The 44,766-nt window shown below is 73.0% G+C and carries 42 protein-coding genes, 2 tRNA genes and 1 riboswitch; of the genes, 34 read left to right on the top strand and 10 right to left on the bottom strand.

Annotated elements, in window-relative coordinates; translation table 11 throughout:
* Positions 1-166: 166 nt before the first annotated feature.
* Positions 167-577: a hypothetical protein gene (locus tag A6V29_RS21185; protein ID WP_212718986.1), complete on the bottom strand. Its 411-nt coding sequence runs from the start codon at positions 575-577 to the stop codon at positions 167-169.
* Positions 578-1,225: 648 nt separating this feature from the next.
* Positions 1,226-1,299: transfer RNA gene (locus tag A6V29_RS04415), tRNA-Gly, on the bottom strand.
* A gap of 124 nt (positions 1,300-1,423) precedes the next feature.
* Here A6V29_RS04415 and A6V29_RS04420 point away from each other — a divergent pair.
* The 8 genes from A6V29_RS04420 (at position 1,424) to A6V29_RS04455 (ending at position 9,844) form a co-directional block, all read left to right on the top strand.
* Entirely contained in the window at positions 1,424-2,452 is a 1,029-nt protein-coding gene (locus A6V29_RS04420; protein ID WP_137159174.1) for an LLM class F420-dependent oxidoreductase, read from the top strand.
* 30 nt (positions 2,453-2,482) lie between these two features.
* Positions 2,483-3,937 carry an amidase gene (locus A6V29_RS04425; protein WP_212718988.1) on the top strand — a complete coding sequence of 485 codons (1,455 nt, stop codon included), beginning with the start codon at positions 2,483-2,485 and terminating at the stop codon, positions 3,935-3,937.
* Between the two features lie 51 nt (positions 3,938-3,988).
* Positions 3,989-4,062 (top strand) — tRNA-Pro (locus tag A6V29_RS04430).
* A gap of 118 nt (positions 4,063-4,180) precedes the next feature.
* Entirely contained in the window at positions 4,181-5,653 is a 1,473-nt protein-coding gene (gene tig, locus A6V29_RS04435) for a trigger factor (RefSeq protein WP_137159175.1), read from the top strand.
* 247 nt (positions 5,654-5,900) lie between these two features.
* Entirely contained in the window at positions 5,901-6,539 is a 639-nt protein-coding gene (locus A6V29_RS04440) for an ATP-dependent Clp protease proteolytic subunit (protein WP_502700073.1), read from the top strand.
* A 21-nt stretch (positions 6,540-6,560) separates the two neighbouring features.
* Positions 6,561-7,187: an ATP-dependent Clp protease proteolytic subunit gene (locus tag A6V29_RS04445; RefSeq protein ID WP_137159176.1), complete on the top strand. Its 627-nt coding sequence runs from the start codon at positions 6,561-6,563 to the stop codon at positions 7,185-7,187.
* A 298-nt stretch (positions 7,188-7,485) separates the two neighbouring features.
* On the top strand, positions 7,486-8,754 hold the full coding sequence (clpX, locus tag A6V29_RS04450; RefSeq protein WP_137159177.1) for an ATP-dependent Clp protease ATP-binding subunit ClpX: 1,269 nt from the start codon (positions 7,486-7,488) through the stop codon (positions 8,752-8,754).
* Between the two features lie 175 nt (positions 8,755-8,929).
* Positions 8,930-9,844 (top strand): DUF559 domain-containing protein, encoded by a 915-nt coding sequence (locus tag A6V29_RS04455; protein ID WP_137159178.1) that lies wholly within the window; start codon positions 8,930-8,932, stop codon positions 9,842-9,844.
* Positions 9,845-9,893: 49 nt separating this feature from the next.
* Here the strand turns inward: A6V29_RS04455 and valS are convergent, their stop codons facing one another.
* Positions 9,894-12,476: a valine--tRNA ligase gene (gene valS, locus A6V29_RS04460; RefSeq protein ID WP_137159179.1), complete on the bottom strand. Its 2,583-nt coding sequence runs from the start codon at positions 12,474-12,476 to the stop codon at positions 9,894-9,896.
* A gap of 80 nt (positions 12,477-12,556) precedes the next feature.
* Between valS and A6V29_RS04465 the strand changes: the two genes are divergently transcribed.
* From A6V29_RS04465 to ndk, 4 genes are read left to right on the top strand one after another with little or no spacing between them, the layout of a single operon-like run.
* Complete coding sequence (locus A6V29_RS04465; RefSeq protein ID WP_137159180.1) at positions 12,557-12,982, top strand: YccF domain-containing protein; 426 nt, start codon at positions 12,557-12,559, stop codon at positions 12,980-12,982.
* Positions 12,983-13,017: 35 nt separating this feature from the next.
* Positions 13,018-14,367 carry a bifunctional folylpolyglutamate synthase/dihydrofolate synthase gene (locus tag A6V29_RS04470; RefSeq protein WP_137159181.1) on the top strand — a complete coding sequence of 450 codons (1,350 nt, stop codon included), beginning with the start codon at positions 13,018-13,020 and terminating at the stop codon, positions 14,365-14,367.
* On the top strand, positions 14,364-14,765 hold the full coding sequence (locus tag A6V29_RS04475) for a DUF4233 domain-containing protein (RefSeq protein WP_137159182.1): 402 nt from the start codon (positions 14,364-14,366) through the stop codon (positions 14,763-14,765). The genes A6V29_RS04470 and A6V29_RS04475 overlap by 4 nt, the downstream gene beginning before the upstream one ends.
* An 11-nt stretch (positions 14,766-14,776) precedes the next feature.
* Positions 14,777-15,187 (top strand): nucleoside-diphosphate kinase, encoded by a 411-nt coding sequence (ndk, locus tag A6V29_RS04480; protein ID WP_137159183.1) that lies wholly within the window; start codon positions 14,777-14,779, stop codon positions 15,185-15,187.
* 128 nt (positions 15,188-15,315) lie between these two features.
* Here the strand turns inward: ndk and A6V29_RS04485 are convergent, their stop codons facing one another.
* Positions 15,316-15,813, bottom strand: coding sequence for a hypothetical protein (locus tag A6V29_RS04485; protein ID WP_137159184.1), 498 nt, complete (start codon positions 15,811-15,813; stop codon positions 15,316-15,318).
* Positions 15,810-16,076, bottom strand: coding sequence for a helix-turn-helix transcriptional regulator (locus tag A6V29_RS04490; protein ID WP_137159185.1), 267 nt, complete (start codon positions 16,074-16,076; stop codon positions 15,810-15,812). Before A6V29_RS04490 ends, A6V29_RS04485 begins: the two co-directional genes overlap by 4 nt.
* Before the next feature lie 91 nt (positions 16,077-16,167).
* On the opposite strand from A6V29_RS04490, the gene A6V29_RS04495 reads away from it, so the two are divergent.
* The 8 genes from A6V29_RS04495 (at position 16,168) to def (ending at position 26,218) form a co-directional block, all read left to right on the top strand.
* A complete protein-coding gene (locus A6V29_RS04495; RefSeq protein ID WP_137159186.1) occupies positions 16,168-18,111 on the top strand; it encodes a TIGR03960 family B12-binding radical SAM protein in 1,944 nt (647 codons plus the stop codon).
* Complete coding sequence (locus tag A6V29_RS04500; protein WP_137159187.1) at positions 18,111-18,878, top strand: TIGR03936 family radical SAM-associated protein; 768 nt, start codon at positions 18,111-18,113, stop codon at positions 18,876-18,878. Before A6V29_RS04495 ends, A6V29_RS04500 begins: the two co-directional genes overlap by 1 nt.
* A 294-nt stretch (positions 18,879-19,172) precedes the next feature.
* Positions 19,173-22,220 (top strand): Rne/Rng family ribonuclease, encoded by a 3,048-nt coding sequence (locus A6V29_RS04505; protein ID WP_249933015.1) that lies wholly within the window; start codon positions 19,173-19,175, stop codon positions 22,218-22,220.
* Positions 22,221-22,406: 186 nt separating this feature from the next.
* Entirely contained in the window at positions 22,407-22,718 is a 312-nt protein-coding gene (rplU, locus tag A6V29_RS04510; RefSeq protein ID WP_137159188.1) for a 50S ribosomal protein L21, read from the top strand.
* A gap of 7 nt (positions 22,719-22,725) precedes the next feature.
* Positions 22,726-22,983, top strand: a complete 258-nt coding sequence (rpmA, locus tag A6V29_RS04515) for a 50S ribosomal protein L27 (protein WP_137159189.1) — start codon at positions 22,726-22,728, stop codon at positions 22,981-22,983.
* A 97-nt stretch (positions 22,984-23,080) separates the two neighbouring features.
* The gene (gene obgE, locus A6V29_RS04520; protein WP_137159190.1) at positions 23,081-24,598 is read left to right on the top strand and encodes a GTPase ObgE; all 1,518 of its coding nucleotides are present in this window, start codon (positions 23,081-23,083) and stop codon (positions 24,596-24,598) included.
* Complete coding sequence (gene proB, locus A6V29_RS04525) at positions 24,595-25,722, top strand: glutamate 5-kinase (RefSeq protein WP_137159191.1); 1,128 nt, start codon at positions 24,595-24,597, stop codon at positions 25,720-25,722. The genes obgE and proB overlap by 4 nt, the downstream gene beginning before the upstream one ends.
* A 19-nt stretch (positions 25,723-25,741) precedes the next feature.
* Positions 25,742-26,218 carry a peptide deformylase gene (gene def, locus A6V29_RS04530; RefSeq protein ID WP_249933019.1) on the top strand — a complete coding sequence of 159 codons (477 nt, stop codon included), beginning with the start codon at positions 25,742-25,744 and terminating at the stop codon, positions 26,216-26,218.
* 7 nt (positions 26,219-26,225) lie between these two features.
* Here def and A6V29_RS04535 read toward each other — a convergent pair whose 3' ends face one another.
* The 4 genes from A6V29_RS04535 to A6V29_RS04550 are packed head-to-tail and all read right to left on the bottom strand — an operon-like array spanning position 26,226 to position 29,419.
* Positions 26,226-26,633 carry a Fur family transcriptional regulator gene (locus A6V29_RS04535; protein ID WP_137159193.1) on the bottom strand — a complete coding sequence of 136 codons (408 nt, stop codon included), beginning with the start codon at positions 26,631-26,633 and terminating at the stop codon, positions 26,226-26,228.
* Positions 26,630-27,652 (bottom strand): metal ABC transporter permease, encoded by a 1,023-nt coding sequence (locus A6V29_RS04540; RefSeq protein WP_137159194.1) that lies wholly within the window; start codon positions 27,650-27,652, stop codon positions 26,630-26,632. Before A6V29_RS04540 ends, A6V29_RS04535 begins: the two co-directional genes overlap by 4 nt.
* Position 27,653: 1 nt before the next feature.
* Complete coding sequence (locus A6V29_RS04545) at positions 27,654-28,457, bottom strand: metal ABC transporter ATP-binding protein (RefSeq protein ID WP_137159195.1); 804 nt, start codon at positions 28,455-28,457, stop codon at positions 27,654-27,656.
* Positions 28,457-29,419: a metal ABC transporter substrate-binding protein gene (locus tag A6V29_RS04550; protein ID WP_137159196.1), complete on the bottom strand. Its 963-nt coding sequence runs from the start codon at positions 29,417-29,419 to the stop codon at positions 28,457-28,459. The genes A6V29_RS04545 and A6V29_RS04550 overlap by 1 nt, the downstream gene beginning before the upstream one ends.
* An 86-nt stretch (positions 29,420-29,505) precedes the next feature.
* Here A6V29_RS04550 and A6V29_RS04555 point away from each other — a divergent pair, with 86 nt between their 5' ends.
* The 10 genes from A6V29_RS04555 to holA all read left to right on the top strand — a co-directional run bounded on the left by A6V29_RS04555 (position 29,506) and on the right by holA (position 40,736).
* A complete protein-coding gene (locus A6V29_RS04555; RefSeq protein ID WP_170977686.1) occupies positions 29,506-30,759 on the top strand; it encodes a glutamate-5-semialdehyde dehydrogenase in 1,254 nt (417 codons plus the stop codon).
* Positions 30,760-30,797: 38 nt separating this feature from the next.
* Entirely contained in the window at positions 30,798-31,679 is an 882-nt protein-coding gene (locus tag A6V29_RS04560; RefSeq protein WP_137159197.1) for an AAA family ATPase, read from the top strand.
* Positions 31,679-33,112 carry a vWA domain-containing protein gene (locus tag A6V29_RS04565; RefSeq protein WP_137159198.1) on the top strand — a complete coding sequence of 478 codons (1,434 nt, stop codon included), beginning with the start codon at positions 31,679-31,681 and terminating at the stop codon, positions 33,110-33,112. Before A6V29_RS04560 ends, A6V29_RS04565 begins: the two co-directional genes overlap by 1 nt.
* 326 nt (positions 33,113-33,438) lie before the next feature.
* A complete protein-coding gene (gene nadD / locus A6V29_RS04570) occupies positions 33,439-34,176 on the top strand; it encodes a nicotinate-nucleotide adenylyltransferase (protein ID WP_249933016.1) in 738 nt (245 codons plus the stop codon).
* Complete coding sequence (gene rsfS / locus A6V29_RS04575; RefSeq protein WP_137159199.1) at positions 34,173-34,586, top strand: ribosome silencing factor; 414 nt, start codon at positions 34,173-34,175, stop codon at positions 34,584-34,586. The genes nadD and rsfS overlap by 4 nt, the downstream gene beginning before the upstream one ends.
* Positions 34,583-35,326, top strand: a complete 744-nt coding sequence (locus tag A6V29_RS04580) for a histidine phosphatase family protein (protein ID WP_137159200.1) — start codon at positions 34,583-34,585, stop codon at positions 35,324-35,326. Before rsfS ends, A6V29_RS04580 begins: the two co-directional genes overlap by 4 nt.
* A 67-nt stretch (positions 35,327-35,393) precedes the next feature.
* Positions 35,394-36,284: a DegV family protein gene (locus A6V29_RS04585; protein ID WP_137159201.1), complete on the top strand. Its 891-nt coding sequence runs from the start codon at positions 35,394-35,396 to the stop codon at positions 36,282-36,284.
* Positions 36,285-36,442: 158 nt separating this feature from the next.
* The gene (locus A6V29_RS04590; RefSeq protein WP_137159202.1) at positions 36,443-37,336 is read left to right on the top strand and encodes a ComEA family DNA-binding protein; all 894 of its coding nucleotides are present in this window, start codon (positions 36,443-36,445) and stop codon (positions 37,334-37,336) included.
* Positions 37,333-39,681: a ComEC/Rec2 family competence protein gene (locus A6V29_RS04595; RefSeq protein ID WP_249933017.1), complete on the top strand. Its 2,349-nt coding sequence runs from the start codon at positions 37,333-37,335 to the stop codon at positions 39,679-39,681. The genes A6V29_RS04590 and A6V29_RS04595 overlap by 4 nt, the downstream gene beginning before the upstream one ends.
* Positions 39,682-39,734: 53 nt before the next feature.
* On the top strand, positions 39,735-40,736 hold the full coding sequence (holA, locus tag A6V29_RS21460) for a DNA polymerase III subunit delta (RefSeq protein WP_249933018.1): 1,002 nt from the start codon (positions 39,735-39,737) through the stop codon (positions 40,734-40,736).
* 99 nt (positions 40,737-40,835) lie between these two features.
* On the opposite strand, the gene rpsT is transcribed toward holA, so the two are convergent.
* Positions 40,836-41,096, bottom strand: a complete 261-nt coding sequence (rpsT, locus tag A6V29_RS04600; protein WP_137159203.1) for a 30S ribosomal protein S20 — start codon at positions 41,094-41,096, stop codon at positions 40,836-40,838.
* A 190-nt stretch (positions 41,097-41,286) separates the two neighbouring features.
* Here rpsT and lepA point away from each other — a divergent pair, with 190 nt between their 5' ends.
* The 4 genes from lepA (at position 41,287) to A6V29_RS04620 (ending at position 44,663) form a co-directional block, all read left to right on the top strand.
* Positions 41,287-43,122, top strand: a complete 1,836-nt coding sequence (gene lepA / locus A6V29_RS04605; RefSeq protein WP_137159204.1) for a translation elongation factor 4 — start codon at positions 41,287-41,289, stop codon at positions 43,120-43,122.
* Positions 43,119-43,787 carry an MOSC domain-containing protein gene (locus tag A6V29_RS04610; RefSeq protein ID WP_137159205.1) on the top strand — a complete coding sequence of 223 codons (669 nt, stop codon included), beginning with the start codon at positions 43,119-43,121 and terminating at the stop codon, positions 43,785-43,787. Before lepA ends, A6V29_RS04610 begins: the two co-directional genes overlap by 4 nt.
* A 32-nt stretch (positions 43,788-43,819) precedes the next feature.
* Positions 43,820-43,884: riboswitch (guanidine-III (ykkC-III) riboswitch) on the top strand.
* Between the two features lie 11 nt (positions 43,885-43,895).
* On the top strand, positions 43,896-44,210 hold the full coding sequence (locus A6V29_RS04615; protein ID WP_137159212.1) for a DMT family transporter: 315 nt from the start codon (positions 43,896-43,898) through the stop codon (positions 44,208-44,210).
* A 144-nt stretch (positions 44,211-44,354) separates the two neighbouring features.
* The gene (locus A6V29_RS04620) at positions 44,355-44,663 is read left to right on the top strand and encodes a hypothetical protein (protein ID WP_137159206.1); all 309 of its coding nucleotides are present in this window, start codon (positions 44,355-44,357) and stop codon (positions 44,661-44,663) included.
* Positions 44,664-44,766: the final 103 nt, after the last annotated feature.

The following is a 44,766-nucleotide window of genomic DNA, read 5'->3' on the forward strand; positions in this document are numbered from 1 at the left end:
CGAATGGCAGGTCACCGACCGCCGCTACCTCTCCGAAGGCTCCATGGCCCTGCTCACCCGGGCGACCCCGTCAGCGAGGGAGGTGGCGCAACCGGCACTGATCGCGTCATAGTCACCACACCGCTGACCGACACGGTGAGGACTACATCCACCACTCAGCGGGACGTCACCGGGCGGCCTGCACCTCCGGACTTTCTGCCAGCTTGTCGGTAGCCGCGGCGATGTCGCCGGCGAACGTTTGCAACCTGTTGGCGAGGGCCGCCGGGTCCGGGAGACTGGCCAGTCGTCGCAGCACCCCTTCGGCGCGGAGCTGCAATGGCGGATTGCGATCAAGCACGAACGCCGCCAGCAGCTCGCGTTCCGCCCGGGCAACGCGGTTGCCCGTCTTGGGGTACTCGACCCAATGCTCGAGACGCTCCTCTGCCCGGTCGAAGTCCAGGCAGTAGCGGAGCCGCACACCGAGTTCCGCCTCGTCGCTCCTTGTCTCGTCGACCACTTCACCGGACGTCGAGTCGAGCAGCTCGAGGCGGTCCTGCAAGGCCTGCTCTGTCTCGTCAGGGAGCTCCAGCAGTGACACCTCAACGGTAGTCAACAGCGCGGCTACACCGTCCGGGTCGCTCCCGGTGTCGGGCAATGGCCGATAGACGTCCCACTCGCTCGGCCGGGCGAGGACGCTACGGGGCTCCAAGACTCGCCTGAGAGCGGCAATAAGGTCAGATCGCCCAGCCCGGGGCTCGCCCACTACGACGACATGTGCGCGAGGGAGAAACACGAAGTCTTCGAAGCCGCGGAAGCGCTGGATGTGCAGTCGGGCAATGCGCACGAGAATCCGTTCTCTAGAGACAGAGTCGGAAGACTCCGGGGCCCGCCAGCCCAAGTCAGCTTCTCGCTCCCGCGTGTCACCTTCTGGCCACCACAGCGGGGGAGACACCGCCGCTTGGCCAGAGCCGCAAGAGTACGTCTCACCGCGGTCTCGCAGACTGCGCATCGTGTTCACGACGGTGTCGCCCCTCGACCCAGTTGGAACGCCGCCACCTACGGACGGCGTAGCCGAGCGGGCCAGGAACGTGGAGCGAGGACTCCATCCGCTCGTGCCTTAGGCGTGCCTTAAGCAACGGCCAAACGCGGTGGTCAGCGGTCAACAGGGGGCAGCACCGCTAAGGCACGGAAGGAGCACAGCTGCCAGGCTGAGCTGCATAAATGGGCATATGAACCGGTCAGGACGTGGAGCGGGTGACCGGGATCGAACCGGCATGGCCAGCTTGGAAGGCTGGGGCTCTACCATTGAGCTACACCCGCGAGGTACCCGGACAGCTTATCGGCCCCGCCTCGCCGCCCGTGCGCCCCACGTCGGCGCCGCATCCGCCGCCTCCGCGATCGCGCGCTCTGGCCGGCGGGGACCCCGCCCGGTAGAGAGAGCGTCATGGACGCTGCGACGGACCGGTTGAAGCTCGGCCTGATGCTCGGCTACTGGTCCGGACCGGGACCGGGGGACCAGGTGCCGCTGGCGCAGGCGGCCGAGGCGGCCGGGTTCGACTCGGTGTGGACGGCGGAGTCCTACGGCTCCGACGTCTTCACCCCGCTGGCCTGGATCGGCGCCCACACCAGCCGGATCCGGCTCGGGACGGCGCTCACCCAGATGTCGGCGCGCACGCCCGCCGCCACCGCCATGACCGCCATGACGCTGGACCGGCTCTCCGGCGGCCGGATGATCCTGGGCCTCGGCGTGAGCGGCCCGCAGGTGGTCGAGGGCTGGTACGGCATGCCGTTCCCGAAGCCGCTCGCGCGGACCCGGGAGTACGTCGGCGTCCTCCGGGACATCTGGCGGCGGGAGGAGCCGGTCACCAACGACGGCGAGCACTACCCGCTGCCGTACCCGGGCGGCACGGGGCTGGGGAAGCCGCTCAAGGCCAACATCCATCCGCTGCGCCCCGACATCCCCGTGTACCTGGGTGCGGAAGGACCGAAGAACGTCGCGCTGGCCGCGGAGATCGCCGACGGCTGGCTGCCGCTTTTCTTCCACGCCGAGCGCAGCCCGGCGCTGTACGCCGACTCCCTCGCCGGTGCGGCCGCGGACTTCGACGTCGCCTGCCCTGTCTCCGTGGTGATCGACGACGACGTCCGGGCGGCGATCGCCCGGATCAAGCCGACGATGGCGCTCTACATCGGCGGCATGGGTGCCAAGGGCACGAACTTCCACCTCGACGTCGTCGCCCGGATGGGCTTCGAGGAGGAGGCCCGCCGGGTGCAGGAGCTCTACCTGGCCGGCGACCGCGCCGGCGCGGTCGAGGCGGTGCCCGACGAGCTCTGCGACGGGATCGCGTTGTGCGGCCCACTCCTACGGGTCCTGGAGCGGCTCGAGCTGTGGCGCTCCGGTCCCGTGCGCACGCTGCTGCTGAGCGGGGTCTCCGACCCCGCCTCGATGCGCGCCCTCGTCGACGCCGCGGGCTGAGCGTCCGACCGGATTGCTACGGTCCACCGCGTGACGCAGACCACATGGATGGACGCCACCGCGCAGGCCGAGCTGGTGCGCACGGGCCAGGCATCTCCGGCCGAGCTCGTCGACGACGCGATCGAGCGGATCGAGCGGGTCAACCCGCAGCTGCACGCGGTGCTGCGCGACAGGTTCGACGCCGCGCGTGCCGACGCCCGCGGCGAGCTGCCGGCCGGCCCCTTCCGCGGGGTGCCGATGCTGCTCAAGGACCTCGGCTGCCACGTCGCCGGTGACGAGACCAACTACGGGACGTCGTTCCTGCGCGACGCCGGCTACCGCTGGCCCACCGACAGCTACCTCGCGCGCCAGTTCCGCGCCGCCGGCTTCGTCCACCTCGGCCGCACCAACGTGCCGGAGTTCGGCACGACGATCACCACCGAGCCGGTCGCGAACCCACCGGCCCGCAACCCGTGGAACCCGGAGCACTCGACCGGCGGCTCCAGCGGCGGCTCCGCGGCCGCGGTGGCGGCCGGGCTGGTCCCGGTGGCCCACGCCGGGGACGGCGGCGGGTCGATCCGCATCCCGGCCAGCGAGTGCGGCGTGGTCGGCCTCAAGCCCACCCGCGCCCGGGTCAGCCACGGTCCCGACGTCGGCGAGAGCTGGGCCGGCGCCACCATCGACGGCGCGATCACCCGGACGGTCCGGGACGCCGCCGCGGTCCTGGATGCGATCAGCACCCCCATGCCCGGCGACCCGTACGTCGCGCCGCCGTTCGCCCGCCCGCTCGCGGACGAGGTGGGTGCGCCGGTCGGCCGGCTCCGCGTCGGCCTGCTCGAGGCCACGCCGGGGGAGCGGTACCTGGACCACCCCGACTGCGGAGCCGCCGTCGCGGCGGCGGGCCGGTTGCTCGAGCAGATCGGCTGCACCGTCGAGACCGGCATGCCCGACGGCATGTTCGACGAGGGGTTCTCGCGATTCTTCGCCGCCACCATCGCCGCTGATACCGCCCTCACGCTGTCGCTCCTGGAGCGCTCGGTGCTCGGCCGGGAGGTGGCCGACGAGGAGCTGGAGCCGCGCAACGCCCGGTACCGCGCCGTCGGCCGGACGATGACGGCCGCCGACTACCTCGGCGCCCGCGCCTACCTGGGCGGCTGGGTCCGCCGGATGGCGGCGTTCTGGGCGCCGCAGGAGCTCGGTGGCCAGGGCTTCGACCTGCTCGTCACCCCGACCGTCGCGACGCCTCCGCCGGAGCTCGGCTGGTTCGGCGCGGCCGGGCCGGAGGAGGAGGGGCGGCGGATCGGCAGCTTCATGCCGTACACCGCCCAGTTCAACGTCACCGGCCAGCCCGCCATCAGCCTGCCGCTGCACTGGACCGAGGAGGGGCTGCCGGTCGGTGTCCAGCTCGTGGCCGCGTTCGGTCGGGAGGACGTGCTCGTGCGGGTGGCCGCCGCGTTGGAGGAGGCGGCGCCGTGGGCCGACCGCCGTCCGGCCGTGCACGCCTGAGGCATCGCACCGGGTGGGCCCGCCTGCGGCGCGCCTAGACTCGGGCGGCCACGGGGTGTGGCGCAGCTTGGTAGCGCACCTGCTTTGGGAGCAGGGGGCCGCAGGTTCAAATCCTGTCACCCCGACGTCTGGCGATCCCGCCGCCGCGACCGACCCCGCGTCGTCCGTAGACTCGGGGGTCGATCCCGCGTCGGCCCGCCTGCCGTCGCCCGTCTGTCTGCAACCCCGAGGAGCACTGCCGCTGTGAAGAGCACCATCGAAGAACTGGGCCCCACGCGGGTCCGGATGGCTATCGAGGTGGCTTGGGGGGACCTGGACCACGCCTTCGGTGAGGTCTACAAGGAGCTGGGCAAGCAGGTCCGCGTCCCCGGCTTCCGCCCGGGCAAGGTCCCCAACCGCGTGCTCGACCAGCGGATCGGGCGGCCCGTCGTCCTCGAGCAGGTCGTCCAGCACGCCATCCCGGAGGTCTACTCCGAGGTCGTGCGGGAGAAGCAGGTCCGCGTGCTCGGCCAGCCCGACATCGAGGTGACCAAGCTCGAGGACAACGAGATCCTCGAGTTCACCGCCGAGGTCGACGTCGCCCCGCAGCTGGAGCTGCCGGCCCTCGACTCGCTGGCGGTCACCGTCGACGACGTCGAGGTCACCGACGAGGAGATCGACCAGCAGATCTCGGTCATGCGCGAGCGCTTCGGCATGCTCCAGGGCGTCGAGCGCCCCGCTCAGGACGGCGACTTCGTCTCCATCGACCTGGAGGCCAAGCTCGGCGACGAGGTGCTCGAGGACGGCTCCACGACGGGCATGTCCTACGAGGTCGGCTCCGGCAACCTCATGGAGGGCCTCGACGACGCCGTCCGCGGGCTGTCGGCCGACGAGTCGAAGTCCTTCCAGACCGCGCTGCTGTCGGGCCCGAACGCCGGCGAGATGGCCGACGTCACCGTCACCGTCCGCTCGGTGAAGGAGAAGGAGCTCCCCGAGCTCGACGACGAGTTCGCCTCCACCGCCAGCGAGTTCGACACCCTCGACGAGCTGCGCGAGGACGTCCGCACCCGGCTGGCCCGCACCAAGGTCCTGCAGCAGGGCGCGCAGGCCCGCGACAAGCTGGTCGAGCACCTGCTCGAGGTCGTCGAGGTGCCGATCCCGGAGAACCTGGTCGACCGCGAGATCGAGTGGCGCAACCGGGCCTTCGAGGGCGAGCTCCAGCAGGCCGGCATGGACTGGGACAGCTTCCTGCAGATGTCCGGCGTCGAGAGCCGCGAGGACTACGACGCCGACCAGCGGAAGAACGTCGAGCAGGCCGTCCGGACGCAGTTCATCCTGGACGCCATCGCCGACGCGCGGGAGGTGACCGTCGACAACGACGACCTCTCGGCGCAGATCATGGCCCAGGCCCAGCGCAACCGGATGAGCCCGGAGCAGTACGCGCAGCAGCTGCAGCAGGGCGGCAACATCGCGGAGTTCGTCGCCGACGTCCGCCGCACGAAGACCCTCGCCCAGCTGCTCGAGCAGACGACGATCACCGACGCGTCGGGCAACACCGTCGACCTCGAGGCGCTGCGGCCGAAGACCGTCCAGGCCGCCGACTCCGGGTCCGCCGAGGGGTCCGACGAGGGGTCCGACGAGGCGCAGGCTGACGACGACATCGCCGTCGAGGCCGTCGCCGCCGAGGCCGCCGAGGGCGCGACCGAGGACACCGAGGACGTGACGAAGGCCGAATAGCGGACTCCGTCCCCGACCGACGACGCCGTCCTGCCTTCCCGGCAGGGCGGCGTCGCGGCGTTCCGGGGCCCGTCGCTGCGCCCACGGCGAACAGCGCCCCTTCCGGGACTTCGACGTCGGAGGCGCGCGTTAGGGTCGACAGGACGCAGGCGCAGCACCGGGCGTACCAGCACCCGGGCGCCGTCCGGCACAGCCACCCGTCCCGAGACCGACTGCTCCAGACAGTTCTACGGAGGTCACCGCACCCGTGAGCACTACCGACCCGAATCTGGCGAGCGCGCCGCTGTTGCGCGCCAACGGCGGGGGGATGAACCTCGGCGACTCCGTCTACGAGCGCCTGCTGCGCGAGCGCATCATCTTCCTCGGCACGCAGGTCGACGACGTGATCGCCAACCAGCTCGCCGCGCAGATGCTGCTGCTGTCCGCCGAGGACCCCAAGCGCGACATCCACCTCTACATCAACTCGCCCGGCGGCTCGGTCAGCGCCGGCATGGCGATCTACGACACCATGCAGTTCATCGACTGCGACGTCGCCACCTACGGCATGGGTCTGGCCGCCTCGATGGGGCAGTTCCTGCTCACCGCGGGGACCAAGGGCAAGCGCTACGCCCTGCCGCACGCGCGGATCATGATGCACCAGCCCTCCGCCGGCGTCGGTGGCACCGCGGCCGACATCGCCATCCAGGCCGACCTGTTCCGCCGGACCAAGAAGGAGCTCAACGAGCTGCAGTCCTTCCACACCGGGCAGCCGGTCGAGCAGATCGAGAAGGACTCCGACCGCGACCGCTGGTTCACCGCGCAGGAGGCCCTCGAGTACGGCTTCGTCGACCACGTCGTCAGCCGCGCGACCATGACCGACAGCGCCAACCCGGTCTCCGACAACTGAGTGTTGCGAGGACAGATACCGATGAGCTTCCAGATGCCCTCCAGCCGCTACATCCTGCCCTCCTTCGTGGAGCGCACGAGCTACGGCATGAAGGAGTCCAACCCCTACAACAAGCTGTTCGAGGAACGGATCATCTTCCTCGGCGTGCAGATCGACGACGCCTCGGCCAACGACGTCATGGCCCAGCTGATCACGCTGGAGTCGACCGACCCCGACCGTGACATCACGATCTACATCAACTCGCCCGGCGGCTCGTTCACGTCGCTCATGGCGATCTACGACACGATGATGTTCGTCCGCCCGGACATCCAGACCGTGGTCATGGGACAGGCGGCCTCCGCCGCCGCGGTCCTGCTCGCGGCCGGGACCCCGGGCAAGCGACTGGCGCTGCCGTACTCCCGCGTGCTGATCCACCAGCCCTCGGGCGAGGCGGGCGGCCAGGTCTCCGACCTCGAGATCCACGCGGCCGAGATCCAGCGGGTGCGCACGCAGATGGAGGAGATCCTCGCGCGGCACACCGGCCGGTCGGTCGAGCAGGTCCGCCAGGACATCGACCGCGACAAGATCCTCACCGCCGAGGAGGCGAAGGAGTACGGGATGGTCGACCAGGTCATCCAGAGCAGGAAGCTGAACGCGCTCACTTCCTGACCTCGGGGTACGGGCCGAGTCCGCGCGTGTCGCGTCCTCGGCCCGTACCGTCGACGGCAGGAGCGGCCTCGTACGGAGGTGAGGGGCGAGCGGTACGGAGTTAGACGGCCGGTGCGAGACCGGGTGAGTCATTGCCCGATCGCGTCGGTGGCGGCAGGTACGTTCGGCGGGCGCCCGAACCCCGGCCGGTAGCGCCGGGAGGAGTGCCTCGCGGAGCGGGACGTGCAGGGGCGAACAGCAACGATGACGACGCAGGTTCCTGACACCGGGCTTGCGGTTCCGAGGTGGAGGTCAGCAGGTGGCACGAATCGGTGAGAGCGGTGACCTGCTCAAGTGCTCCTTCTGCGGGAAGAGCCAGAAGCAGGTCAAGAAGCTCATCGCGGGCCCCGGGGTCTACATCTGCGACGAGTGCATCGACCTCTGCAACGAGATCATCGAGGAAGAGCTCTCGGAGTCCTCGGACCTCAAGTTCGACGAGCTGCCGAAGCCCAAGGAGATCCACGACTTCCTCGAGCAGTACGTCATCGGCCAGGACCAGGCCAAGCGGACGCTCTCGGTCGCCGTCTACAACCACTACAAGCGCATCCAGGCCGGCGGTGACCGCCGCGACGACAGCGTCGAGCTCGCCAAGTCCAACATCCTGCTGATGGGCCCGACCGGGTGCGGCAAGACCCACCTGGCGCAGACCCTCGCCCGGATGCTCAACGTCCCGTTCGCGATCGCCGACGCCACGGCGCTCACCGAGGCCGGCTACGTCGGCGAGGACGTCGAGAACATCCTGCTCAAGCTGATCCAGGCCGCCGACTACGACGTCAAGCGCGCCGAGACCGGGATCATCTACATCGACGAGGTCGACAAGATCGCCCGCAAGTCGGAGAACCCGTCGATCACGCGTGACGTCTCCGGCGAGGGCGTGCAGCAGGCGCTGCTGAAGATCCTCGAGGGGACGACGGCGTCGGTGCCCCCGCAGGGCGGCCGCAAGCACCCGCACCAGGAGTTCATCCAGATCGACACGACGAACGTGCTGTTCATTGTGGGTGGCGCGTTCGCCGGCCTGGAGAAGGTCATCGAGCAGCGCACCTCGAAGCAGGGCATCGGGTTCGGCGCCGAGGTGCGCGGCAAGGCCGAGATCGCCGAGGCCAACGCCTTCGCCGAGGTCATGCCCGAGGACCTGCTGAAGTTCGGGATGATCCCCGAGTTCATCGGCCGGCTGCCGGTCATCACCAGCGTGCAGAAGCTCGACCGCGAGGCGCTGATCAACATCCTCACCGAGCCGAAGAACGCGCTGGTGCGCCAGTACCGCAAGCTCTTCGAGCTCGACGGGGTCGACCTGGAGTTCACCGACGACGCGCTCGAGGCGATCGCCGACCAGGCCATCCTCCGCGGCACCGGTGCCCGTGGTCTCCGCGCGATCATGGAGGAGGTGCTCCAGTCGGTGATGTACGACATCCCCAGCCGCGAGGACGTCGCCTCCGTGGTGATCACCAAGGAGGTCGTCCTGGAGCACGTGAACCCGACGATCGTGCCGCGCAAGCCCACCCGCGAGCGCCGCGAGAAGTCCGCCTAGACCAGCCCGTGGCAGCGAGCCCGTCCCCGTCCCCGGGGGCGGGCTCGCCGCACGTTGGGCGCAGATGCCGTGTTTCGGGCGCGGTTTTCCGACATCCGCGCACACGGTTCGAGGGCCTGTCCACAGATCGGGCGCCGTCGCCCCGCGGCCGGTCCCGGACGGCCACCCTGTCCCGGTGGTCATCGACGTCGACGCAGCTGTGGGGGCCGACGGCTGGGTGACCCGGCCCGAGCTCCTCACCCGGGTCAGCCGGCAGACCGTCGACCTCTGGGTCGCGAGGGGAAAGCTCGTCCGCCTGGCACCGGGGCTCTTCGCGCTGCCGTCGTCGGCCGCCTCCTGGCGGACCCGGATAGCGGCTGCCCTCGCCACGCGGGACGGCGCGGTCGCGAGCCACACGACCGCGCTGGCGCTGTGGGAGCTCATCGAGCATCCGCCCGGCCCGGTGCACCTCACGGTGGATCTCCACCAGAGCGCTCGCGGCTCCAGCGGACTGGCCGTGCACCGGTCGCAAGGAATCGACGGCGAGCGCCGCCGGGTGGGCGGCCTCTCCGTGACGTCGGTCGAGCGTTCCCTGGTCGACGCGTGGGCGCGGCCGGCCCCGCTGCGCCGGCCGGACCTACGGGCCGCCGTCATCGCCGCCGTCCGCCGCCGGTTCTGCACGCCGGCGGACCTCCGGTGGGAACTGGACCGTCGAGCGCGGCTCCCCGGTCGGGCGGAGCTCGACCGGCTCATCGGGCTGCTTGCCGACGGCTGCCAGAGCGAGCTCGAGATCTGGGGCTGCCTCAACGTGCTCCGCGGGCCGGGGATGCCGCCGTTCGTCCAGCAGCGTCGCCTCGTCGTCGGCGGGGAGCTCTTCGTCCTGGACGTCGCTTACGAGGAGGTCCAGCTCGCTGTCGAGATGGACGGCGCCGCATGGCACGGCTCCCGACAGCAGCGCGAACGCGACATCCGGCGTGATGCGCTGGTCGCCACCATCGGCTGGCAGACCCTGCGTTTCGGGTTCCGGCGGATGACGACGGCTGCCGCTGCGTGCCGACGGGACGTCCTCGCGGCGTACGAGGCCCGGCGGGCGCTGTTCGGTGTGCGCTGATGCCTAGTTCTGAACGTGGCTCCTAGGCATCAGCGCACACTGTTCGCGGTCAGTCCGGGGTCGGGGCGAGGACGACGTCGACGCGCAGGTCGCCGTCGCCGGCCTCCAGCGAGAGGCTCTCGATCCGGCCCGCGTCGACCAGATCGCCCCGAGCCGCCTCGAGCGCGGCGATCTGCGCGGCCGGTGCGGTGACCGTCGCCGTCTGCACGTCGGCCCGCATCGACACCTTGGCGTCGGACTTGGCCTTGCGCACCCCGGCCAGCGCGGCGGCGGTCGCCGACACCACGGCCGGGTCGCCGTCGGCGGGCAGCTCGGTGGCCACCGGCCACGAGGAGCGGTGCACCGAACCGGCCTGCCACCAGGACCAGACCTCCTCGGTGACGTAGGGCAGCACCGGCGCGAAGAGTCGCAGCTGCACCTGCAGGGCCACCGCCAGCGCGGCCTGCGCGGAGGTCGCCGCCGGGCCGGTCCCGTAGGCGCGGGACTTCACCAGCTCCACGTAGTCGTCGCAGAACGACCAGAAGAACGTCTCGGTCACCTCGAGGGCTCGCGTGTAGTTGTAGGCCTCCATCGCCGCGGTCGCCTCGTCGACGACCTTGGCCAGCCCCGTCAGCACGGCCCGGTCGATCGGCTCGGTCACCTGCTCGGCGGAGAGCGACGCCGAGGCGCCCAGCCCGAGCACGAACTTGCCGATGTTGAGGATCTTCATGGCCAGCCGGCGGCCGACCTTCATCTGCGTCTCGTCGAACGGCGAGTCCGCTCCCGGCCGAGCGCCGGCGGCCCGCCAGCGCACGGCGTCGGTGCCGTACCGCTCCAGGACGTCGATCGGCGTGGTCGCGTTCCCCTTCGACTTCGACATCTTCTTGCGGTCGGGGTCGACGACGAACCCGGAGATGGCGGCGTGCGTCCACGGCACGGTGTCGAACTCGTAGTGCGAGCGCACGACCGTGGAGAACAGCCAGGTGCGGATGATGTCGTGCGCCTGCGGGCGGAGGTCCATCGGGAAGACCGCCGCGAACAGCTCCGGGTCGGTGTCCCAGCCCGACGCCACCTGCGGCGAGAGCGACGACGTCGCCCAGGTGTCCATGACGTCGGGGTCACCGATGAACCCACCCGGCTCGCCGCGCTGGTCGGCGGTGAAGCCCGGGGGGACGTCGGAGGACGGGTCCACCGGCAGCGACGCGTCGTCGGCGACGATCGGGTCGTCGTGGATCGGCTCACCGGTCTCGTCGAGCCGGTACCAGACCGGGAACGGGACGCCGAAGAACCGCTGGCGGCTGATCAGCCAGTCGCCGTTGAGGCCCTCCACCCAGTTCTCGTAGCGGTACCGCATGTGCTCGGGCACCCACTGGATCTCCCGGCCGCGGGCGATCAGCGCCTGGCGCAGGTCCTCGTCCCGGCCGCCGTTGCGGATGTACCACTGCCGCGTGGTGACGATCTCGAGCGGCCGCTCGCCCTTCTCGTAGAACTTCACCGGGTGCGTGATCGGCTTCGGGTCGCCGTGCAGGTCGCCCGACTCGCGCAGCATCTCGACCATCCGCTGCTGCGCGCTGAACACCGTCTTGCCGGCCAGCTCGGCGTAGGGCTCCGCGGGCACCCCGGCCGGGGGCTCGGGCAGGATCCGGCCGTCCCAGCCGACGATCGCCCGCGTGGGCAGCTGCAGCTCGCGCCACCAGGTGACGTCGTTGAGGTCACCGAAGGTGCAGATCATCGCGATGCCCGAGCCCTTGTCCGGCTCGGCCAGGCGGTGCGCCACCACCGGCACCTCGACGCCGAACAGCGGCGTCGTCACCGTCGTCCCGAACAGCGGCTGGTACCGCTCGTCGTCGGGGTGGGCCACGAGCGCCACGCAGGCGGGCAGCAGCTCGGGCCGGGTGGTCTCGATGAACACCGGGCCGGACGCGCCGGAGAAAGAGATCCGGTGGTAGGCGCCCGGACGGTCGCGGTCCTCGAGCTCGGCCTGGGCGACGGCGGTGCGGAAGGTGACGTCCCAGAGGGTCGGTGCCTCCTGGGCGTAGGCCTCGCCGCGCGCGAGGTTGCGCAGGAACATCCGCTGCGCGGTGGCGCGGGAGGTCTCCGAGATGGTCCGGTAGACGTTGGTCCAGTCCACCGAGAGGCCGACGCGGCGCCACAGCTTCTCGAACTCGGCCTCGTCGGCCTCGGTCAGCTGCATGCACAGCTCGACGAAGTTGCGCCGCGAGACCGGCACCTGGTCCTTGCCCGGCTTCGCGGGGGGCTCGAACGCCGGGTCGTAGGGCAGCGAGGGGTCGCACCGGACGCCGTAGTAGTTCTGCACCCGGCGCTCGGTGGGCAGGCCGTTGTCGTCCCAGCCCATCGGGTAGTAGACGTGCTTGCCGCGCATCCGCTGGTAGCGGGCGATGAAGTCGGTGTGCGTGTAGCTGAACACGTGGCCGACGTGCAGCGAGCCCGACGCCGTCGGCGGGGGAGTGTCGATGGCGTAGATCTGCTCCCGCGGCGCGTGCAGCGCAGCGGCGCGGTCGAAGCGGTAGGTGTCCTCGGCCGCCCAGCGCGCGACCCACTTCTCCTCGAGCCCGTCCACGGTGGGCTTGTCGGGTACGACGACGCCGGCTCCCGGGGCGGCGGTGTCCGGGGTCGCGATGTCGGAAGCCATGGGCGCCATCCTAGAAAGGCCGGGCAACGGGCTTCCCGGCGCAGGGGAACACCGGTGCGCTGCCGTCCGCTGGAACCGGCATGGATGCGCTACGCGTGGTGCTCAACGTCGTCTGGCTGCTGCTCGTGGGGTGGTGGCTGGCGCTCGCCTACGCGCTGGCCGGCGTGATCGCCTTCCTGCTGATCGTGACCATCCCGTTCGGCATCGCCTCGTTCCGGCTGGCGGTGTTCGTGCTCTGGCCGTTCGGGCGGACGATGGTCCCCGACCCGGGCGCCGGGCTCGCCTCCGCGATCGGCAACGTGCTCTGGTTCGTCCTCGCCGGCTGGTGGCTGGCGCTGCTGCACGTGCTCGCCGGCGTCGGCTTCGTCGTCACGATCATCGGCATCCCGTTCGGCGTCGCGTCGTTCAAGATGGCCGCCGTCGCCCTGGTCCCGCTCGGCAAGCGGATCGTCGACGCCGAGCCGCCGCGGGACTACCTGCACGCGGGCAGCACCGTCGTCCGGTAGGGAGCGTCCCCGGGGCGGCTGGCATCCTCGTACCCGTGAGCAGCAGCACCGGCGACCTGGCCCGGGTGGAGCGGGAGCTGCTGGCCCGCTGGCCGGAGACCCGGCTCGAGCCCTCCCTGACCCGCATCAACGCCCTGGTCGACCTGCTGGGCGCCCCGCACCGGGCCACCCCGGTGATCCAGGTGGCCGGCACCAACGGCAAGACGACCACGGCGCGGATGATCGACGAGCTGCTGCGTGGTTTCGGCCTGCGCGTGGGCCGCTTCACCAGCCCGCACCTGGAGTCGATGCGCGAGCGGATCGTCCTCGACGGCGAACCGGTGAGCGCCGAGCGCTTCGTCGAGACCTACGAGGACATCGCCCCCTACGTCCAGATGGTCGACGCCGCCGGCGAGCACCCGATGAGCTTCTTCGAGGTGATGGTCGGGATGGCCTACGCGCTGTTCGCCGACACCCCCGTCGACGTCGCCGTCGTCGAGGTGGGCATGGGCGGCACCTGGGACGCCACCAACGTGGCCGACGCGCGGGTCGCCGTCGTCACGCCCGTGGCCCTGGACCACGCTGAGTACCTGGGCCCCGACGTCCCGACGATCGCGGGGGAGAAGGCCGGGATCATCAAAGCCGACGCGATCGCGGTGCTCGCCCACCAGGAGCCCGGCGCGCTGGACGCGCTGCTCCGGCGGGCCGTGGAGATGGACGTCGTCGTCGCCCGGGAGGGCACCGAGTTCGGCGTGCTCGAGCGCCGGGTCGCCGTCGGCGGGCAGCAGGTCCGCCTGCAAGGTCTGGGCGGCGAGTACGAGGAGATCTACCTCCCGCTGTTCGGCGCGCACCAGGCGCAGAACGCGGTGACGGCGCTGGCCGCTGTCGAGGCGTTCCTCGGCGCCGGCGCCGCGACCGGCCCGATCGAGCAGGAGACCGTGCGGGCCGCCTTCGCCGCCGTCCGCTCGCCCGGCCGGCTGGAGCGGGTGCGCAGCAGCCCCACCGTGCTGGTCGACGCCGCCCACAACCCCGCCGGGATGACCGCGACGGTGGAGGCCATCCGCGAGTCCTTCGACTTCACCCGGCTCGTCGGGGTCGTCGGCGCCGTCCGCGGCAAGGACGTTCTGGGCATGCTCGCCGCGCTCGAGGACCTCTGCGCAGAGGTCGTGATCACCCAGAACGCCTCGGAGCGCGCCCTGCCGGCCGACGAGCTCGGGGCACTGGCCGTCGAGGTCTTCGGCGCCGATCGGGTCAGCGTCACGCCGCGGCTCGGCGAGGCGATCACCGAGGCCGTCGAACTCGCGGAGGCCGGTCCCGACGACGCCCTGGGCGGCTCGGGCGTGCTGGTCACCGGCAGCGTCATCACCGCGGGCGAGGCGCGCGCCCTGCTGGGTCGGCGCCCGTGACGGCCGCCGATCCGGCCCGCGCCGCTCGGGGGCTGGGCGGTGCCGCCGCGGGGATCCTGGCGCTGGAGGGCCTCGCCGTCCTGTTCGTGCCGCGCGGCATCGCGCAGACCGAGGAGGGGCTGGGCGCAGCCCGGCTGACGCTGCTGCTGGCGCTCTCCCTGCTGCTGATCCTCTCCGCCGGCGTACAGCGGCGGGAGCGCGGAGTCCTCATCGGCACCGTCCTGCAGGTTCCGCTGCTGCTCACCGGGCTGCTCAACCCGGCGATGTGGTTCGTGGCCGGTGCCTTCGTGCTGATCTGGCTCTACCTGCTGCAGGTGCGCAGGGAACTGCTCGGCTCGGCGTTCGGGCCGGTGCCCGTTCCCGGCGCCGAGGAAGGCGACGACGCGGCCACCCCGTAGGCTCCCGCACCGTGACCGAACGCACCCTCGTCCTCGTCAAGCCCGACGGCGTCGCCCGTGGCCTCGTCGGCGAGGTGATCACCCGCCTGGAGCGCAAGGGCCTGCGCCTGGTCGCCGCCGAGCTGCGGACGCTGACCGCCGACGTCGCCGAGACGCACTACGCCGAGCACCGCGAGCGCCCCTTCTTCGGCTCCCTCGTCGAGTTCATCACCAGCGGCCCGCTCATGGCGCTGGTCGTGGAGGGCCCGCGGGCGATCGAGGCGTTCCGGGCCCTGGCCGGCGCGACCGACCCCGTCACCGCCGCCCCCGGCACCATCCGCGGCGACTTCGCCCTCGAGGTGCAGAACAACATCGTGCACGGCTCCGACTCGCCCGAGTCCGCCGCGCGCGAGATCGGGCTCTTCTTCCCCGACCTCGCCTGACCCCCGCCGCCCGCGACGATCAGGGAACCTGATCCCGGAGCGTCCTCCCTCGTCGTGGGACGTGAGGGAGGACGGTGCACGATCAGGGAACCTGATCCCGGCCGAGGGGCCGGAGCGGGCACAGCGCGTCAGAGGTCGGGGTCGGCCGGTTCCTCGGGCGCGGTCCACGCCAGGTGCCAGTAGGGCAGCAGGCCCGCGGCGAACCACAGCAGGAACCCCACGTACAGCGCCGGCATGACGTGCTCGGTCGTGGCGACGACGGCGACCGCACCGGCCCAGGCGAGCAGGTGCAGCAGCGTCGCCGGGCGGGCCATCGCCAGGAACGACCGCTCGCGCAGCCGCTGCTGGTGCTCGTCCAGGGAGCTGTCGGCCCGGTCGTAGACGCCGCGAATGCCGAGGTTGAGCACCGAGTGCAGCGGCACGAACGCGAACAGCCCGACGGCCAGGACGACGAAGTAGGCCGTCGACCAGCCCGAGGTGGTGGAGGCGACGAGCGTTGCGGCGACCAGCGCGGCCACCAGCACGATCTCCGCGACCACCGCCCGCCGGCGGACGGTGCGGCGGCGGGCCCAGTCGTAGCGGCCGTCGTCGTAGGTGCGGGAGAGGTAGGTGCGGGTCGGCGTCACGGGTTCCTCCGGAGCAGTTTCGAGCTGAGCGAGGGCAGCGGGTCGAGGGAGAAGACCGCCTCGACCGGTAGGTCGAAGAAGCGGGCGATGCGCAGGGCGAGGGCCAGCGACGGCGCGTACTCGCCGCGTTCGAGGTAGCCGATGGTCTGCGGGTGCACCCCGACCGCCTCGGCGAGCGCACGCCGGCTGATCCCGCGGTCGGCGCGGAGCACCGCGATGCGGTCGTGGACGCGGTCGGCGTCCGAACGTGGCTGACGACCCATGCGATGAACCGTAGCAATAATGCTACAGATGGACCAGGTGGCCGCCGAGGTTCGGGCACGACCGGCGGCGCCGTCTACCCTGGGCGGTGTCATGACTGTCGAGCTCCGCACCGCCGCCGGGGAGTCGCTGTACCCGCGACTCGAACCCCTGCTGGCCCAGGTCCAGAAGCCCATCCAGTACGTGGGCGGTGAGCTGAACGCCCAGGTGAAGCCCTGGGAGGACGTCGCCGTCCACTGGGCGCTCATGTACCCCGACGCCTACGAGGTCGGGCTGCCCAACCAGGGGCTGATGATCCTCTACGAGGTGCTCAACGAGCGGCCCGACGCCCTGGCCGAGCGCACCTACGCGGTCTGGCCCGACCTCGCCGGGCTCATGCGCGAGCACGGCGTCCCGCAGTTCACCGTCGACGGCCACCGCGCGGTGCGCGACTTCGACGTGCTCGGCGTCAGCTTCGCCACCGAACTCGGCTACACCAACCTGCTCGAGACGCTCGACCTCGCCGGCATCCCGCTGCACGCCGTCGCCCGCGACGAGAGCCACCCGGTCGTCGTCGCCGGCGGGCACGCGGCGTTCAACCCGGAGCCGGTCGCCGACTTCGTCGACTGCGCCGTCCTGGGGGACGGCGAGCAGGTGGTCGGCGACATCACCGACGTCGTCAAGGCGTGGAAGGCTCAGGGCCGGCCCGGCGGCCGCGAGGAGCTGCTCGCCCGCCTGGCCCGGATCGACGGCGTCTACGTGCCGCGGTTCTACGCGGTCAGCTACGCCGCCGACGGCACGATCGCCGCCGTCACGCCGACCCGGGACGACGTCCCCGCGAGGGTCGGCAAGCGCACAGTCATGGACCTCGACGAGTGGCCCTACCCGAAGACGCCGCTCGTCCCGCTGGCTGAGAGCGTCCACGAGCGGATGAGCGTCGAGATCTTCCGCGGCTGCACCCGGGGCTGCCGCTTCTGCCAGGCGGGGATGATCACCCGTCCCGTGCGGGAGCGCACGATCACCGGCATCGGCTCGATGGTCGAGCAGGGGCTCAAGGCCACCGGCTACGAGGAGGTCGGGCTGCTCAGCCTGAGCTCCGCCGACCACTCCGAGATCGGCCAGGTGGCCAAGCAGCTCGCCGACCGCTACGAGGGCACGAACACCAGCCTCAGCCTGCCGAGCACCCGGGTGGACGCCTTCAACGTCACCCTGGCCAACGAGCTGTCCCGCAACGGCCGCCGCTCCGGCCTGACCTTCGCCCCCGAGGGCGGCAGCGAGCGGATCCGACGGGTGATCAACAAGACGGTGTCCAAGGAGGACCTCGTCCGGACCGTCACCACCGCGTACGCCAACGGCTGGACGCAGGTGAAGCTCTACTTCATGTGCGGGCTCCCGACGGAGACCGACGAGGACGTCCTGGAGATCGCCGACCTCGCGGTCGAGGTGATCCGCGCGGGCCGCGAGGCCAGCGGGCGCAAGGACATCCGCTGCACCGTGAGCATCGGCGGGTTCGTGCCCAAGCCGCACACCCCGTTCCAGTGGGCCGCCCAGGCCAGCGCCGACACCATCGACCACCGGTTGAGGGTGCTGCGGCAGAAGATCAACGAGGACCGGCGGATCGGGCGCTCGATCGGGCTGCGCTACCACGACGGCAAGCCGGGCGTGATCGAAGGACTGCTGTCCCGCGGCGACCGCCGCGTCGGCCGGGTCATCGAGCGCGTGTGGCGCGACGGCGGGAAGTTCGACGGCTGGAGCGAGCACTTCTCCTTCGACCGCTGGACGACGGCGGCCGCCGAGGAACTGAGCACCTTCGGCGTCGACCTGGACTGGTTCACCACCCGGGAGCGCACCGAGCACGAGATCCTGCCCTGGGACCACCTGGACTCCGGACTGGACAAGGAGTGGCTCTGGGAGGACTGGCAGGCCGCGATCTCCGAGGAGGAGGTCGCCGACTGCCGGTGGACCCCCTGCTACGACTGCGGCGTCTGCCCGACGATGGGCACCGAGATCCAGATCGGCCCGACCGGCCGCACGCTGCTGCCGCTCACCGTCGTCTGATGGCCCGCCAGCCCAGCGGCCCCCCTCCGCCGCCGACGGTCCAGAAGCTGCGCCTCCGCTACGCCAAGCGGGGCCGGCTGCGCTTCGCCAGCCACCGCGATCTCGCCCGCACCCTGGAGCGGGCGCTGCGCCGGGCGCAGGTGCCGATGGCGTTCTCCGCCGGGTTCAGCCCGCACCCGAAGATCTCCTACATCGGGGCGGCTCCCACCGGGGCGGCCAGCGAGGCCGAGTACGTGGAGATCGGGCTCGCCCGACGGTGCGACCCCGAGGCCGTGCGCGCCGCCCTGGACGCCGCGCTGCCCGAGGACGTCGCCGTCCTGGAATGCGTGGAGGCAGGGGAAGGGACCGGTTCGCTGGCCGACCGGATCGACACCTCGGTGTGGCGGGTCGAGCTGCCCGGCGTCGAGCTGGACGACCTGGCGCCGGCCGTGGAGAGGTTCCTCGCGGCCGACGGCGTGACCGTCGCGAAGCGCACCAAGAACGGGCTCAAGGACGTCGACGCCCGCGCGGCGGTGACCAGCGCTTCTGCGTCCGCGGGGCCCGCTTGTGCCATACTGCACATGGTCGTCCGGCAGGTGACGCCCGCCGTACGACCCGACGACGTGTTGGCCGCTCTGGGTGCCGTCGCCGACCTGCGCCCGCCGTTGCCCCCCCGGGCCGTGCGTGAGGCGCAGGGCCGGCTCGACGACACCGGGACCGTGGCCGATCCGCTCGGTCCCGACCGCACGGCAGGTGTTCCCGCCCCGGGAGCGCACGCCCCGGTCTGACCGGCCGGAGGCCCACGGAGGCCCGCCCGCCGCCGCCGCGACACGGCTGCCAGACGTGCCGCACCCCGCAGACCACAGCTCCACCAGGCACCATCGCACCCAGCACCACCGGGTGCGCGCACCACAGCATTCCGGCTCCCCGCCGCGGCAACCGTCGCGCGGGAGCCGCCCACAGACTTCGCAGGGCGAGCAGGTCGCCATACCCCGCGCGGCAGCTCGCCCCGCCCCGAACCCGTGCTCCTGCGCGGCCGCCAGCTCATGGCGCCCGGGAGCGCATGAGGAGGCGTAGCCCTCGTGGCTGACACCGACAACACCGAGAACGAGAACACCGAGCAGGTCGACACCGGGCAGGTCACGGCCGGAGGCGGCGAGGTGACCGAGGTCCCCGCGGTCTCCGAGGACTCCTCGGTCCCGCTGGACGAGGACCTGGACGAGGACCTGGACGAGGACCTGGCCGAGGACCCGGCCGAGGACGGCGAGGTGGCGGCCGAGGAACCGGTCGCCGAGGAGCCCGAACCCGAGCCCGAGGAGCCGGTCGGGCTCCGCTTCGGAGCGCAGTTCAGCTCGCCCGAGCCGACCGCCGTGGTCGCCCGCCCGCGCCGCCGCGCCACCCGGCCCGTGGCCGCCCCCGATCCCGACGCGACCGAGCCGGTGACGCCCGCGCCTCCCGCAGCGCAGGCGCCGGCGTTCGTCAGCTTCGTCGCTCCGCCGGCCGACGCGCCGCCGGCCCCGCGCCGCCGCAGCCGCCGCCCGGCCGAGTCGCCCGACGTCGAGCAGGAGGACGCGGAGACCGCCGACACGCCCGAGGACGACGAGGCACCCCGGCCGCGGCAGCGCTCGCGCCGCCGCCCCGCGCCCGCGCAGGACGGGACCGACGACGCCGAGTCCACCGTCGACCCCGAGAACGAGGACGAGGACAGCACCGACGACGACGGCGAGCAGACCGAAGGGTCGAGCAGCCGCCGGCGCCGGCGCGGCCGCCGCGGCCGCGGCCGGGGTCGTTCGGGTGAGGACTCCTCCGACGGCGACGACGACCGCGACGACTCGTCCACGAGCAGCGACGACGAGTCCTCCGACGACTCCGACGACGACCAGGACGGCGAGTCCGACGAGGGCTCGACCGGTTCGGGCACCCGGCGCCGTCGGCGCCGTCGCCGGCGCAGCAGCGGAGGCGGCGGCAACGACGACTCCTCCGACGACACCGACGACGACGACCGTCCCGAGCGGGCCGGGCGCAACGGCCGAACCACGAGCGACGACGACGTCCGCGGCGTCTCCGGCTCCACCCGGCTGGAGGCCAAGCGCCAGCGCCGCCGGGACGGGCGCGACACCGGCCGTCGTCGCGCGCCGATCCTCACCGAGAGCGAGTTCCTCGCCCGCCGGGAGGCCGTCGACCGGAAGATGGTGATCCGGCAGCGCGGTGAGCGCACCCAGATCGCCGTCCTCGAGGACGACGTGCTGGTCGAGCACTACGTGACCCAGGCGCAGAACACCTCGTTCGCGGGGAACGTCTACCTGGGCCGGGTGCAGAACGTGCTGCCCAGCATGGAGGCTGCGTTCATCGACATCGGCAAGGGGCGCAACGCCGTCCTCTACGCCGGTGAGGTCAACTGGGACGCGGCCGGCCTGTCGGGCAAGCAGCGCTCGATCGAGACCGCCCTGAAGTCCGGCGACAAGGTCCTGGTGCAGGTCACCAAGGACCCGATCGGCCACAAGGGCGCCCGGCTCACCCAGCAGATCAACCTGCCCGGCCGCTTCCTGGTCTACGTGCCCGGCGGCTCGATGACCGGCATCAGCCGCAAGCTGCCCGACACCGAGCGCCAGCGGCTCAAGGACATCCTCAAGCGGATCGTCCCCGAGGACGCCGGCGTCATCATCCGCACCGCCGCGGAGGGCGCCTCGGAGGAGGAGCTCACCCGCGACGTCAACCGGCTCAAGGCACAGTGGGAGGTCATCTCCCAGAAGGCCGAGTCGACGTCCAGCGCGCCGACCCTGCTGTACGGCGAGCCCGACCTGGCCATCCGGGTCATCCGCGACGTCTTCAACGAGGACTTCAAGGAGCTCGTCGTCCAGGGCGACGACGCCTGGGACACCGTCGAGGCCTACGTCGGCCACGTTTCGCCCGAGCTCAGCCCGCGGTTGACGCGCTACACCGGGCAGGGCGACGTCTTCCACGACCTCCGCATCGACGAGCAGCTCGCGAAGGCGCTGGACCGCAAGGTGTGGCTGCCCTCGGGCGGCTCGCTGGTCATCGACCGCACCGAGGCGATGACCGTCGTCGACGTCAACACCGGCAAGTTCGTCGGGTCCGGCGGCAACCTCGAGCAGACCGTCACGCGCAACAACATGGAGGCGGCGGAGGAGATCGTCCGCCAGCTCCGGCTGCGCGACATCGGCGGCATCATCGTCATCGACTTCATCGACATGGTGCTCGAGAGCAACCGCGACCTCGTGCTGCGCCGGCTCACCGAGTGCCTCGGCCGCGACCGCACCAAGCACCAGGTCGCCGAGGTCACCTCGCTGGGCCTGGTGCAGATGACCCGCAAGCGGGTCGGGCAGGGGCTGCTGGAGGTCTTCTCGGAGACCTGCGACCACTGCCGCGGCCGCGGGATCATCGTCAGCACCGACCCCGTGGACGAGAAGCGGCGCGGCGGCTCCACCGGGGGCAACTCCGGCGGGGGCAACGGCGGCGGCTCCGGCGGGGGCGGTCGGCGTGACCGCTCCGGCAAGAGCGACGGCAACAACGGCAACAACGGCAGCGGCAGCGGCAACGGCAACGGCAGCAAGGACGCCGCTGCTGACGCGCCCACCGCCGAGCCCGGTCCGGCCACCGAGCAGGCCGACGGCGACGCCGAGTCCGGCGAGGGCACCCGCACCGGCGGGCGGCGCAACCGTGGCCGTCGCGGCCGGGGCCAGTCCGGCGAGGACAGCGCCGCCGCGGACGCGGCGGTGGTGGCCGGTACCACCGGCGAGGACGCAGGGACCCCCGAGCCGGCCGAGGCCGACGACGCGAAGATCGACGACACCGCGAAGGCCGACGAGACGGTGAAGACCGACGAGACCGCGAAGGCCGACGAGACGGTGAAGGCCGACGAGGCCGCGAAGACCGGGGAGGCGACGCCGGACGAGGTCCCGACGCCGGCGACCGTCGAGCCGGTCAACGCGGACTCCGAGGCGCATCCCGCCACCCCGCCTCGCGAGTCGGCCGACGTCGTCGTGGTTCCGCCGCTCGCGGTCGCCGAGCCCGCCGCGGAGACCCCGGCGGAGCAGCCCGATGCGCCGACCGGGCGGCCACGCCGTCGGCGGGCGGCGAGCCGACCGGCCGGGCCGCCGGTCGTCTGAGAGAGGCCAGGACCACGTTCGACCGCGACGACCGGCTCAGGTACGCTGGTCGGGTTGCTCCGCCCCTGAGCGGGCGCCTTCGGGTGCCGCCGGGTCAGGCGAACGCAGCCCGTCCAGCACCCGGCGATCGCACCGGTCTGCGCGCCGGAACACAGAGCTAGACACGAAAGCAACGAGGAGTCAGTGGTGTACGCAGTGGTGAAGGCCGGTGGCAGCCAGCACAAGGTGGCCGTGGGCGACACGTTCACGATCAACCGCCTGCAGGGTGCGGCCGGCGACACCGTCGCCCTCCCGGCGATCCTGCTGGTCGACGGCGACACCGTCACCAGCGACGCCAAGGCCCTGGCCAAGGTCACGGTGACAGGGGAGATCGTCGAGCACGCCAAGGGCCCGAAGATCCGCATCCACAAGTTCAAGAACAAGACCGGGTACCACAAGCGCCAGGGGCACCGTCAGCCCCTGACCAGCGTCGTGGTCCGCGACATCTCGAAGGGCTGACGCCGACATGGCACACAAGAAGGGCGCATCGTCGTCCCGCAACGGCCGCGACTCGAACTCGCAGCGTCTCGGCGTCAAGCGCTTCGGCGGCCAGGTCGTCAAGGCCGGCGAGATCATCGTCCGCCAGCGCGGCACCCACTTCCACCCCGGGCTCGGTGTCGGTCGCGGTGGCGACGACACGCTGTTCGCCCTGGCTCCGGGCTCGGTGACCTTCGGTACGCGGCGCGGTCGCAAGACCGTCTCGATCACCGCAGTGGACGCCTGAAAGAGGACCCCTTCGCCCCCCCACCGCTCGCAGGCTCGCGGCGGGCCCCTGCGAAGGGGCCTTCCATTCCGGACCTCGTAGGTAGGCGCAGGTAGTCGTGGCCGCATTCGTCGATCGCGTAGTGGTGCACGTCGCCGCGGGTAACGGCGGCCACGGCGTCTCCTCGATCCACCGGGAGAAGTTCAAGCCCCTCGGCGGTCCCGACGGGGGCAACGGTGGCGACGGCGGGGACGTCGTCCTCGAGGTGGATCCGAACGTGCACACGCTGCTGGACTTCCACCACCGCCCCCACCAGAAGGCGGCCAACGGGCGCCCGGGCGAGGGCAGCAACCGGCACGGCGCCCGTGGCGAGGACAAGGTCCTCAAGGTCCCGGCCGGCACCGTCGTCAGCACGCCGGACGGCCGGGTCATCGCCGACCTCATCGGCGCCGGCACCCGCGTGGTGCTGGCCAAGGGCGGCAAGGGCGGCCTCGGCAACGCAGCGCTGGCCAACGCCCGCCGCAAGGCGCCCGGCTTCGCCCTGCTCGGCGAGCCGGGCGAGGCCTTCGACGCCGTCATCGAGCTCAAGAGCATCGCCGACGTCGGCCTGGTCGGGTTCCCGTCGGCCGGCAAGTCGTCGCTGATCGCCGCGATGTCGTCCGCGCGGCCCAAGATCGCCGACTACCCGTTCACCACGCTGGTGCCCAACCTCGGCGTGATCCGCTCCGGCGACACCGTCTACACGATGGCCGACGTCCCCGGCCTGATCCCCGGCGCCTCGACCGGCAAGGGCCTCGGCGTGCAGTTCCTCCGGCACGTGGAGCGCTGCGCCGTCCTCGTGCACGTCGTCGACATGGCGACCATGGAGCCCGGACGGGACCCCGAGAGCGACATCGAGGCGCTCGAGCACGAGCTAGCCACGTACTCCAGCGATGCGGCCGGCGGCGAGGAGCTCGACCTCGTGGGCCGGCTGCGGATCGCCGTCCTCAACAAGATCGACGTCCCGGACGCCCGGGAGCTGGTCGACCTGGTGCGCACCTCGCTCGAAGAGCGGGGGCTCGCCGTCTTCCCCGTCAGCGCCGCCACGGGCGAAGGCCTGAAGGAGCTCGGCTACGCGCTCGCCGCGGCCGTCGAGGAGCACCGGGCGAGCCTGCCGCCCATGGAGCCGGCCCGCGTCACCGTCACGCCCAGGGCCGTCGACGACTCCGGCTTCACCGTGGAACGGGACACCGAGTTCGACACCGGCGGTTTCGTCGTGCGCGGCGTCCGGCCGGAGCGGTGGGTGCGCCAGACCGACTTCAGCAACGACGAGGCCGTCGGCTTCCTCGCCGACCGGCTCAACCGGCTCGGTGTCGAGGACGAGCTGGCCAAGGTCGGCGCCTCTCCCGGTGACGCCGTCACCATCGGGGACGTCACCTTCGACTGGATGCCCTCGCTACCGGCCGGGACGCTCACCGTGGAGGAGTCCGCGGGTCTCGGCGGGCGGGGCACCGACGCCCGCATCGACGCGCCGCACCGGGTGCGCGCCCAGGAGCGGCTGGCCGCGAAGAAGGCCCGCCGCGTGCCCTACGAGCTCGGCGAGGAGACGTGGACCGAGGAGGACCTGCCGGCCGAGCTGCAGGACGGCACCCCGTGACCGCGGTCGGCCGCGCGGCGGTCGCGACCGCGCGCCGCGTCGTGGTCAAGGTCGGGTCGTCCTCGCTCACCACGCCCACGGGCGACCTGGACACCACCAACCTGACGGCGCTGGTGGACGTCCTGGGTGCTCGGAGGGCGCAGGGCCGCGAGGTCGTGCTGGTCTCCTCCGGGGCGATCGCCGCCGGCCTGGCTCCGCTGGGCGTGGCCGGCCGGCCGCGGGACCTCGCGACCGCGCAGGCCGCCGCCAGCGTGGGGCAGCTCCGGCTGGTCCAGACCTACGCCGACGCCTTCGCCGGCCACGGCGTGACGGTCGGGCAGGTCCTGCTCACCGCCGACGACCTCACCCGCCGCGGCCACTACCGCAACGCCCACCGGACGGTGGAGCGGCTGCTGACCCTGGGCGTGCTCCCGATCGTCAACGAGAACGACACGGTGGCGACCGACGAGATCCGGTTCGGCGACAACGACAGGCTGGCCGCCCTCGTCGCCCACCTCGCGCAGGCCGACGCCCTGGTCCTGCTCTCCGACGTGGACGGCGTCTACGACGGCGATCCGCGCCGCGGTCCGGCCGCGCTGCTCCACACGGTGGACGACCCGAGCGACCTGGCCGCCGTCGCGCTCGGCTCGGCCAGCCGCAACGGCGTCGGCACCGGAGGCATGGCGACCAAGGTCGAGGCGGCGCTGCTGGCCGCGCACGCCGGCGTGCCCGTCGTCGTCACCTCCACCGCCCAGGCCGCCGCCGCCCTGGCGGGGGAGCAGGTGGGCACCTTCTTCCGGCCCATGGGCCGCCGGCCCAGCTCGCGGCAGTTCTGGCTGCGCTACGCCAGCCGCCCGCGGGGTCGGCTGATCCTGGACGACGGGGCGGTGGAGGCGGTGCGCGACCGCCACGCCTCCCTGCTGGCCGCCGGGATCACCGCGGTGACCGGTGAGTTCGTGGCTGATGACCCGGTCGAGCTGGTCGGTCTCGACGGCACCGTCGTCGCCCGCGGCCTGGTCGCCTACGACGCCACGGAGCTGCCCGAGCTGCTCGGCCGGAAGAGCGGCGACCTGCCGCCGGAGTACCGCCGCGAGGTGGTGCACCGCGACGAGATGGTGCTCGTCGGCCGCCGCCCGCCGGGCTGAGAGACTGGGCGGCGTGACCATGCGCCCCATCCGCGAACTCGGCGACCCGGTGCTGCGCACCCCGTCGGACGAGGTGAAGGACTTCGACGACTGGCTGGCCGCGCTGGTGCGCGACCTGCTCGACACCGTCGACCATCCGGGCCGGGCCGGGGTCGCCGCACCCCAGATCGGGGTCAACGTGCGCGCCTTCTCCTACAACGTGGACGGCGTCATCGGGCACATGGTCAACCCGGTCATCGTCGAGCGCTCGGAGGAGACCCAGGACGGCGACGAGGGCTGCCTGTCGGTCCCCGGGATCTGGGCGCCGACGGTCCGCGCCCTGTACTGCGTGGCGGAGGGGTTCGACGTCGACGGGAAGCCGTTGCGAATCGAGGGGGAGGGGTTGATGGCCCGCTGCCTGCAGCACGAGGTCGACCACCTCGACGGCAAGGTCTTCCTGGACCGGCTCACCGGCGAGGCGCGCAAGAGCGCCCTGCGCGCGCTGCGGGAGCGCTGAGGGTTCCTCAGCGCTCGACGGCGCAGTCCGCGCAGGTGCCGAAGAGCTCCACGTGGTGCCGCACGTCGGTGAAGCCGTGCTCGTCGGCGACCCGGGCGGCCCACCGCTCCACCGGCGGGTCGGCGACCTCGACGGCGCGGCCGCAGTCGCGGCAGACCAGGTGGTGGTGGTGCTGGGTGGTGGAGCAGCGGCGGTAGGCAGCCTCGCCGTCGTCGCCGCGCAGGACGTCGACCCGCCCGTCCTCGGCCAGCACCTGCAGGCCGCGGTAGACGGTGGCCAGGCCCACCCGTTCACCCCGCTCGGCCAGCAGTCCGTGCAGCTCCTGGGCCGTGCGGAAGCCGTCGAGGTCCTCCAGGAGGGCGAGCAGGGCGCTGCGCTGCCGCGTCGCCTGCCGGGCCGGCACGGGGCGGCTCACCGGGCACCACCGGCGGGAGGGGTGGGGGCCGGGTGCTCGCCGTGCTCGTCGTAGTGCAGCCCGGCCCCGGTGCGGTGCGGCGCGTGCAGGTGGCCGTCGTGGTCGTAGTCGACGTGGTCCCCGTGCGGCACCGGGTCGTGTCCGCAGTTCGGGCCGTGCTCGTGCGGGTGGGCCTCGTGCACGTCGGTGCGCCGGCGGTGCCGGCGCCGGGCCGTCGCGTCCCGGACGGTCACCGCCGTGGTGCCGACGATGAACAGGGCGATCGCCAGCAGGACGATCGTGCCGCCGGAGGGCGTGCCCGTGTAGTACGACGTCGCCGTCCCGGTCACGCTCACCACCAGGCCGATCGCGCAGCCGAGCAGCACCGCCTGGCGGAAGCTGCGCGCCACGAGCTGCGCGACGGCGCAGGGCAGGATCATGAGCGCGCTGATCAGCAGCAGGCCCACGACCCGCATCGACAGGACGACGGTCGAGGCGACCAGCACCGCCAGCACCACGTTGAGTCCGAGCACGGGCAGCCCGACGGCGCGGGCGTACTCCTCGTCGTCGCTCACCGCGTACAGGCGTTGCCCGAGCAGTCCGACGACGGCCAGCACGACGACGGCGATCACCGCGAACACGGCGAGGTCGGTGCTGCTGGTCGTGGTGATGGCGCCGAACAGGTAGGCGTCGAGGTTGGTCGCCTGCCCCCGCGGGGCGAGGCTGAGCAGCACGACACCGCCGGCGATACCGCCGTAGAAGAGGACGGCCAGCGCGACGTCCCCGCTGGTCCGGCCCCGCGCGCGGACGAGTTCGATCAGCACCGCGCCGAGGACCGCGGCGACCAGCGCCGCGCCGACCGGGGCCGTGGAGGTGAGCACCCCGATCCCCACGCCGGTCAGCGCGACGTGCCCGAGCCCGTCGCCGAGCAGGGCGAGCCGCCGCTGCACCAGGAACACGCCCACCGCGGGGGCGACGAGCCCGACCATCAGCGAGGCGAGCAGTGCGCGCTGCATGAAGGCGTAGTCGAGGATCTCCACGTCAGGCTCCCGTCGTCCGCGGCGGGGCGACGCCGGGCTGGTCGAGCCGGTACCCGGGCCGGCCGGCCGGCGGCGCTCCGTTGGCGTGGTGGTGGCCACCGCCGGGCTCGTCCTCGGCTCCGGTCAGGGGGCCGTCGTAGGTGATGCGGCCGGACTCGACGACGACGGCCCGGCGCAGCACCCCGGCCAGCGGACCGGCCTCGTGCGTCACGACGAGCAGCGTGGTCCCGCCGGCGGAGACGGCGGCCAGGACGTCGGCGAGCGCCTCCTGGCTGGCGGCGTCCACGCCGGCGGTCGGCTCGTCCATGATCAGCAGCTCCGGTTCGGCGGCGAGCGCGCGGGCCACGAGCACCCGGCGCTGCTGGCCGCCGGACAGCGAGGCGACGGGATCGCCCATCCGGTCGGCCAGGCCGACGGCGGCCACGGCGTCGACGACGGCCCGCCGGTCGGCCGCACCGAGGCGGCGCAGCAGGCCGAGGCGGGCCAGCCGGCCGACCGACACGACCTCGCGCACGGTGGCCGGCGCGGCGCCGCTCACCGTGTGCCGCTGCGGGACGTAGCCGATCCGGCCCCGCTCGGCCAGCCGACCCACGGGGGCGCCGAGCACCTCGACGTCGCCGTCGAGGACCGCGGCCAGCCCGAGCAGGCCCCGGGCCAGGGTCGTCTTGCCGGAGCCGTTGGAGCCGAGGACGGCGAGCGCCTCGCCGGGGCGCACGGTGAGGTCCGCGTCGCGCACGATCGCGACGTCGCCGTAGCCGATGGTGGCCGCACGCAGCCGGATCGCCGGCGGGGAGGGGGGCGCCATCAGCAGGACTGGCCCGCCTGCAGCGTGGCCAGGTTGGCCCGCATGACCTCCAGGTAGTCCTCGCCGGCGGACTCGTCGCTCAGCCCCTCGAGCGGATCGAGGACGGCGGTGTCCACCCCGGCCTCCTCGGCGACGGTCTCGGCGACCGCGGGCTCGACCAGCGTCTCGGTGTAGACGGTGGTCACGCCCCGCTCGGCGACCAGCCGGGTGATCTGGGCGAGCTCGGACGCCGCGGGCTCCTGGGAGGGGCTCAGGCCGCTGATCCCGACCACCTCGAGACCGTAGCGCTCGGCCAGGTAGCCGAAGGCGTCGTGCGCGGTGACCAGGGTGTCCACCGCGCAGTCCGCGAGGCCGGCGCTCATCTCCGCGTGGAGCCGCTCGAGGTCGGCCCGCAACGCCGCGGCGTTCTCGGCGTAGGCGTCCGCGCCGTCGGGGTCGGTCTCGGCGAGGCGCTCGGCCAGCGCGTCGCCGACGTCGGCCAGCCGGAGGGGGTCCAGCCAGAAGTGCGGGTCGACGGGGGAGTCGCCGTCGTCGTGCCCGTGGTCCTCGTCGCCGTGGTCTTCGTCGTCGTCCCCGTGCTCGTGGTCCTCGTGATCGCCGGTGAGCAGGTCGGCCGCGTCCGCGGCGTCCCACACGCGGTCACCGCCGGAGGAGTCCGCCGCCTCGTCGAGCGCGGGCTGGAACCCGGACAGCAGGACCACCAGATCGGCTTCCTCGATCGAGGCGACGTCGCGCGGGGTGAGCTCCAGGTCGTGCGGCTCACCGCCGGGCGGGGTGAGCGCGCTGACCGAGAGCCTGTCCCCGCCGATCCGCTCCGCGGCCCACTCCAGCGGGTAGAAGCCGGCGACCACCTGCAGTTCGCCGTCCGAGCCCGCTCCGTCCTCCCCGCCACAACCGGCGGTGAGGAGCAGCGCCATGGAGGTGAGGGCCGCGCCGGCCATCCGCGTGCCCGTCGTGAACATGAGAACCATTCTCACACAGGTCGCCCGACGGGGCGTCGTCCGGTCGTCGTGACGGTCATCGGCCACGGCCCGCGTACGCTGCGTACGTGTTCGACGTCACCGGCCTGCCGTTGATCGGTGCCGCCGCGCTGCGCGCGCGGTCGGCCGCCCGCGTGCTGCGCACCGTGCCGACGGGGGTGAAGGACGCCGCCCTCGCCGACATGGCCACCGCGCTGGTCGACCGCGCCGACGAGATCCTCGCGGCGAACGCCGCCGACGTCGCGGCCGCGCGGGAGGGCGGCACCCCTGAGGCGATCCTGGACCGGCTGAGCCTGGACGCGGGGCGGATCGCGGGCGTGGCCGACGCGCTGCGCCAGCTGATCGCGCTGCCCGACCCGGTGGGCGACGTCGTCCGCGGGTCGCGGCTGGCCAACGGGCTGGAGCTGCGCCAGGTCCGGGTGCCGCTCGGCGTCGTCGGCATCGTGTACGAGGCGCGCCCGAACGTGACCGTCGACGCTGCGGGGCTGTGCCTGAAGAGCGGCAACGCAGCGCTGCTGCGCGGGTCGGCGTCGGCGTTCGGCACCAACACCGCGCTCGTCGCCGTCCTGACCGAGGCGGGGGAGAAGGCCGGTCTGCCCGCCGGGTTCGTCGAGCTGCTCCCGGCCGACCGCGCGTCGGTCGGGGAGCTGCTGAGCGCCCGCGGCGCGGTCGACGTGGTGATCCCGCGGGGTGGCGCCTCGCTGATCCAGCGCGTGGTGCGCGAGTCGCGGGTTCCCGTCATCGAGACCGGCGAGGGCAACTGCCACGTGTACGTGGACGCGTCGGCCGATCCGGCCGTCGCCGAGGACGTGGTGCTCAACTCCAAGACCCATCGGGTCAGCGTGTGCAACAGCGCCGAGACGCTGCTGGTGCACCGCGACTACCCGCACCTGCCCCGGCTGCTCGCGGCCCTGGCCGGCTCCGGGGTGACCCTGCACGGCGACGACGCGGCGCGCGGGGCGAACGAGGCCGTCGTCCCGGCGACCGACGAGGACTGGGCCGCCGAGTACCTGTCCATGGACCTGGCCGTGCGGGTCGTCGACGACCTGCCGCAGGCGCTGGATCACATCCAGCGGTGGAGCACCGGCCACACCGAGGCGATCGTCTCCGACTCGGCCGATGCCATCGCCACCTTCACCGCGGGTGTCGACGCCGCGGCCGTGCTGGTGAACGCGTCCACCCGGTTCACCGACGGCGGCGAGTTCGGGTTCGGCGCCGAGATCGGCATCTCCACCCAGAAGTTGCACGCACGGGGCCCGCTGGGCCTGCCCGAGCTGACCTCGACCACCTACGTCGTGACCGGCCGCGGTCACGTCCGCTGACCGTCCATCCGGCCACCCCACCGCACCAGGAGCCCCCCTTGCCCCCGTCGCAGTCCCCCCACTTCTCCTCGGTCACCGACGTCAGCAAGCGGCTGTCGACGGCGGGCTACCTGCCCGACGCGCAGATCGCCACGACGGTGTTCCTCGCCGACCGCCTGGGCAAGCCGCTGCTCGTCGAGGGGCCCGCCGGCACCGGCAAGACCGAGCTGGCCAAGGCGCTGGCCGCCTCCACGGGCTCGGAGCTGATCCGGCTGCAGTGCTACGAGGGTCTCGACGAGGCCCGCGCGCTGTACGAGTGGAACTACAAGAAGCAGCTGCTGCGCATCCAGGCGTCGCAGGGCACCGACGGCGCCGACTGGGACACCGTCCACGACGACATCTTCGGCGAGGAGTTCCTGCTCTCCCGGCCGCTGCTCACCGCGATCCGGCGCACCGAGCCGACGGTGCTGCTCATCGACGAGACCGACAAGGCCGACGTCGAGGTCGAGGGCCTGCTGCTGGAGGTGCTGTCGGACTTCCAGGTGACCATCCCGGAGCTCGGCACCGTCACCGCCACCCGCCGGCCGATGGTGGTGCTCACCTCGAACGCCACCCGCGAGCTCTCCGAGGCGCTCAAGCGCCGCTGCCTCTACTTGGCGCTGGACTACCCGTCGGCCGAGCGGGAGCGCGAGATCGTGCTGTCGCGGGTCCCGGACCTCGCTCCCGGCCTGGCCGAGCAGCTCGTCCGCACGGTGCGGGCCCTGCGGGCCATGGAGCTGAAGAAGTCGCCGTCGATCTCCGAGACCCTCGACTGGGCGCAGACGCTGCTGGAGCTGGGCCTGGACACCCTCGACGAGCCGGCGGTGGCCTCCACCCTGGGGGTGGTGCTCAAGCACGCCAGCGACCAGGACCGGGCCGCGGCCGAGCTGCGGCTGAACTGATGAGCGCGCCCGTGATCCGACCGGGGGAGCCCGGCGGGCTGGCGGGGCACCTGGACGGCTTCGTCCGTGCGGTGCGGGAGGCCGGCATCCCGGTGGGCATCAGCCAGGCCGTCGACGCAGCGGAGATCCTCACCGTCGTCGACCTGCTCGACCGCGAGCAGCTCCGGCACGGGCTCGCGGCGGTGCTGCTGCAGCGGGCCGCCCAGCGGCCGGCGTACGACGTGCTGTTCGACCTGTGGTGGCCGCTCACCGACCGCCCGGCCACCGGCGGTGACGCGGACGAGTCGGCCGAGGGCGGGGAGCCCGGGCAGCCGTCGGACGGTCCCCGCGGGGACGACCCCGAGGCAGCCAAGCGGATGCGGGAGGAGCTGCTCCGACTGCTGCTCGACGGCGACGAGGAGGAGCTGCGCCGCTTCGCCCGCCAGGCCGTCGACCAGCTCGGGCGTGGACAGGCCAGCCCGTCCGGGCAGTCGTTCTTCAGCTACCGGGTCATGCGGGCGCTCTCGCCCGACACCCTCGTCTCCCAGTTGCTCGCCGGCCTGCTCGCCGAGGGGGACCGGGGCGGCCTGAACGAGCAGGTGGCCCGCCGGACCATCCGCGAGCGGCTCGACAAGTTCAAGGCGGCCATCGAGGCGGAGGTGCGCCGGCGGACTGCCGCCGAGAAGGGGCGCGACCGGGTCGCGAAGAGCGCGGTACGGCCGCTCGCCGACCAGATCGACTTCCTCCGGGCGCAGTCCTCGGACCTCGCCGAGCTGCGCCGCGCGGTGACCCCGCTCGCGCGACGGCTCGCCGTCCGGCTGTCCGCGCGCCGGAAGATGGGACGCCAGGGCCGGCTGGACTTCCGCAAGACGGTACGGGCGTCCCTGGGCACCGGCGGGGTCCCCGTCGTGACCCACCACCGGCCGCGCAAGATCCACAAGCCCGAGCTGGTCGTCCTCTGCGACATCAGCGGCTCGGTGGCCGGCTTCAGCCACTTCACCCTCATGCTGACCCAGGCGCTGCGCGAGCACTTCACCGGCGTGCGCGCCTTCGCCTTCGTCGACTCCACCGACGAGGTCACCCGCTTCTTCCGGCCGGGCGCCGATGTGGCTGATGCCGTCACGCGGATCGGCCAGGAGGCGCAGGTGGTCTCCTTCGACGGCCACAGCGACTACGGGACCGCGTTCGAGACGTTCGCCGACCGCTGGGCCTCGGCCGTCGGACCGAAGACCTCCCTGCTCGTGCTGGGGGACGGCCGGACCAACTACCGGCCGGCGGGCGTGCCCGTGCTGGCCGGGCTGGTGCAGAAGGCGCGGTCGGCCCACTGGCTGAACCCGGAGCCGCGGGCGCAGTGGGGGAGCGGGGACTCCGCCGCCGACCGCTACGGCGAGGTCGTCGACATGGTCGAGTGCCGCAACGCAGCCCAGCTGGCCGACTTCATCACCACGCTCTGACGACGTCCCCCTGCCGGACCGACCGCTCGCGGCGGGGCCGGCAGGGGGCGTCGGGCACGGCTGCCCGGCGGGTGTGCCGACCCCCACACCACGACATGCGGAACCGGCCCGTAACCATCCGGCGGTCCGGCCGTTGGTCAGCGCGGTGTCCGACCGTCGCGTCGGCACCGCCGCACCGCGAGAGGGCGGAACGCCCGCGACCGGCTGCACGGGGGAGCCGGTCGCCGCGGTCCGCGGCGACCCGGCCCCTGTTCGGCGTCGGGCCCCGTCGAACCGGGACCGGTCCGGCCAGGGCCGGCCCCGGTGGGGGCCGATACGCTCGGTGCGTGACGGGCGGGCGGATCGGAGTGATGGGCGGCACGTTCGACCCCATCCACCACGGGCACCTCGTGGCGGCCAGCGAGGTCGCCGGCCTCTTCGGGCTCGACGAGGTGGTGTTCGTGCCGACCGGTCAGCCGTGGCAGAAGAGCGACCGGCAGGTGAGCCCGGCCGAGGACCGGTACCTCATGACCGTGATCGCGACGGCGTCCAATCCGCGGTTCTCGGTGAGCCGGGTGGACATCGACCGCGGCGGCCCGACGTACACGATCGACACGCTGGTCGACCTGCGGGCACAGCGGCCGGACGCGGAGCTCTTCTTCATCACCGGCGCCGACGCGCTGGCCCAGATCATGACCTGGCGGGACGGCGACAAGTGCTTCGATCTGGCGCACTTCATCGGTGTGACCCGCCCGGGCTACACGCTGGCCGACTCCGACCTGCCCGCCGGTCGGGTCAGCCTGGTCGAGATCCCTGCGCTGGCCATCAGCTCGAGCGACTGCCGCGATCGCGTGGCCCGCGGCATGCCGGTCTGGTACCTGGTGCCCGACGGCGTGGTGCAGTACATCGAGAAGCGGAGCCTGTACCGCGAGGGCTTCCGCCGCCGCCCCGCGGCCATCACCGACAGCGGCCGAGCCGCCGGTAGCGACCTACCGAGCGGGGACGTGCCGACCTACGACCGCCCGCCGCCGTCCTCCGGCCCCACACCCGATGCCCGCCCCGATCTCTCGGAGGTACCCAGATGACCGCCACGGCCGAGGCGCGCGAGACCGCGCTGCTCGCCGCCCAGGCGGCTGCCGACAAGCTGGCCACGGACGTCTCGATCGTCGACGTCAGTGACCGCCTGGCCATCACCGACGCGTTCGTCCTCGCGTCCGCGCCCAACGAGCGCCAGGTCCAGGCGATCGTCGATGCGGTCGAGGAGCGGCTGCGCGAGCACGGCGTCAAGCCGGTGCGTCGCGAGGGCGTGGCCGAGGCCCGCTGGGTGCTCCTGGACTTCGTCGACGTCGTCGTGCACGTCCAGCACGCGGAGGAGCGCGCGTACTACGCGCTCGAGCGGTTGTGGAAGGACTGCCCGACGATCCCCTTCGTCGACCGGTCGGTGCCGGCGAACGCCGGCGACGAGGCGACGGCTCCGGACTCCGCCGACCGGTGAGCCGGGTCGAGGGGACGCCGGCGCTGCCCGTCGGACGGGTGCTGCTGTGGCGGCACGGTCGGACGGAGTGGAACGCCAGCGGGCGGTTCCAGGGACGGTTGGACCCTCCGCTGGACGACGTCGGCCGGCGCCAGGCCGTCGAGGCCGCGCCGCACCTGATGGCATCGGCAGGTCTCGGCACCGACACGGTCGTCGTCTCCAGCGACCTCGCTCGTGCCGCCGACACCGCCGCCGAGCTCGGCGCGCGCCTCGGTGTGCCGGTGCGCCTCGATGCCCGGCTGCAGGAGCACGGCATGGGCGCATGGGAAGGGCTCACCCGCGCCGAGGTCGCCGACCGGCATCCCGACCAGTACGCCGACTGGCTGGCCGGGCGCCCGGTGCGAGGTCGTGGCGGCGAGGAGCCGGACGAGGTGGCCGCCCGCGCCCTGGCCGCGCTGCTGGAGCTGCCGTCGGCGCCCGTGGCCGTCGTGGTGACGCACGGCGGCACCAGTGGCCGGCTCATCGAGCGGCTGCTCGGGCTCGCGCCGCAGCAGCGCCGGCTGTTCGGACCACTGGGCAACTGCGCCTGGAGCGAGCTGGTCGAGCAGTCGGGCAGCTGGCGGCTGATGCGGCACAACGTGTCGGCTCCCCGCCTGGAGACCCCTCGGGTCGAGGGCGGCGCCCCGGCGGCTGTCCGCATGGGAGCCACTCCCGAGGAGGGTGGTCCGGGCCCGATCGGCGACGCCGACGCCGTCGGCTGACCGCTGCTCCGTGCCCGTAGGAGGACGGGGCGGTCGAGCCGGGCGGGCGGACGGCTAGCCTCGCCGGGTGCCTGTTGCCGTCGTGACCGATTCGACGGCCTACCTGCCTCCGGAGCTCCTCGAGCAATACGACATCGCGGTGGTGCCGCTGTACGTGGTGCTCGGTGCCGGCTCCGGGCGCGAGGGCGAGTCCATCGGCCCCGACGAGGTGGCGCAGGTGTTGTCCACCCGTGGTGGGCGGGTCACGACGTCGCGGCCGAGCCCGGACGACTTCGCGGCCGCCTACCGGCGGCTGCTGGACGCGGGGGCCGAACGGATCGTCTCGGTGCACCTCTCCGCCGAGCTGTCCGGCACGTGGGACGCCGCGCGACTCGCGGCCGCGGAGATCGGTGGGGACGTCGTCACCGTGGTGGACACCCGGTCCGCGGCGATGGGGAACGGGTTCCCGGTGCTGGCTGCTGCCCGCACGGCGCGGGCCGGCGGTGACGCCGCCGCCGTCGCGGCGGCGGCGGAGAAGGCGGCCGGTGTCACGAGGACGTTCTTCGTCGTGGACACCCTCGAGCACCTGCGCAGGGGCGGACGGATCGGTTCGGCCGCGGCCCTCCTCGGCTCCGCGTTGGCCGTCAAGCCGGTGCTGCACGTGGTCGACGGCCGGGTGGTGGTGCTGGAGAAGGTCCGCACCTCGGCGCGGGCGATGAATCGGCTCGTGCAACGGGTGGTGGAGGAGGTCGGCGGCGGCGTCGCGGACCTCGCCGTGCACCACCTCGCCGCCCCCGAGAAGGCCGAGCAACTGGCGGCCGACCTCCGCGATCAGGTGCCCACCGTTCGCGACCTGTACGTGAGCGAGCTCGGCGCGGCCATCGGCGCGCACGTCGGACCGGGCGCCGTGGGAGTGGTCGTCGCCCCGGAGCCGGCGGATCGCGTGGCCCACGACGCCGAGGACCCGGCCGAGGACTGACCCGGGCGTCGACGGTCGCCGTGCGGCTCGTCGTGTCATGCGGACACCCTGGCCGCACGAGGTGATCAGCCGCCTCTCGGTGTCCACAACCACCGCCTCTGTCCACAACCGCTCGCGGGACCGGCCGTGGGTCGGTCGGGCTTCCTAGCGTCGGCCGGGTGCGCTCCTCCTCCCGCCGCTCCGGCGATGCCGACGTCATCCGGGCCCGGCTGCGGGCTCTCCTCGACGAGAGCGGCCGAGGCGGTTGGGTGCCCGAGGAGCTCGACGTCCCGACCCTCGATCCGGTGGCGACCCCGATCCGGCCGGAGCCAGGGCGTGCGCGCCGCGACGAACCTGAGCCCGGCGCCGTCGGGGCGGCGCTGCCCGAACCCGACCGCCCACCCGGCGTCGGTCGGCACCGCCGGCCCGGACCGGCCGTGCGGTGGACCGCCGACCGGCGTGGCGTGCGCTCCCTGTGGGCCGCCGGCCTCCTGGCCGCGCTGCTCCTGGTGGCCTGGACTTGGTGGGACCGCCCGCAGGTCGTGCCGGTCGGCCCCGTCGAGGTCCCCGCTCCGGCGGGAGCGGAGAGCACCGGCCCGCCCGCGCCCGCACCGCTCGTCGGGGAAGTGGCCGAGACCTCCAGCACCGTCGTCGTCGCGGTCGTGGGCCTCGTCGGGCGCCCCGGCGTGGTCACACTGCCCACCGGGGCGCGGGTAGCCGACGCGGTCGAGGCCGCCGGTGGGCTGCTCCCCGGCACCGATCCGGCCACCGTCAACCTGGCGGCGCTGGTCAGCGACGGCCAGCAGATCGCGGTGGGCGTTCCGGGAGCGGCCGACGCTCCGCAGCCCCAGGCCAGCGGACCGGGAGTGGCGGCACCGGGTGGCCGGGTGAACCTCAACACCGCGACGGCCGCGGAGCTCGACGCACTGCCGGGCATCGGACCGGTCCTCGCGCAACGCATCGTCGACCACCGGCGTGACCACGGCTCGTTCCGCAGCGTGGCCCAGCTCGACGACGTCCCGGGGATCGGGCCGGCCATCGCCGCGGAGCTGACCGAGCTGGTGACGGTGTGAAGGCCCCGGCGCAGGCCCCGGCCGGACAGGAGGAGGACCGTTGGCAGTGGATCGACCTCCGGCTCGTGCCCGTCGCGGCCGTCGTGTGGGCGGGCAGTCTCGTCGCGCCCTACCTCACCCCGCCCTGGCTCGCCGCAGCCTCCCTCGGCGCCGCCGGGGCCGCCTGGCGGCTGGGCCGTCGGCGGACCGCGGGCGCCACCGTGCTCCTCGCCGTGCTCGCCGGGATCGCGGTCACCAGCGGCACCGCTGCCGTGCGCGAGACCACGCGCCAGGCGTCCCCGTTCGCCGCGCTCGCCGATCATGGCACCACCGTCGAGGTCGAGCTCGTCCTCGGCAGCGTTCCGCACCTGCTCACCGGCAGTGGCCGACCGAGGGTCCTCGCTGACGCCACCGTGACCGGGCTCCACGACGGGGCGCAGGACCTCCGCCTCGACGCACCCGTGCTGCTCTTCGCGCCGCAGGACGGGTGGCGGGAGTTGCTGCCCGGTCAGCCGGTCCGGACCTCGGTCGCCGTGGCCCCGCGACGGGCCGGGGACACCGTGGTGGCGGTGCTGTCTGCCCGCGGTCCGCCGGCGCCGATCGGCGAGCCCGCGCCCTGGCACCGGCTCGCAGGACGGTTGAGGGCCGAGCTGGCCGGGTCGGCAGCCCGCGTCCTGGAACCGCGCCCTGCGGGATTGCTCCCCGGTCTGGTCGTCGGCGACACGCGGGGGATGGACCCCGTGCTCGAGGAGGACTTCCGGCGGGCCGGCCTCTCCCATCTGACCGCGGTGTCGGGGGCGAACGTCGCCATCGTCATCGCCGCGGTGATCTGGCCCCTGCGGCGTCGTGCGGTCGACCGCAGGGTGCTGGCGATCGTCGGTGCCGCAGCGCTCGCCGGGTTCGTCGTCCTGGCCGGGCCCGAACCCAGCGTCCTGCGCGCCGCCGCCATGGGCGCGGTGACCCTGCTCGCGCTCGCCTCCGGCCGGGTCCGGGTCGCCGTGCCGGCGCTGGCCGCGGCCGTCTGCGTCCTCCTGCTGGTGCAACCCGGCCTGGCGCGCGAGCCGGGCTTCGCCCTCTCCGTTGCGGCCACCGCCGCGATCGTGCTGGCCGCACCGACGTGGTCCCGGCGGTTGCGGCAGCGCGGGTGGCCCGCCCTGGTCGCCGACGCGCTGGCGGTGAGCGCGGCCGCCGGTCTCGCGACCGCGCCGCTGATCGCCGGCTTCTCCGGCACCGTCAGCCTGGTCTCCCTGCCCGCCAACCTGCTGGCGGCGCCGGCCGTCCCTCCGGCGACGGTGCTCGGCCTCCTCGCCACCGTCATCGGGCCGGTGGCCGGGCCGGCGGGTGACGCGCTGGTGTGGTGCGCCGGCTGGCCGACGCGCTGGCTGGTCCAGGTGGCCGAGCGGGCGGCGCAGGTCCCCGACGCCGCTCCGGGCTGGCCCGCCGGCACGGCCGGGGCCCTGTTGCTCGCCACCCTGCTCCTGGGCGGTGGGTGGGCGCTGTGGCGGTTCGCGCGGCTGCGCCCGCTGGCGTTGGCCGTCCTCGCCGGCCTGGTGCTGGTCGGGTGGCCGGTGCGGCAGACGGTCCGGGGCTGGCCGCCCGCGGACACCGTGGTGGTGGCCTGCGACGTCGGTCAGGGAGACGCCCTCGTGCTGCCGGTGGGGCCCGGGGCGGCGGTCCTGGTGGACGCCGGACCGGACGTCGCGGCGGTGGACCGCTGCCTCGACGACCTCGGCGTGGTGTCGCTGCCCCTGGTCCTGCTGTCGCACCTCGACGCAGACCACGTGGGAGGTCTCCCGGGAGCACTCGACGGCCGTGCCGTCGGCGAGGTGGCGACCGGAGCGCTGTCGCCGGTCGACGACCGTCTCCCGGCCGTCGACGCGGTCGCGCACGAGGCCGGAGCCGAGCGGATCCTGCTGCAGCCCGGGGATCGCCGGCAGGTGGGCGAGGTGTCCCTGGAGGTGCTGGCGCCGGCCCCGGTGCTGGCGACCGCGGCCGCGGAGCCCAACGACCTGTCACTGGTGGTCCGCGCCACCGTCCGCGGGGTGCGCGTCCTGCTCACCGGTGACCTGGGAGCCGCAGCGGAGGCCCGGCTGCGGTCCGGCGGTGCCGATCTGCGGGCGGACGTCCTCAAGGTGCCGCACCACGGCAGCGGGGATGCCGACGCCGCATTCCTCGCGGCCAGCGGTGCCCGGGTGGCGCTCATCTCCGTGGGTGCCGACAACACCTACGGTCACCCCGCGCGGACGCTGCTCGACATGCTGGCGCGAGCGGGCATGACGGTGCACCGGACCGATCGGGACGGCGACGTGGCCATCGCCGGCTCGGCCGCCACGTGGGGGGTCGCGGCACGCGGGCGCGGGCCCTGACCACCCCGCGGCAGGCGGGCGGGACGGTCGGTGCCGCGTGGCACCATGCAGTCGTGCCCGCCGCCGCCGTTCCGCCGACCTCGCGGCTGCGCGTGGTGTCCGGGGAGGAGGAGCTGCTCCGGGCCCGCGCGGTTGCCGCGGTGCGGTCAGCGGTCCGGGAGCGCCATGCCGAGGTCGAGCTCCACGAGCTGGCCGCCCAGGGGCTCCCGGTGGGGGAGCTGGCCGACGTCCTGGCGCCCTCGCTCTTCGGCGGGCACCGCCTGGTGGTCGTCACCGGCGTGCAGGAGGCGGCCGGGGCGCTGGCCGAGTCGCTCACCGCCTACGCCAAGGATCCCGACCCTGACATCACGCTCGTGGTCGTCCATGCCGGCGGGAAGCGGAACGAGGCGCTGCTCAAGGCGTTCGTGGCCGCCGGCGCGGCGGTCGACGAATGCCCCAAGCTCAGCTCGGTCGGGGACAGGATCGCCTTCGTCCGCAACGAGGTGCGCACGGTCGGCGGCCGGATCACCCCGGATGCCGCCTCCGCTCTGGTCGAGGCCATCGGCGCCGACCTGCGCCAGCTGTCGGCCGCGGCCGGCCAGCTGGTCTCCGACTTCGGTGGCGCGATCGACGCCGACGCCGTCGCCCGCTTCCACCGCGGTCAGGCCGAGGTCACGGGCTTCACCGTCGCCGAGCGGGTCCTCGTCGGCGACCGCCACGGCTCCCTGGAGATGGTGCGCTGGGCCCTCCAGCGCGGGGTCGCGCACGTCCTCATCGCCGACGCGATCGCCGACGGCGTCCGCACCGCCGCCCGGGTGGCGGGGCTGAGCTCGCGGAACCCCGGTGAGCTGGCCCGCACGCTCAAGATGCCGCCGTGGAAGGTGAAGAAGGCGCAGGCGCAGGCCCGGGGCTGGAGCATCGACGGTCTGCAGCAGGCGATCGGCGTGGCCGCCGAGCTCAACGCCGACGTGAAGGGTGCCGCCGCGAGCGCCGACTACGCGCTGGAGCGGGCCGTCCGCCGGATCGTGGCCATCCGCGCGGACACCGGTCGCGGCCGGGCCCCCGCGGGCCGCTGAGCGCTTCGCGACCCGCCTGACCCGGCCCGGAACGCGGACGAGCCCCCTCCCGAGCGGGGGGGCTCGTCCGACCGCGTCACACCGACGCGGGACGCCGGGTCAGAGGCCGGCGGTGAGCTTCGCCAGACCCGACTTGCGGTTGGCGGCCTGGTTCTTGTGGATGACGCCCTTGCTGGCGGCCTTGTCGAGGGCCTTGCTGGCGGTCTGCAGCGCAGCGGTGGCGGCCGCGGCGTCCCCGGACTCAGCAGCCGTGCGAACGCGCCGGACGGCCGTCTTGAGGGCGGACTTGACGGCAACGTTGCGCTGGCGCGCCTTCTCGTTGGTCTTGTTCCGCTTGATCTGGGACTTGATGTTCGCCACGCGTGAGCCTCGGATGTCTAAGGGGGATGTCTCTGACAGTGCGTCCGCGCCGCGGCGACTGACATCGCGCGCACGGACCGGCCTCACAAGATACCAGCCGGGCATCGCCGGCCCCAACCGACCGACCTGGCGACGCGACGCCTGGCCGATAGCCCTGTGCCTCGACGCGACGTGGGACGATGGCGGCACTGTGACGACACCCGCTGCCACCGATCCGGCCCTCATCCGGAACTTCTGCATCATCGCCCACATCGACCACGGCAAGTCGACGCTGGCCGACCGGATGCTCGAAGTCACCGGGATCATCGAGGCACGGCAGATGCGGGCCCAGTACCTCGATCGCATGGACATCGAGCGCGAGCGCGGCATCACCATCAAGTCGCAGAACGTCCGCCTGCCCTGGAAGGTCGGCGACACCGAGTACGTCCTGGACATGATCGACACCCCCGGTCACGTCGACTTCACCTACGAGGTGTCCCGCTCACTGGCGGCCTGCGAGGGCGCCGTGCTGCTGGTCGACGCCGCGCAGGGGATCGAGGCGCAGACCCTGGCCAACCTGTACCTGGCCATGGAGAACGACCTCACGATCATCCCGGTGCTCAACAAGATCGACCTGCCGGCCGCCCAGCCGGAGAAGTACGCCGCGGAGATCGCGCACATCATCGGCTGCGAGCCCGAGGACGTGCTGCGGGTCAGCGGCAAGACCGGCGAGGGCGTGCCCGCCCTGCTCGACGCGATCGTGGCCCAGATCCCGGCGCCCGTGGGTGACCCCGACGTGCCCCCGCGGGCGATGATCTTCGACTCCGTCTACGACATCTACCGCGGCGTCATCACCTACGTCCGCGTCGTCGACGGCCGGATCTCCGCCCGGGACAAGATCAAGATGATGTCGACCGGCGCGACCCACGAGCTGCTCGAGATCGGCGTGATCTCGCCCGAGCCGAGGCCGGTGGAGAGCCTCGGCGTCGGCGAGGTCGGGTACTTCATCACCGGGGTGAAGGACGTCCGCCAGTCCCGCGTCGGTGACACCGTCACCCACCAGCACAAGCCCGCCGAGGAGCCGATCGGGGGCTACAGCGACCCGCGGCCGATGGTCTACTCCGGCCTCTACCCGATCGACGGCAGCGACTACCCGCTGCTGCGCGAGGCGCTGGACAAGCTGCTGCTCAACGACGCCGCGCTGGTCTACGAGCCCGAGACGTCGGCGGCGCTGGGCTTCGGCTTCCGCGTCGGCTTCCTCGGCCTGCTGCACCTGGAGATCGTCCGCGAGCGGCTGGAGCGCGAGGCCGGCATCAGCCTCATCTCCACCGCGCCGAACGTCGTCTACCGCGTGGTCATGGAGGACGGCTCCGAGATCACCGTGACCAACCCGAGCGACTGGCCCGAGGGCAAGATCGACACGGTCTTCGAGCCGGTCGTGAACGCCACGATCATCGCGCCCAGCGACTACACCGGCGCGATCATGGAGCTCTGCCAGAGCCGGCGGGGCCAGCTCGGCGGCATGGACTACCTCAGCGAGTCGCGGGTGGAGCTGCGCTACAAGCTGCCCCTCGGCGAGATCATCTTCGACTTCTTCGACGCGCTGAAGTCACGCACCCGCGGCTACGCCAGCCTCGACTACCAGGAGTCGGGTGAGCAGGAGGCGTCGCTGGTCAAGGTGGACATCCTCCTGCAGGGCGAGGCCGTCGACGCGTTCAGCGCGATCGTGCACAAGGACAAGGCCTACGCCTACGGCGTGCAGATGGCCGGCAAGCTGCGCGAGCTCATCCCGCGCCAGCAGTTCGAGGTGCCGATCCAGGCCGCCGTCGGCTCGCGGGTCATCGCCCGGGAGACCGTCCGCGCCATCCGGAAGGACGTCCTCGCCAAGTGCTACGGCGGTGACATCAGCCGCAAGCGCAAGCTGCTGGAGAAGCAGAAGGAGGGCAAGAAGCGGATGAAGATGGTGGGCCGGGTCGAGGTCCCCCAGGAAGCCTTCGTCGCCGCGCTCTCCACCAACGAGTCGACGGCGTCGGCCAAGCCCAAGTGAGCGGCCGGGTCGAGGCGGTCTGCGTCTCCGGGGACGACCTCTACCGGCTGCCGAGCCGGCGCAGCGGCATCGACAAGCGGCCCGTCGACGGGCGCGTCACCGTGCATCCGCTGGGGCTGGACGGCGACGTCCAGGTCAACAAGAAGCACCACGGCGGCGAGGGCCAGGCGGTGTACGCCTACGCGCAGGAGGACGCCGACTGGTGGATCGCCGAACTGGGCCGGGACCTGCCGCCCGGGCGCTTCGGCGAGAACCTGCGCACCTCCGGGCTGGACCTGCGCAACGCCGTCCTGGGGGAGCGGTGGCGCGTGGGGACGGCGCTGTTCGAGGTCACCGCCTGGCGCATCCCGTGCGCCAACTTCGCCCAGTTCTGGGGGATCCCCGACCTGGTCAAGCGATTCGCCGCGCACGGCGCCACGGGTGCCTACCTGCGGGTGCTGGAGACCGGGGAGCTCGGCGCCGGCGACGACGTCGAGGTGGTGCACCGGCCCGACCACGGGATGACCGTGGAGGCGGGCTTCCGGATCGTCACGACGGAGAAGCGGCGGCTCCCCGAGCTGGCGCCGGTGCTGCACGTCCTGCCGATCAAGAACCAGTCGAAGCTGGCCGCGCAGATCGCCGCCCGCACTGCCGCCGACGACGACAGGACCTCGACGCCGGTCTGAGTCGGTCCCTCAGGGCTGCGTGAGATGGTGGAGCGGAGCCCCCACCGGCTCCCGGACGAGGTGGTGCCGTACCCGGACTGCGACAAGACGGCGCCAGGGGAGTGGACGATGGCGTGGCTCGTGCTCGTGGTGTCCGGGGTGTTCGAAGCGGTCTGGGCGACTGCCCTGGGCAGGTCCGAGGGGTTCACCCGGCTGGGCCCCTCGATCGTCTTCGCCGCTGCGCTCGTGGTGAGCATGGGCGGGCTGGCCTACGCGATGCGCGAGCTGCCCACCGGCACCTCCTACGCCGTCTGGGTCGGCATCGGTGCCTCGATCACCGTCGTCTACGCGATGGTGACCGGGACGGAGCCGGTGTCCCTGGTCAAGGTGCTGCTGATCGTGGGGCTGATCGGTTGCATCGTCGGGCTCAAGGCCGTCTCCTGAGCCGTGCGGCCCGGAGCGGCCATCGCTGCCCGACGCCGCTCGCCCAGCGGTGGGCCTTCGTCCTCTGTGACGGGCATCGCTGCGGCCTACGTTGGGATTTTGGGGCCGGCTGAGGGTCGGACCGCACCTGGACCGGAGAGCGTCATGACCTACGGGATCGTCATGGAGGTGCCGGCGCCCATCGAGTTCTACGACGCGATGCACGCCGAACTCGCCCGCCGAGCGCCCGACGTCGTCGACGGGTTGCTCCTGCACCTGGCCCGCCAGACGGGTGCCGGGTTCCAGATCGTCGAGGTCTGGGAGTCCAAGGAACTCTGCGAGCGCTACACCGCCGAACTGGTGGGCCCGGTGATGGCGGAGCTCTCGGGTGGACGGCCACCGCCGGGGGATCCTGCGGTCGAGGAGTTCGAGCCGCGCGGCCTCGTCGTCCCTGCCGCGCACGTGTTCGTCTGACCCGGCCGGCCCCGCGTCCTCCCTCACCGCGGAGCGTCCTCCCTCGCCGTGCGCGGTGGGGGAGGACGCTCGGGGATCAGGTGAGGTGGATTCAAGGAGCGGA

Source organism: Blastococcus sp. CCUG 61487 (assembly GCF_005222955.1).
Lineage (GTDB): Bacteria > Actinomycetota > Actinomycetes > Mycobacteriales > Geodermatophilaceae > Blastococcus.

Excerpts from the sequence above, each read along its gene's own strand:
- A6V29_RS04420 (WP_137159174.1), top strand. The coding sequence starts at position 1,424 with ATGGACGCTGCGACGGACCGGTTGAAGCTCGGCCTGATGCTCGGCTAC.
- A6V29_RS04445 (WP_137159176.1), top strand. The coding sequence starts at position 6,561 with ATGAGCTTCCAGATGCCCTCCAGCCGCTACATCCTGCCCTCCTTCGTG.
- valS (WP_137159179.1), bottom strand. The coding sequence starts at position 12,476 with ATGGCTTCCGACATCGCGACCCCGGACACCGCCGCCCCGGGAGCCGGC.
- A6V29_RS04465 (WP_137159180.1), top strand. The coding sequence starts at position 12,557 with ATGGATGCGCTACGCGTGGTGCTCAACGTCGTCTGGCTGCTGCTCGTG.
- A6V29_RS04490 (WP_137159185.1), bottom strand. The coding sequence starts at position 16,076 with ATGGGTCGTCAGCCACGTTCGGACGCCGACCGCGTCCACGACCGCATC.
- A6V29_RS04495 (WP_137159186.1), top strand. The coding sequence starts at position 16,168 with ATGACTGTCGAGCTCCGCACCGCCGCCGGGGAGTCGCTGTACCCGCGA.
- A6V29_RS04500 (WP_137159187.1), top strand. The coding sequence starts at position 18,111 with ATGGCCCGCCAGCCCAGCGGCCCCCCTCCGCCGCCGACGGTCCAGAAG.
- rpmA (WP_137159189.1), top strand. The coding sequence starts at position 22,726 with ATGGCACACAAGAAGGGCGCATCGTCGTCCCGCAACGGCCGCGACTCG.
- def (WP_249933019.1), top strand. The coding sequence starts at position 25,742 with ATGCGCCCCATCCGCGAACTCGGCGACCCGGTGCTGCGCACCCCGTCG.
- A6V29_RS04545 (WP_137159195.1), bottom strand. The coding sequence starts at position 28,457 with ATGGCGCCCCCCTCCCCGCCGGCGATCCGGCTGCGTGCGGCCACCATC.
- A6V29_RS04550 (WP_137159196.1), bottom strand. The coding sequence starts at position 29,419 with ATGTTCACGACGGGCACGCGGATGGCCGGCGCGGCCCTCACCTCCATG.
- A6V29_RS04565 (WP_137159198.1), top strand. The coding sequence starts at position 31,679 with ATGAGCGCGCCCGTGATCCGACCGGGGGAGCCCGGCGGGCTGGCGGGG.
- rsfS (WP_137159199.1), top strand. The coding sequence starts at position 34,173 with ATGACCGCCACGGCCGAGGCGCGCGAGACCGCGCTGCTCGCCGCCCAG.
- A6V29_RS04615 (WP_137159212.1), top strand. The coding sequence starts at position 43,896 with ATGGCGTGGCTCGTGCTCGTGGTGTCCGGGGTGTTCGAAGCGGTCTGG.
- A6V29_RS04620 (WP_137159206.1), top strand. The coding sequence starts at position 44,355 with ATGACCTACGGGATCGTCATGGAGGTGCCGGCGCCCATCGAGTTCTAC.